We start from the raw sequence: 57,671 nt of genomic DNA on the forward strand, positions 1-57,671 counted from the left end.
GGGTTTTCTTCATCCCCCACGGATTATTAGCCCTCACCAATCGGGCTGTTACGGGCAGTTGATCTCCCACCTATCTTCCTTGCTTTTCTCTGAATCTTGAGGTGGGAGTCTTACTGCCCGTTAATGCGGGATAAACACTTTATCAATTGCATATAAAATGTTTATGTTGATCTGTAAATGGCTCAGAATGCACAGGATCCTCTATTATCTCACACAACTCAGGATTCATATAACGTTTGACAAGTTCCTTCTTATTTTTATGATTCATAACCACATCAGATGTTAACAATAGCGTATTTACTATAAAAGTCGTTATATCTTCTGTAAGGTTAGGAAACATTTGATGCTGAATCAAAGCTGTTCGCAAAATAGTATGATTAGATAAATCTTCCTCCACACAAAAATGGCGTGAAATTTCAAACAATATTCAAATTCTAATTAAGGTTATTTTTCATTCTTTTTACTATAATAGAGTTAAAGGAAGAATTCGATTTTACTACTATCATAGTTACGTTAAGAGAAAGAACTTTATATTCCAAAAGTAATTGATAATTAATTTCAATAAAGTTGTACATTTCTCTTGACAAAATAACAGCTTTTATATGATAATTAATATCGAATTAGAATTATTATTGTTAATTAAAAACTTTATTTTCTGAGCACACTAGTTTATGTTGCTCAAAACTTATAATTAGGAGGAAATGTTATATGTTATTAATCGGCACAGAAGTAAAACCGTTTAAAGCAAATGCTTATCATAATGGAGAATTCATCCAAGTTACTGACGAAAGTTTAAAAGGAAAATGGAGCGTAGTTTGCTTCTACCCAGCAGACTTCACATTCGTTTGCCCAACTGAACTTGAAGACTTACAAGACCAATATGCAGCTCTTAAAGAACTAGGTGTTGAAGTATACTCTGTATCTACAGATACTCACTTCACACATAAAGCATGGCATGATAGCTCAGAAGCTATTGGTAAAATCGAATACATTATGATTGGTGACCCAACTCGCACAATCACTAGCAACTTCGACGTATTAGTTGAAGAAGAAGGACACGCAGCTCGCGCTACATTCATCATCGATCCAGATGGCATTATCCAATCTGTAGAAATCAATGCTGACGGTATTGGTCGCGATGCAAGCATCCTTATTAACAAAATTAAAGCAGCACAATACGTTCGTAACAACCCAGGCGAAGTTTGCCCAGCAAAATGGAAAGAAGGCTCTGAAACACTTAAACCAAGCCTTGACCTTGTAGGTAAAATCTAAGGAGAGCGATCAAAATGATACTAGATGCAGATATAAAAGCACAACTATCCCAATACCTTCAATTAATGGAAAACGACATCTTACTTAAAGTTAGCACAGGAGACGATGATGTTTCTAAAGATATGTTAGCTCTAGTTGATGAATTAACTGCTATGTCATCTAAGATTAAAGTAGAAAAAGCACAACTTGAGAGAACACCAAGCTTTAGTGTAAATCGTATCGGCGAAGAAACTGGCATAACTTTCGCTGGTATTCCTTTAGGACACGAATTTACTTCATTAGTGTTAGCATTACTTCAAGTAAGTGGACGTGCTCCAAAAGTTGAACAAAAAGTAATCGATCAAATAAAAAATATTCAAGGTGAATATCATTTTGAATCTTATATCAGCTTAAGCTGTCACAACTGTCCTGATGTTGTTCAAGCTCTTAACGTAATGAGCGTTCTAAACCCTAGTATTACACATACTATGATTGACGGCGCTGCATTCAAAGAAGAAGTAGAAAGCAAAGATATCATGGCAGTACCAACTGTTTACTTAAATGGCGAATCTTTCGGAAGTGGTCGTATGACACTTGAAGAAATTTTAGCTAAAATGGGTAACGGTCCTGATGCATCAGAATTCTCTGATAAAGATCCATACGATGTTCTTGTTGTTGGCGGTGGCCCAGCTGGTGCAAGTGCAGCAATTTATGCAGCACGTAAAGGCATCCGCACAGGTATCGTTGCGGAACGCTTCGGCGGTCAAGTAATGGATACACTAGGCATTGAAAACTTCATCAGCGTAAAACGCACTGAAGGTCCTAAGCTAGTAGCAAGCCTTGAAGAGCACGTAAAAGATTACGATATCGATGTAATGAAATTACAACGTGCAAAACGCCTAGAGAAGAAAGAACTTATTGAAGTGGAACTTGAAAATGGTGCCGTTCTAAAAAGTAAGAGCGTAATCATTTCAACAGGTGCTCGCTGGCGCAATGTTGGCGTACCAGGTGAAGCTGAGTTCAAAAACAAAGGTGTAGCATACTGCCCTCACTGTGACGGTCCACTATTTGCTGGTAAACACGTAGCAGTTATCGGCGGCGGTAACTCTGGTATTGAAGCAGCAATCGACTTAGCAGGTATCGTAAAACACGTAACTGTTCTTGAATTCATGCCAGAATTAAAAGCTGATGCTGTCTTGCAAGAACGTCTTTACAGCTTACCTAACGTAACTGTTCTGAAAAACGTTCAAACAAAAGAAATTACTGGTACTGACACAGTAAATGGTATTTCTTACATCGATCGCGAAACAGAAGAAGTTCATCATATCGAACTTCAAGGTGTATTCGTTCAAATCGGTCTTGTACCAAACACAGACTGGTTAGGAGACACTGTTGAACGTGTTCGCGGTGAAATCGTAATTGATAAACACGGTGCTACAAACGTACCAGGAGTGTTTGCTGCAGGTGACTGTACAAATAATCCGTACAAACAAATTATTATTTCTATGGGTTCAGGAGCAAATGCAGCTTTAGGTGCATTTGATTACTTAATCCGTAACTAATCAAGTTTTACAAAAGCAGGTGCCTTTGGCTCCTGCTTTCTTTATCATGCTAATCTATAAACTAAAAACCTCTCATTCCCATTCTTCTCGTAAGCTCCCGGTAACCTCACTTCCATCTTCAGCTCAAATGCTGTCTGATTCTCTAGGAAAAAGATATAATCCTCGGACGGATAATACAAAATAATATCTACGTTTCTCTCTACTTCCTCCACTGAAAGTAATATGTTATTTACGACATTCATAAACACTTGCACAGAAAATGGATTAAAGAAATAAAAGCGATTATCACGCGGATTAATTACATATTCTTGTGCTAAGCAACATTGAAACTCAATTTTACCCTTACCATTCTTCGATTTTTTTGCATAACGATCACGATTATCCATCGCTTCTTTATAGAACTCTTCATTCATTTCAATTCCAACTGCCGAAGCACCGCACTTATGATGCATATAAAAGTTCAATCGCCCTTTGCCGCACCCAAAATCTACAACTCGATCACTACTTTTGATTTCGTATTGATTCAATAACTCATCTAAACCACTATATGGCGTTGGTTCATAGCGATGGTAATGTAAAGATTTATTGAATCCTTTTTGTTCTCCTACTGTTTTTATATTGAATACCGCATCATAATATTGTTCGTTCATTAATCTTCTCCTATCAAGAAATGGTACTTATTATTATACACCATGTATCGGAGAGGTTTTTTTCATCAAATTAAATAGCATGTGAAATGATATGGACGCTTCGAAAAATCATAACAAAAAAACAGGAGCTTTCTAGCCCCTGTCTTTCAACACTTTCAATACTGTTTGCTTCAATATTTCTACCCCATCTATTATACAACTATGGTCAAATCTCATATATGGATGGTGTAATCCGGGTTGTAGATTTGCTCCTAGTCCAAGCATAACAGTTTTTAAATGTGGTCTCTTCACTGTGTAGTAATGGAAATCATCGCTTCCAGTTGTATAGAGCGGTCTTGTACATCTCTCTTCCACATACACTTCGAGAATGCCTTTACGCATATAGCGCTCTGCTTCTTCTGAAACTTTTGTTCCTGGCGCTAAATCAATCCATTTGTATGAAGTTTTCAATCCCATCGATGCAGCTGATTTTATTACATGTTCTATTTTTTCTTTAATTCTTCTAATAGTGTATTACTCTCTGCTCTTACATCTAAACTGAAGTGACCATTACCTGGAATGCTATTTAAATTATCACCGCCAGCTTGGCACCTTGTCATCTTTACTGAATATGAACTTTGCGGTGGTAGCCAAATGTTTTTTAAACCGATATTAATCATGGAAATGACATCAATTGCATTCACCCCTTGATGTGGTCTTGCCCCGTGCGCATCCTCCCCATGAATCATCCTCTCTAAAAACCCTGCTGCTCCGTGACGAATTGATGGGGCTGCTTGTTTTAAAGACAGTTCTTCAATTGATCTTAGATGGACACCGAATAAGAAATCAGCATCATCTACAGCTCCATTCTCTACCATCTTTAAAGCACCATTTCCCTTCTCTTCTGTCAGCTGAAAAATAAATCTAACCGTACCGCTTCCCCATCTACTTCTTGCCAAAGTGCATCCAAATCGGCACGAATCGCAATAACCAGATTCCCATTTCCAATCTCAGCAATTACACCTGGACAATCATCAAATGTTTTATATGAAATTCCTTCTTCTTTTAAAAAGTTAGTAATATACGCTGTCGTTTTATACTCTTTCCAACTCACTTCAGGGTTTTCATGTAAATGCTGAAAAATCTCCGTTAAACGCTCTTGTAGTTCTAATGTTTTCAACGTTCCAGTCTCCTTCCCAGATTGCAAACCATAAGGTTAATTATACTTATAAAAAACAGATGTTTTTAAGAACATATTGAGTTTTTGAAAAAAGTCAATTATTTATTTTTAAACACTTAAAAGGCTTACTCCGCATCTATATTACAAACTAAACTAACAAATAGAACATTCCTTATTTTCTGTTTTTTGTTGACACTTACATATATTTTTAGTTATCACATCCTAATAAACGTCTATTTTACGACAATTCTAAAAATACAAACAAACATACGTAACAAGGAGGAAATTTATGAAAAAAGAAATACCTTTTGGAGTAGCGATTATCCCTATTATCATTACCGTTGCAGTTATGATGGTTACAATTTTTGTATTAAAACAAAGTCCTCACGTTCCACTTATTATTGGTACAACCGTTGCCTCTTCCGCAGGATTCCATGTCGCTTTCTCAAAAAAATTATTACGAGTGTCGAACTTACAGGACCATTGAAATTCACAAAAGATATCGAAAACTTACATTATGACGTATCATTTATTCGCTTAAACGAAAAACCGGGACTCGGCATTGACATAAACGAAGATACACTACAAGAACTAACCCTCTTTCAAGACGTTGTACGCTAAAGGAGGACTAAAGCATGACGGTTCTATACAAAGGAACATTAAAACAAAATAAAGAGCCATTTCACGTTACATTACTATCACTAGAGCACATTGAACAAATTTTATCGTTACAAAACGCCGTCGTTGAGGCATTAGAGGATAAAGGCCGTTTACAACCACTCTCACAAGAAGAATTTCAATACATTCTAGAAGGAAATGGCATAATGATTGGTGTTTTTATTGAAAACGAACTCATCGCATTTCGTGCGCTACTCGTCCCTCCTATCGACGATGAACATTTAGGACTTGATATTGGTTTGCCAAAAAGTGACTTGCACCGCGTCATCTATCAAGAAATTTCAAACGTTCATCCGAACTGCCGAGGAAATGGGATGCAAAAAATATTAGCGAAAGTCATTATGGATGAATTGCAAAAAGATGCTGGCCAGTACAACTATGTTTGCTGCACCGTTGCACCTTTTAACATTCCAAGTTTGAAGGATAAGTTTGCGCAAGGAATGGAGATTGCTGCGCTGAAAGAGAAATATGGCGGGAGTATGCGGTATGTTTTTGTGAAGGAATTGCGTGGAGATAAAGAAAGAGATTGGACAGATGTTAAGAGCGTTCTGATGAGTGATACTAGTGAACAGCAGGCTTTGCTTTCGGAGAGGTATCGTGGGTATGAGATGGTGAAACTAAATAATACTTTTTTCGTTAAATTCTCCAAATAATCACCTATTATTAAAAAACAAATAACCAATGCATCTTACTTCTCATTGGTCATTTGTTTTAATGTACCCATAACCTATAAATAATTTTACTTATTCATTGAATGGATATTTTCCCTCTGAACCTTATCTACATTATCTACTATAGATTTATAATACGGTTTCTGAGAAAATCGTTTATAATCACCTATCACATAAAATTCCTTTTTGGCTCTTGTAACTGCAACATTTAACAAATTAGGCTTCGAACATGACCAATTAGCCGCACTATCGCTATTCATATCTGTGCCAGTTATAAAATAAACAACATCTGCTTCCTTTCCTTGAAATGTATGAACAGTCCCTATAGAATTTTTCAAGAAATTTTTAATTAACGTATGAGAGATGTTCATATCCTTCAATTTACTTTCCAACTCTTGTTTCATACTATCCTTTACTGCAGTAAAAGGAGAAATTATATATACATTTGGCGGTTTTGAAATATTTGTCCATAGGCGCACAATATGCTCTATTACTAATTTTCCTTGTTGCTCTACAAATTGGCGATCTGTGGTCAAACCTTTACAGTCAAACCACACACTCTTTCCTCGCTCTTTTTGAGCCAATACCATTTTATTTTCGTAAGCTATTTCATTAGCTATTGTAAACATTGGATCTAAACACCTTCTATGAACCCATAATGGTGTTCCAATCCATTGTCCAGAATTATTAAATGTACCATATGGATTTGCTAAATCTGCCAATGTTTGAACAGAACTTCCCATATCAATATATTTATTATCTATACTAAAATATTTTCTAATATCCCCTAAAATTGTTTGGTCGATTGTGACAACTGGCTCAATTTGAATAGGGTCCCCAACTACTATTACATTCTTTGCTCTCCATATAGCACCAGCTGCCTGTTGCGGACTTGCCTGTCCTGCTTCATCTATAAATAAATAATTAATGCTATCCTTTCCTATACCTTTATACATAGAACTAAAACTTGCAAAAGTCGTACTAATTAAAGGGGTAATTAAATGAATTGTTTCCCAAATATTTTTTAAATACCTTCTATTCTCTGCATCATTCAAATCTAACTTTGTGCGATTATTAAGTAAACGTATAGTGGATTTAATCGCTTTAAAATTGAACGCAAGTAGTAACTTATGAATTTTCATAGCCTTTAAAAACAGTAAGCCTCTTTCAAAGTTCAATTCATCAGTAAGCCAAATTGTATTTAGTTGACGATATTCATATGCCTCTTTTGAATTTGACCAATACTCTTCACTCGGTAGTACTACACCCTGTTCTTTATAATAATTTTGTTGCTCTATAAAAATAGAATTCTCTATCTTTATTTTCTCTATTATCTTCTTATTATCTTTTATCTGTTCCCCTTTTAAATAAGCTTCTTCCTGTTTTCCCTTTAATTCACAAATAATATCATTTAATTCCTTTTCTAACTCCAGTTTTTTAACATTTTTCTTGCCCAAAAGCCTTTTAAAAAAAGATAGCTTAGGTACCATTTGAATTTGTTGCTCTGTCAGCTTTCTTTGCACTTCTAAATACTCGCATCTGTCATCTATCTTTGTTTTCTCTTCTTTAAATATAAGGATTTGTTCTTTCTTTTTTTCTAATGAGTCATTCAAAGATAAATTCACCTTATAATTATTAGAGAATTTTTGAAGTTCTTCTTTTTTCTTAAGTATCGATTCAAAAACATTTTGAAAATCTTCAACCGCATTTTCCCAGTTTTCTAATGTTATTATTTTGCTCTCTTCTTCTAGTTGTTGTATAAATCCTTTACCATTCTCCTTTGATTTATACAAGGCTTGACCAAAGTTATAAATATTTTCTGACTTCCCAAGAACCCCTGAAAATAGGCCCCATGTTTTTATCTCGTCTCCTAAAAGATCTTGCGCTACCGATGAATACATTTCTAATTCGCTTGCCTCTTCAGCATACAAAGCATCATAATGATTCGGTTCCTTTTCATTAGACGTACGTATTACTTCTTTTTCTTTTGGTAAATCCTTTGAAATATTTTCAACAGCCCCGTTATTACTTGATGCAACTACCATTGAATATTTTCTTAAATTAGGAGCCAATATGTATATTGGATAATGATAGTCGTCTACTTTAATTGTTTTCTCTTTTTGAAATGCTTGGGTAGGATCTTTAAACTTTATTATTTCCTTTGCCCTTTCAACTACAATATTTGCAAAAATATCTTTTAACAATGTAGTTTTACCCGTTCCAGGTGGCCCATTAACAGAACTAATTTGTTGATTACTATTTAAAATCTGGTTAACAGCTACTTGCTGCATCAATGATAATCTATGTTCTACAGGTGATGGCCAACGTCCATCGGGTATACGGCTAGGTTGTAAAATCGTTTCGATATATTCCCGATTCTCATTTATATCTATACGTTTTTCAATATTCACTCCCTCAATAAACTGACGAAGCGCTTCATTTTCCCCTTTTTCCAGTATATTAACCAAATCTTTTAAATAAAAACTATTAAAGTTTTGAATAGGAACTTTCTTATCCGCTTTAACTACTTTCAATTCCAAATAATTTATATTACTATCTTCTACTTGATAAAAATAACGTTGGTAAATTTGCTGAACTTTGATTAAGGCCTCACTTGTTACTCCATTAATAAAAGTATTTTCTATTTCTTCCTCAAACAACTTTAATTGACCTTCAAATTGAACAAGAAGATTACTATAATAATTTTCCTTATTCTGTATCATCCTTTTCATTACATACATAAGCAAAGGAACAAATATTGAACCTGTAATATAGTTTCCTTCATCATCTACAGAAAAAGAAAAGCCAAATAATGTTTTATAATCTTTATTAATAACCTCGTCACTATTTTTTAAAATTCCCCGTATAAAATCAACTAGTTTATAATGTTCAAAACAAGACATATAGTACTGATATTGCACTTTATAGTTCTCATCATCTTTCAATTGATTTTCTTCCCAAGGATATTCCTCAAGTTGTATTAACTGTGTTCTATTTCTATCTTGATTATCTTTAAAATAACTCTTTTTTATTCTTTCTTCCTTACCAGGAACTTCACTTGGATTTAATGACTCTATCAAACGCCACGCTTCAAGGACTGATTTCACATTATTTGTTTGCATTTTCTCACTCCCACCACAATAATATTCCATTTTAATCCATTTACATTCTTGATAATATCACAATGCACTGAAAATTAATAACTCTATATGATTCAAATAATAATATTCATTTACACAATACCTCGGGTTGGGAACTCCTACTAAACCGTCATCTTCCAACTTGATAACGCTAACCAGTTTTCCATTTCCTTATAATTAGGCATGATCTTCCCGACAAGACGCCAAAAGGATCGATCATGATTTAAATGGACCATATGGCACATTTCGTGAACAACTACATAATCAATTACTCGCTGCGGTGCCATCGCTAGCTTCCAATTGAATGTTAGCTGTAAATTTGAATCACACGTTCCCCACGTACGACTACTATCTGTAATACGAATAGAACGCGGTTTTGTTTTGAAATTAATTTGATGCGCTTTAATACTCTTCTCTACTAACGCCTTACACTGCTTATAATAAAATCGTTTTAAAGCTTGTTGTATTTTCTCATCCTTAAGCTCTTTCACATAAATATGCAGCTTATCTCCTTCAAATATTGCGTTATCTTGCTCAATGCTTGTATCTTGGGAAATCTGTATCGGATACGTACTCCCTAAATACAAAAATCCCTCTCCTTGATCATAAGTCTTTTCCTGTGGACCACGCACTCGCTCCAGCATTTCCTTACGTGTTTTCTGAATCCAATCCCATTTCTCCTCTAGCAACTGGACTAAGTATTCAACAGGTGTCCCTTTTGGAGCTTGCACTTCCACATTTCCGTACGAGTCTACCAAAAGACGCACAGACTTTTTCTTCTTATAAGTTATATAAAAATGAATTGTCTCACCTAAATATGTATGTACCATTTCATCACCTAGCATATTATTTTACAAATAAAAAAGAGTAGGACACAACCATCCCACTCTACCTATTATATCATTTACCACTTTAACGGACTCATTACCCTCTATACTTTACAGCTAATCCCTTAATGAAATTCCTTGCGTATCTATCCCCACACTCTTTGTAATTCTTATGGCCTTTCTTTCTTAATAGAGCGCCTAACTCTCCTTTTGTCACCTTAACTCCTACACTGTCTAATATATCAAGCACATCCTCACTCGTTAAAGATAATGCTATTTTCATTTTCTTTAGAAGAAGGTTATTGGCACTTTCATTCCCCTGTAAAGGTACCGGTTGTCCTGGTTTCGAATCTTGCTTTCCTCTTTTTAAAGTAATAAATCCATTTAAAAATGACTCTAACATCATAATATCGCATGTTAGTACGTAATCATTTTCAACTACATCCGCATTTTCGGCTTCATGTTGGGGACTTTTCTTTACTTTTGTAAGCATATCAACTACTTCTTCTTTCGTTACTTCAATGCCACCAAGTTTAAATATTTCCACCATATCTGTATCTTTTATATCCATAGCATATCTTACTCTTTTTAATATATCGTTGTTGCTCATTGCCATTGTTATTCCTCCTGAAATGTTGCTTATTTGTACAGCAGTTAAAGTTTATTCTCTAACATACTCTAAACTCTCGTGTTACATATAATCGTATTATCAAAAATCACTCTTCAGATTATATCTCCGTCACTTTTAAACGAATGTCTGCCAAATGAATATTTTCACATTTTAAAGCCGCATTTTTAGACTTTTTATCCCGAATAAAGTTTTACTTTATAATAACATTCTCAAATATTTTTCGAAGTTAACTCCTTCTACTTCAGAAATTTGCTCCAAAGAGGTATCATGAATGGCTGCTGTTAGAAATGCCTCTGCGAGATGCACAGATTTTTCTAGACTCTCTCCTCGCATCATGCTTCCCATTATGACAGAAGTAAATAAATCACCCGTACCAGAATAACTTTTACCATTATACGGAATAGTGCTATAAAAAGTTTTATTCCCACCCAAATACATATTTCCGATAAACTGCTTATCTGGATCTGCTGACGGTGGATTCACACCAGTTATGATCACCTTAGCATCCGTTTCTTGCTGCAACGTTTTTCCTGCTTCTTCTAATGCTTCGATAAAATCCCTTTCATTTAAATAGCTATATAGTTTTTCATAAGATAATCCGGTTAATAGACAGCACTCCGTTACATTTGGTGTAATCACATCTGCATATTTCACAAGTTCTCTCATTCGCACTAGCAATTCTTCTGTAAAAAGTTTATAAGCCTGACCTATATCCCCCATCACAGGATCCACAAGCAAGGTGGTTTCTTTTGTATGAAATGTATCTAAAAAATGAAAAATATTATCAATCTGTTCTCGGCCGGTTACAAATCCGGTATAAATTCCGTCAAAGGTTACCTGAAGCTTGCTCCATTCCTCTTCGAAATATTTCATTTTAGATGTAAAATCTTCACAAAAAAAACTTGGATAACCTGTTTGTGCAGACAATATAGCAGTTGGTAAAGGACATGCCTGTACCCCCATTACCGAAAGAACCGGAATCGCAGCGGTTAATGAACATTTTCCAAAAGATGATAAATCCTGTATTACAGCGACTTTTTTCATAATAACCTCCATAAGATTTATCCCACTTAATCTTTATTCATATTATCACAAATAAAAAATAGGAAAACTAAACCATTTAGCATTCAACTAAGTTAAATGGCTTTCTAACACTAAAAAACTCGCGCCTTCAATTCTACATTCACTAGTAGAAAACATCACTTATGATACCGCTTGAAAATATTCAGATTCAATATAGTTTCGTTAATCCTTTTCAAAAAACTAAAAAAAGCAGTGCCCCCTTGTCAGAGAGCAGGCTGCTTGATTTTAAAATAAGCACCGCTACACACTCCCTATATACAGAGTGTATATGACAACACAAAGGTGCTGGTGGGTTTATTACATTCTTCAGACCTGTTTCTTTCAGAAAACAAACTTTATCAAAAAAAGTTGCTGGCTGCAAAAAAACTTGAAACCGAATAAAATACGTACACATGAGTTGACGTAATTCATTTTTTCTCTAACTTTTTTGAGAGTTACATCATTTCACTGTCCACGTCTTTTTCAAAGTTATCAAGCAATGCACGCACTTCATCTGTTGATTTCGTGCTCATCAATTGATTTCTTAATTCAGCAGCTCCATGGAATCCTTTTACATAAATTTTGAAAAAGCGATGAAGCCCTGTGATGGAACGTGGTAGTACTTCTGCATATTGATCTTGAAGGTCAAGTTGTAGTCTTAAAAGATCAAGATGTTCTTTACTGCTATGCTCTCTTGGCTCTTTTTCAAACGCAAATGGATTTTTAAAGATACCTCGCCCGATCATCACGCCATCAATGCCATATTTTTCAGCAAGCTGTAGCCCGGTTTGACGGTCAGGAATGTCTCCATTGATTGTTAGGAGCGTATTTGGTGCGATACGGTCACGTAATTTTTTGATTTCTGGAATTAACTCCCAATGCGCAGCCACTTGGCTCATTTCTTCTCTTGTGCGTAAATGAATAGAAAGGTTCGCAATATCCTGTTTGAAAATATGCGTTAACCACTCCTCCCACTCATTTACCTCTTTAAAGCCAAGTCGTGTTTTTACGCTGACAGGCAGTCCGCCCGCTTTTGCTGCTTGAATAAGTTCTGCCGCAACGTCTGGACGCAGAATAAGGCCACTACCTTTACCTCTCGAAGCCACATTCGGTACAGGACAGCCCATATTAATATCGATCCCTTTAAATCCTAGCTCTGCCATGCCAATACTCATCTGACGGAAATATTCGGGATTATCTCCCCAAATATGCGCCACTATCGGCTGTTCATCTTCTGTAAAAATTAAACGGCCACGCACACTTTTCATACCCTCTGGATGACAATAGCTATCCGAGTTTGTAAACTCCGTGAAAAATACATCCGGTCGACCAGCTTCACTGACTACGTGACGAAAAACAACATCTGTCACATCTTCCATTGGTGCAAGTACAAAAAATGGTCGTGGTAAATCACGCCAAAAATTATCTATCATGTCAAACTCAAATCCTCTCAATTAAAAAATCTACAGTACATTTGAACATTTATCCCGCATTAACGGGCAGTAAGACTCCCACCTCAAGATTCAGAGAGAAGCAAGGAAGATAGGTGGGAGTAGGGCTGCCCGTAACAGCCCGATTGGTGAGGGCTCATAATCAGTGGGGGATGAAGAAAACCCCCACTGATTAAAGTTTCACTTTATCATTTGTAAAAATCAGCAATATTTATTTTAACTAAAATTATTTCTAAATGGTATTTTTATAAACCAAAAAGCAGATGGTATAGATTTTTTCTATATCAACTGCTTTTCTATTATACCAACTTCAGCCAAGCTACACACTCCACATGAGTCGTATGCGGGAACATATCAACAGGCTGTACTTCCTGTGTTTTATATCCGCCTTCTTCTAGTACTTTTAAGTCGCGTGCAAGCGTTGCTGGGTTACATGATACGTATACGACGCGCTTTGGCTTCATGTCGATGATTGTGTTTAGTAATGCTTCATCGCATCCTTTGCGCGGCGGATCGACGACGATTGTATCAGCGATTACGCCTTCTTTGTACCAGTTTGGAATGACAACTTCCGCTTCTCCAACTGCAAATTCTACATTTGTCATATTGTTGAGTGCTGCGTTTCGTTTTGCGTCTTCGATTGCTTCTGGCACAATTTCAACGCCATATACTTTTTTCGCTTTTTGCGCTAAGAATAGAGAAATGGATCCGATTCCGCAGTACGCATCAATAACTGTTTCATTTCCGTCTAGTTGTGCATATTCTAATGCTTTATCGTATAGCACTTTCGTTTGCTCTGGGTTTACTTGGTAGAAAGAACGTGCTGAAATCGCAAATTGAATATCACCGATAAAGTCATAAATATATTCTGATCCGTATAGGACTGTTGTTGTGTCTCCGAAAATTACATTTGTACGTTTCGTGTTTACGTTTTGAACAATTGATTTTACATTTGGGAATTTCGCTGTAATTTCTTCGATTATCGCCTTTTTATTTAGAAGTTTTGCCGTACGCGTAATGAAGACAAGCATAATTTCCCCTGTTACTTGTCCATATCTTGCCATTACGTGGCGAAGTGTGCCTTTATGACGTTCTTCATTGTACGCTCGAATGCCATGCGTTTCACAAATACGTTTCACTTCTTGAATTAATGTATCGTTCTCTTCCGCTTGAATTAAGCACGTTTCCATATTGATGATGTCATGCGTCCCTTGACGGTAGAAACCCGCTACTAGTCCGCCTTCACGTTCTCCAATTGGCACTTGTGCTTTGTTGCGATAAACCCACGGATTTTCCATACCGAGAACAGGGTGAACTGGCACGTCATAAAGACCTCCAATACGCTGCATGACATCGCGCACTTGTTTTTGTTTTGCCTGTAGTTGTCCTTCATATGTTACGTGCTGAAGCTGACAACCTCCGCATTGGTTGTAAACCGGGCACTCTGCCTCTTTACGATATGGACTTTCTGTGTAAAGCTTCATTAAACGACCGAATGCGAAGTTCTTTTTTACTTTAATAATTTTAATTTGCGCTTCTTCACCTGGTAATCCGTTTTTGACGAAAATAGGATATCCTTTTACTTTCGCAACACCGGCACCATCATGGGTTAAATCTTCAAATACTACATCTATAAATTCGTTTTTTTCAACTGGTGGCGTCATTTTATTACTCATTTTCCGACCTCTCTTTTTCATAACACTGCGTTACATTTTATCATACTTATATAGTCTTTTTCTATTGGGAGAAAAAAAGCTATTGACGACACTTCTCTATTAATGTTACGCTACTAATAATTTAATACGGACGATGTTACCTCATATATCCTCGATAATATGGATCGAGAGTTTCTACCTGGCAACCAATAATTGCCGGACTATGGGGAAAACTAATGAATATTAGCTTATAGAAAGACTTATATTGATTAGCTTTCTCTCATAGATGAAAGTGAATCCATTATGAGTCTTTTTTTATTTTTACTTTTAAAAGGTCGGACATCTTACGTATGACATAAAACTTCTAAATCCTTTATTTATTAGTTATATAACTAATGTTTTATGTAAAAACTTTATAAGAACTTGTGAAAGGGGCAATTACATGCAATATGTAATAAGCATTATCGGCATCCTCGCCGTGTTAGGTTTATGTTTTGCTTTATCAAACAACAAAAGTAAAATTAACTTTCGTGCAATTGCTATTATGATTGGTTTTCAAATTTTAATCGGATGGTTTATGTTTGCCACAAAAATTGGTCAACAAATCATTATTTTAATTAGTAAGGTCTTCAATAAACTTATTAAACTTGGTACAACAGGTGTTGATTTTCTTTTCAATGGAATTCAACGAGATTTTGTCTTTTTCTTAAACGTACTATTAATTATCGTCTTTTTCTCAGCACTACTTTCTATTTTTAGTTATTTAGGCGTTCTACCATTTATTGTTCGCGTTGTGGGCGGTGCTATTTCAAAAGTTACTGGTTTACCACGCGTTGAGTCCTTCCATGCAGTAAACTCTGTATTCTTCGGTTCAAGTGAAGCTTTAATCGTAATTAAAAATGACTTAAAACACTTTAATAAAAACCGTATGTTCATCATTTGTTGTTCAGCGATGAGCTCTGTTTCAGCTTCTGTTACCGCATCATACGTGATGATGCTAGATGCAAAATATGTATTAGCTGCTCTTCCATTGAACTTATTCTCAAGCTTAATTGTTTGTTCTTTATTAACACCCGTTGATACAAAACGTGAAGAAGAAACGGTTCAAAAATTTGATCGAAGCTTATTTGGAGATAGCTTCATTGGCGCAATGATTAACGGCGCGTTAGACGGTTTAAAAGTAGCTGGTATCGTTGCTGCATTAATGATCGCCTTCATTGGTGTAATGGAAGTTGTAAACTACGTAATTACCTCAGCTTCAGGTGCAATGGGATATACAATTACACTGCAACAAATTTTTGGTTATATTCTAGCACCATTTGCTTTCCTAATGGGGATTCCAGCTCATGAAATTATCCCAGCTGGCGGCATTATGGGGACGAAAATCGCCTTAAATGAATTTGTAGCAATCCTTGATTTAAAAGAAATTGCGAAAACATTATCTCCACGTACAATTGGAATCGTTACAGTATTCTTAATTAGCTTCGCAAGTATTAGCCAAATTGGTGCAATCGTCGGTACCATTCGTGCTCTTTCTGAAAAACAAGGAAGTGTTGTTTCTAAATTTGGTTGGAAAATGCTATTTGCATCAACACTTGCTTCTATTTTATCCGCTACAATCGCTGGATTATTTATTTAACAAAAAGTCTGTATGATACGAGTCGTATCATACAGACTTTTTGTTATTTCGCTTACTTTAAATTTCGCTTAATTCTTATTTCCTAATATTCATTACCCTTTTAAAATGTTATAATTTGTAAAAAATATGCAATGGGGGATTATAATGAAGGCTCACATTCTTTTTGATTTTTTACATGTACTGTTTTTCAGTTTAAAAAGCTACTATATATTAGGGATTCCAATATATGTATTCATTCTACCTGTCCTTTTTGTAGCAGCTTATCTAATCATTTCCGTTAATCAAAAAAGAAAAAGTAGGTCGATTCACAACCACTAATTTTCCTCAAATGATATGATGAACAAGGGTATAAAACCACCACTCTTACATCGGTGGGTATTTCAATATAAATAGGCAACATACTACACAATAGAAGGTGATCGTTATGAAAAAATATGCTGCTATTGCTCTATGCACATCTGCTATTCTAGCGGGCTGTAACACTAGCAATGCAAGTAATGAACCGAAACAAGAGAAACAGGTTCAAAAGCAAGTGAAAAAACAAGACGAAGTTGTAAAACCACAAGGAAAGATTGTTTCTGATCCTATTACATATGAATCTATGAATACATCAATTCGTGTAACAGATGTAAAAGATTCTTTCACAGAAGTACAGTACAAAATTTGGCGAACGGCAGACGGAAAAGAGAGTGCAAAACCTTTCACTTCTAAAGAAAAAGACAATCAATTTGTAATTCCTTTTGATGTAAAAGAGTTTGAAGGAAAACGCGGTGAATATCAAATTGAAGCATTCGGTGTGAAAGAAGACGGAAAAAGCATCCCTCTTACACCATCTACAATTACATTCCAGCAACATATTCCTGTCCTAATGTATCACGCTATCGATGATTATCACGGTCAAGGAATTAAAGACTTATTTGTATCACCTGCTAACTTTGAAGCGCAAATGAAATATTTAAAAGACAACGGGTATACATTATTAACATTTGAACGATGGAACGAGATTAATAAAGTAAATAAACCGATATTTGTAACACTTGATGATGGGATGAAAAATAATATGAATGCATTCCGCATTCTGCAACAATTAAAGGATGATACTTTTAAACCGACTGCAACCGAATATATGATTGTTGATAATGTTGGTGTTGAAGGCGCCTTATCGGCTGATGAAATAAAAGAAATGGTGAACTCTGGTATCTTCTCTGTCCAATCTCATACAGCGACACATGCCGATCTACCAAAAATCACAAACTATGAAGAAGAGTTAAAAGGATCGAAAGAAAAGCTTGAAAAGATTACTGGAAAACCAGTTATCGCTATCGCCTATCCGTTTGGACATGTAGATGATAAAGTTGTTGCAGAAACGAAAAAATATTATCAGTTCGCTACAACAACTAAACCAGGACAATTTATTACAAAAGGTGAGGCGGACGAATTGTTAAAAATGAAACGTGTTCGCGTCCATCACACAACTACGGTAGAACAATTTGCTGCTTCTATTAAATAAAGCTCAATAACAGCTGAGTTCTATTTATATTTTTGAATTTTTCCTGTATTATGTATATAATGAATATTTTGAATAAAGGAGATTATACATATGTCATTTGAACAGAACTTAGAGAAATATGCTGCACTTGCAGTAAATGTTGGTGTAAACATTCAACCTGGTCAAACGTTATCGATTAATGCCCCACTTGAAGCTGCTCCATTTGTACGTCTCGTTACAGAAAAAGCATATAAATCTGGTGCAAAGCATGTATATGTAGATTGGAATGATGAAGTGTTAACACGCTTAAAGTTTGATTTAGCTCCAGTTGAAGCGTTCTCTGAATTTCCTGCTTGGAAAGCGCGCGCACGTGAAGAATTAGCAAAAGAAGGTGCGGCATTTATGTCTATTTATGCAGAGAATCCAGACTTACTAAAAGGGGTAGATGCAACAAAAATTGCAACTGCACATAAAGTTGCTGGAGAAGCGATGAAAGTATACCGCGATTATGTACAAGCTGATAAAGTCAGCTGGTGCGTCATCTCTGTTCCTACAAAAGAATGGGCTGCAAAAGTATTCCCAGATGTATCGCCAGAACAACAAGAAGAAAAGCTGTGGGATGCTATTTTCCAAGCGACTCGTACAACTCTAGAAAATCCAGTTGAAGCATGGAAAGAGCATGATGAAACGTTACATAAAAAAGTCGACTACTTAAATGAAAAACATTACAAAGCACTTCACTACACAGGCCCTGGAACAGATTTAACAATTGAGCTTCCAGAGAAACACGTTTGGGCTGGCGCTGGTAGCTTAAATGAAAAAAATGTACCGTTTATGGCTAATATTCCAACAGAAGAAGTCTTTACTATGCCGTTAAAGACAGGTGTGAACGGCTATGTTTCGAGCACAAAACCATTCGTGTTTTCCGGAAATATTATTGACAACTTTACACTCACTTTTGAAAATGGTCGCATCATTGACTATAAAGCAGACGTTGGCGAAGAAGCGTTAAAACATTTAATCGAAACAGATGAAGGTTCTCACTTCTTAGGAGAAGTTGCCTTAGTGCCGCATGATTCACCGATTTCAAATACAAATATTCTATTCTACAATACGCTATTTGATGAAAATGCATCTTGTCATTTAGCAATTGGAAATGCTTATGCATTTAACTTAGAGGGCGGAAAAACAATGACGAAAGAGGAACTTGCAGCAAACGGAGCAAATGCTAGCATTACACACGAAGACTTCATGATTGGTTCAGCTGAGCTTGATATCGACGGTATTACAGCTGACGGGAAACATGAGCCTATCTTCCGTAAAGGGAATTGGGCGTTTTAATAAAGAACAAAAAGCTGTCTTCCGAAAATTGGAAGACAGCTTTTATGTTGCTGATGAAACTTTTAATCCGATTACACCTAATACAATGAACAAAATACAAAACGCTTGAAACAAGCTAATATGTTCTTTAAAAAAGTAAACGCTAATGATTGTAATACATAATGTGCCTAAACCGGACCAGATCGCATAAGCAATACTTAGATGAATCTTTTTTACGACAATGGCAAAAACGCTAAAACAAATGCCATAGCATACAAAAATGAATACACTTGGAACAAACTTCGTTAAACCATTTGATAACTTCATTGCGACCGTTCCAGCGATTTCAAATATAATTGTTACGAGTAATAATAACCAATATATCATCTAGAACCCCTCATCTTTTTGTTAAATTATAGAGATTCTAGTATATATTTTTATCTTCTCCTAAACAAGATTGTTCGCATTATAATCCTAATGAAATATATTTAATTTCTAGATACTCTTCGATTCCAAAGTGACCGCCTTCACGACCAATCCCGCTTTCTTTAAATCCACCAAACGGAGCTTGCGCAACAGATGGAAGTCCATCATTTAAACCGATAATTCCATATTCTAATGCTTCACTAATTTGGAATGCTTGAGTAATATCTTTTGTAAATATATATGCCGCTAAACCATATGGTGTATTATTCGCACGTTCAATCACTTCTTCTACCGTTTTAAACTTCGCTACTGGCGCTACTGGACCAAATGTTTCTTCTGTCATACATAGCATCGTATCATCTGCGCCGCCAATAACAGTTGGTTCAATGAAGTGACCATTTAATTCTGTAACCGTTTGGCCCCCATATAATATTTCGCCGCCTTTTTTCACTGCATCTTCAATATGCTCTTGTACTTTTTCTACTGCATTTGCATCGATAAGCGGTCCTACAGTTGTCCCTTCTCCAAAACCATCTCCAACTTTTAGCTGTGCAACTGCGTTTTTGAATTTCGCTGCAAATTCTTCATATACTGCTTCCTGTACAAAAACGCGGTTTGTACAGATACATGTTTGCCCAGCATTACGGAATTTCGACCCAATTACCGCTTCGACAGCTTTATCTAAATCCGCATCATTCATCACGATAAATGGAGCGTGTCCTCCTAGTTCAAGTGACACTTTCTTCATCGTTTTCGCAGCGCTAGACATTAATTCTTTTCCAATTTCCGTTGATCCTGTAAAGGAAACCTTTCTTACGCGGCCATCTTCCATCCAAGTATCAGCAATCGCTTTAGCACTACCTGTTACAATATTTAAAACACCTTTTGGAATATCAGCTTTATGTGCTAATTCCGCTAATTTCAGCGCTGTTAACGGGGTTTGACTAGCAGGTTTTACAACTGCTGTACAGCCTGCAGCAAGTGCTGGTGCCACTTTTCTTGTAATCATTGCCGCTGGGAAGTTCCATGGTGTAATGGCTGCAATAACCCCAACAGGTTGTTTCGTTACTAAAATGCGTTTATTCGGATGAGAAGCTGGAATCATTTCACCGTATACACGTTTTCCTTCTTCTGCATACCACTCTACAAAGCTATTCGCATAATTTACTTCTCCAAGTGCCTCAGGAAACGGCTTTCCTTGTTCTTTCGTCATAATAGCAGCAATTTCTTCTTTATTTTCATCAATAAGTGTAAACCATTTTCTTAATTTCTCCGCACGCTCAGCCGCTGTTAATTTCGACCAAGATTTAAAAGCCTCATGCGCAGCATCAACGGCTTGCTTCGCCTCTGTCACTCCACCTTTCGGAACAGCGGCAAATACTTCTTGTGTTGCTGGATTATGAATTTCAATTTGTTCCTCTAATTGAATCCATTCACCATTTATATACATTGCTTTTTGATCTAAATTTACATATGTCGCTTTCTTATCCAAAATTCTCTTCCTCCTCTATACTTTCCTGTTTTAAAGTGTTTCTTTCATACTTACCGAGAAGCATTCTAATAAAGAAATAACCTCCAAAAATTACCCAGCCTAGTACCATTAACCATTCATATGGCCAAATTAGCGCCGCTGGCATGCCCGGCATATATAATACAATAAAGCCAATACTTAATATAATTGCAATACTTCCAACTATTCTTCCATTCTTTACTTGAAATGGCCGCTTCATCTTCGGTGCTCTTTTTCGCAATATGAAAAAGGATAGACTGACTAATAAGTAAGAAACAACAATGCCAAGTCCACCTGCATCTACAATCCAAACAAGTGCTGGTCTTCCTAATAATGGTGCAAAAAAAGATAGCATCCCTAAAAAGATGATAGAATGAGAAGGTGTGTTATATTTTGGATGCACTTTTCCAAACCACGCTGGTATCATTCCTTCTTTCGACATTGCATATAATACACGACTGCCTCCAATGATGAAAGCATTCCAACTCGTAATAATACCAGCTAAGCCACCAAAAATTAAGATATTCGCAAATATTTTAGAACCGAACACTGCTCCCATAGCATCTGCTGTTGCTAATTTTGTTTGAAGAAAATCTTTTTGATTTAACGCCATCGATACACCTAATGCTATGAAAAGATAGAAAACCACGGCACAAATGACAGAAAAGATTAAAACTTTCCCAATTTCTTTAAATGGAAGATTTACTTCTTCAGCAACTTGCGGGATTACATCGAATCCAACAAATAAAAATGGAACCATAATAAGAACAGCCATCACTCCGCCTGTACCATTTATAAAAAACGGTTCTAAATTTTTTGTATCGCCGTTGAAACCAGCGCCAAAAACGAGCATAATTCCTATGGCTACAATAAAGATGGTAAATATACTTTGAAACACGGCTGCTGTCTTTACACCAAAATAATTGATAATTGTAATGAAAAGGGCACCACCCATTCCAATCATCGCCCATGTCAAGTATACATCCCAACCAGCAATCGTCCATAAATAAATACTTTGATAATGAGGTAATACATAATCTACCACTGTCGGTAATGCAACAGCTTCAAAGGTAACGACAGATACATATCCTAGTATGATTGCCCATGATGCAACAAAAGCCGCCTTCTTTCCAAATGCCTTACGTACATACAATAAACCACCGCCTGTTTCCGGCATCGCGGAAGCAAGTTCAGCGTATGTTAATCCAACAAAAGTAACAAGTAATCCCCCAATAATAAAGGCAATTACAGCTCCCATTGAACCAGCAGATGTAACCCAATCCCCCGAGAGTACAACCCAGCCCCATCCAAGCATTGCACCGATCGCGAGAAAAAGAACATCAAAACGTGATAACACCTTTTTAAGTTTCTTCTTCTCTCCCAACTACAAATTCCCCTCCTATAAACTTCTTAATTTTCCGAGTAGCTGCCGATTGACTTATTTTCAAGAACTCTGCTACTTTATAGCTTGATCCATATGTTTTATATGCTTTTAAAATAATATTCCGCTCTACTTCCTCCAACATTTGGTAGAGGCTTTGACCGGATTGTTCAATCGTTACTTCTTGCATAGATACTGGTAAATCTTCTATCGTAACAACATCGTCAGCAGTAATAACGAGCCGCTCAATTACATTCTCAATTTCACGATTATTCCCTTCCCAAGGATATCCTACAAACATTTGTAATGTACTAGGGGCTAATTTTACATTTCGCCCATACTTTTCATTAAAGTGTTGTAAATAATGATAAACTAATGGCAAAATGTCCTCTGTTCTTTCACGAAGCGGCGGAATTTGAATCGGTATGACATTTAGGCGGTAAAACAAGTCTTTTCGAAATGTCCCTTGTTTCACCATTTCTGCTAAATTTCTATTCGTCGCTGCTACAATACGAACATCTACCTTTTTTAATTCTCTCCCCCCTACTGGGCGGAATGTTTTTTCCTGTAACACTTGTAATAATTTCGCTTGCATTTCTAGCGGCATTTCTCCTATTTCATCTAAAAAGAGCGTTCCTTTATGCGCTAGTTCTAATATCCCTTTCTTCCCTTCACGATTGGCACCTGTAAAGGACCCTCCAGCATATCCAAATAGCTCTGATTCAATAAGATTTGTTGGCAATGTCGCACAGTTCATTTCATAGAACATTTCATTTTTTCGATGACTGATTTCATGTAAATGACGTACTAATCTACTCTTTCCTACACCAGTCTCACCTAAAATGAGGACTGTACTATCTACCATAGATATTTTTTTGATAGTTTTGACTATTTTCTGCATAGCTACACTTTTAAAAATAAGTCCTTCGTGTTCATATGTTTCTCGTAATTCTCTTTTATATGTCTTTAATTGGTGATCCATCTCCTCTACCTTTTTCCGTAATTGATAGAGTTCAGTAAGATCACGAGAATAACTAATGACTCTGCGTAAATTTCCCTCTGCATCAAACACAGGTCTTGTACGAACATGTAAATACTCGCCTGATTTTGTTGTCTGAACAAGTTCAATTGGTTTCTTCTTCTCAATGACTTCTAATGTTGCAGATGGATAAAAAATCCCTTCTTTTTGCAAATCTTTCACATGCTTCCCAATCAATTCTTTCGCGGACAATTGATAGTGCCTTTCACATGTACTATTGACACGTACAACAATCCCTTTCTCATCTGTAACAAAGATTTCGTCAAATGCATATTCAAATACATCTTTTAAATCCATATACGCTCTTTCCTTTTCTGCAACCATTCTAGCCACTCCTCAAAGTCAATCCCTTACTCCAATTATTTACTTCTTACATTCCATTATAAATCTAAATCTTAATTTAAGGGAATTTTCTGTATTTTCAAGAGAGTAAACGAGAATAATTGCAAATGTGTTATGCATCTACTCTTTATACACGAGTTATATTTGCTTGTTGATAACAGGCTTGTAAAGATTCTTCAATAATGGTAAGCCCTTCTTCCAATTGCTCATCTGTAATAACGAGCGGCATAAGAATACGAATAACATTTCCGTAAGTTCCTGCTGATAATAAAAGCAAGCCGCGTTTATTCGCTTCGGCACATAAGTTTGCAGTTAAAGCTTTATCCGGCTCTTTCGTACTTTGATCTTTCACAAGTTCAAATGCACACATTGCCCCTAATCCACGAACATGACCAATACAATGATATTTCTTCTTCATCTCTTCAAATCGATCCATTACAATTTTTCCGATATATATAGCTCGATCATTTAATTTTTCTTTCTCAATAATATCTAAAACAGCTAATGCCGCTACGCAGCCAAGTGGACTTCCCGCATACGTTCCTCCAAGCTCGCCTGGCGCTGCTTCATTCATTATCTCCTTACGACCAATAACTCCACTAATTGGTACTCCAGCCCCTAATGATTTAGAAACCGTAATTAAGTCTGGTACAACATCGTAATGATCAATTGCAAAATATTTTCCTGTCCGGCTAAAACCTGTTTGAATTTCATCAGCTACAAATAAAATATCATGTTCCGAGCAAAGACGGCGTACTTCTTGAACAAACTTTTTACTTGGCACGATAAAACCACCCTCACCTTGAACAGGTTCCATTACAACAGCAGCTATGCTTTCTGGAGCTACTTCTGATAGGAAGAAGTTCTTAAATTCCTCAATCATAAAGTCATCATATTGTTCATCTGTCAAACCTTCTGGACGGCGATACTCATATGGAAACGGCGCTTTATATACTTCAGGGGCAAATGGTCCAAAACCAAATTTATAAGGTTTCACTTTACTTGTCATCGTCATCGTCATTAATGTGCGACCATGAAACCCTTTTGAAAATGCAATAATACCGGATCTTCTCGTATATTTACGAGCAATCTTCACCGCATTTTCAACTGCTTCCGCACCGCTATTTAAAAATAATACTTGCTTATCAAAATTCCCTGGTGCTAATCTAGCTAATTTCTCTGCTAACTCAATATACGGTTCATACATCATAACATTAAAGCCAGTATGAATATATTGACCTACTTGTTTATGAAGTGCTTCTGTTACTGCCGGATGACAATGTCCTACATTAATCGTTCCAATCGCACCTGCAAAATCGATGAATTGGTTTCCATCGACATCTGTTACAAGTGCTCCATCTGCTGATTGTACAAATGTTGAAATCCCATTACTCACACCTCTTGGTATAATATTTTGACGACGTTCTAATAGAGAAGCTGCCTTTGGTCCTGGAATTTGCTCATTTACTTTTGCATATTTTTTTATACTCATCGTTTTTCCCATCCTTTTCTATACAATGTTTTTTCTTATATTTATTGCAAAATGTATGCCAACTTATGAACCTAGCATTCTTCCGTTTTTCTTTATATTTCGACACAAAAAATAAGTCTATAACGACTTATTTCAAGTCATTATAGACTTATTTTATTTATCTATTAGGCTTTACTTGTTCAAAAAGAAGTGTACCAGAACTTGAAATCAGATCTCCTACCGAATCCAATATAAGATCTGCAAGCGGTGCTAAAGTTTGATAATCCCCAGTCCCAGATAGCACACCGATTGCATAACAATCCCCACTATTTTTCGCTAAATGTAAATCTGTTGGTGTATCTCCAATAACAGCAACTTCTGACGGTATGAGATGGAACCTTTCGCAAATGAATTCTATAATTTTCTTATCTGGCTTTTGTGCTGAGAAAGTGTCAGAAGTAATTATACAATCAAAGAAAGATTCCAATTGATATTGCTTCAAAAATAATTCTGTAGGCGCTAAATCATCAGCTGTTACAACGCCTAAAATAAAATCTCTATCTTTCAACGTTTGTAAAATTTCCGGAATATTCGCTGTCATTTTCATATGAAAGCGGTGGTCATACATAAGAGTAAATAATTGCTGACTCACCCACTGATGCATATCCTCTTCTCTTTCTGATGGAATATATTCACAAAATACTTTTGCTACATCACGACTTGTTCCAGCTGCTAAGGCACTCTCAGGATGAACAAAATTTTCTTCTACACCTATTTCATGTAAAAGCGTTTGTTGCAAAGATTGTGGCAAATTATATACCTTTATAAGTTGAGCGACAAGTTCTTCGGCTACTTTTACCCAAATGGAATGGAAATCCATTAATGTACCATCTTTATCAAATAATATTGCTTTTATCTTCTCCATAACACCCCACCCTTCCCTTCTTCTCTCTCCCATTGTAACAAGGAAATATGGATAAAAAATGAATATATTGTAAATATGCCATAAAAAACAAACAAACTTCTAATTTACAATCCAAATCGAATCATTTGACTATCATTTTGGAAAGGCGTAGAATTACTTTCATCGTAATTAGCTAATTATTTAACTTTATTAACTATCATGATAGTTTCCTACAATTTTTATATTATTATAGGAGATGTTTATATGGTTGAAGAAATGTTTTATCGAAAAATATTAGAAAATCTCTTTTCAGACCCTATTGAAGTGACGCTTTGGGATGGAAAAACAGTTCAATATGGTGAAGGAGAACCTCTATTTCAAATTACATTCCATAAACCACTTTCCAAAAAAGAACTTGCCAAAGACCCATCTATCGCATTCGGCGAAGCTTATATGAATGGAGATATTGAATTAAAGGGTGATCTTGAAAAAGCAATTGAGTCCATTTACAAAAGTCAAGAAAGCTTTTTAGGAAATAGTAAGCTACAATATTTCACAAGTAAATGGAATTTTTCAAAGAAGAAAAATAAAGAAGACATTACTCATCACTATGATATTGGAAACGACTTTTATAAACTATGGCTTGATGACACAATGACATATTCTTGTGCTTATTTTCAGCATCCTGATGACTCCTTAACAACAGCTCAACATAATAAAGTAAATCACATTCTAAAAAAATTAAATCTTCGTAAAGGAGATACTTTATTAGATATCGGATGCGGATGGGGAGAACTGATTACAGCAGCCGCGAAGCAATACGGCGTGAAGGCAATGGGCGTAACATTAAGTGAAGAACAGTACGCAAAAACTACTGAAAGAATTAAGCAAGAAGGCCTTACTGATTTAGTGGAAGTTGCCTTACTTGATTATCGTGACATTACAAATCGCAAGTTCGACAAAATTGTAAGTGTTGGTATGATTGAACATGTGGGAAAAGATCGTATTACTGAATATTTTCATACAGTAAATCGTCTATTAACAGACGGTGGTGTTTCTGTACTACATTGTATTACTTCCCCAACAGATGGAGCTACAAATGGATGGATTGAAAAATATATCTTCCCTGGTGGATACGTTCCAGCTGTTAGTGAATTAATTACAAACATCACGAATCAAAAAATGTTCCTCGTGGATGTGGAAAGCTTACGAAGACACTACGGTAAAACATTGGAACACTGGGCCAAAAATTTCGAAAATGCACTTGATGAAATTCGCAAAACGAAAGATGAACGCTTCATCCGGATGTGGCGCCTCTATTTAAATGCTTGCGCAGCTTCATTCTATACAGGCAATATCGACTTACACCAATTCGTATTTACGAAAGGGATTAATGATGATATTCCATGGACACGCGCCTATATGTATGATACAAAGCAATAATATGCTATAGAAAAAAGAGGATGCCATTATAAGGCGTCCTCTTTCTGCTCAGGAACAAATAGTTCTAAGCAATGATAGATGTTTTCAAACTCCATCGGTGCATCTCCACCGTATTCACCATCTAAGTTGATCATTAACTTATCAGGAGAATGCACTTTAATACGATTTGCTTGCGTATATAATACTTTTGGATTATTAATATGCTCACCGCGCTGCGCTTGCGTTGCCGCTTTAATTAAATCCGCTATTGACCCTTTTTTCAGTACTAACAAGTCAAATAACCCATCATTAATAGAAGCATATGGTGCTACCTTTTCAAATCCACCTACTGAACGTGTATTTGTAATTAAAAACATCGTAATTTCTTCTTGCAACAACTTTCCATCATACTCAATCTCAACATACGTTGGATGTAATGACGGTAACATTTCAATTCCTTTTAAGTAATATGCTAATTGTCCTAGCACTGTTTTTAATTTGCTTGGCACTTCATACGTTAACTCTGTAATACGTCCGCCTCCAGCAATATTAATAAAATATGTATCGTTTGCTCTACCAAGATCTAACGGAACCGTTTTCCCTTCACAGATAATATCTGCCGCTTCTTCAATAGAACGTGGAACACCAATAGCACGTGCAAAATCATTCGTTGTTCCAACTGGAATAATTCCAAACTTCGGACGATGTTCATGCTCTACTAAACCATTTACCACTTCATTTAAAGTCCCATCACCGCCTGCTGCAATGACTACATCAAATTTACGTTCTGCCGCTTGCCTCGCCGCAATTGTTGCGTCTCCAGGCCCTGTTGTCGCGTGACAGGATGTTTCATATCCAGCTTGTTCTAATTTCTGTAATACTTCTGGTAAATGCTTTTTAAATAGCTCACGACCAGAAGTAGGATTATAAATTATTCTTGCTCGTTTCATCATGTATTAGCACAGGAATTTTCTCATTCATCAATTCAGGAAAAAGAATATATTCAACTTTTCTCCAGCCTTCCTATGCCTGCCTCCTCTCATCTCCATATCCTTCTTTTATCCCAATTGAAAAGGACAAGTAAGAACCAGGGTTCATATCGCTATGCATTCGCAAATCATATCATTCTTCATCACTATTACTGTTTGTTTTATGGAAAACATGGGAATCTTAATGATCTATTTTTTCATAAGATAAAAAACTTTATATGTCTAGATGTATCATTATTCCCACCTTTTTGCAACTATCATACCATAGTTGCTATACAAACATTTTCCCACATTTTACAGAAAAAAACACCCACATGCGGGTGTTTTTCTCCTTGATCTTTCATCACTGCCTAGTTCCTGCGGCTAGAAGGATCAGGCGTTTCTCCTCCGGCGAAGCAAAAAAACACTTCTCTTTCGAAGGCTTCAACGCCTTCTTCTTCTAATCGAACCGCCTACGCTTTTCTTTTATCGCTTATTTATTTCTTCTAATAAGATTTTATTAACAAGCGGTGGGTTTGCTTGTCCTTTTGTCGCTTTCATAATTTGACCAACTAAGAAACCAATTGCACGGTCTTTACCATTTTTAAAGTCTTCAATAGATTGTTCATTATTATCAAGGATTTCTGTTACAATCTTACGAAGTGTACCTTCATCAGAAATTTGAACAAGTCCTTTTGCTTTCACGATTTCTTCTGGATCTCCACCTTTTTCAATTAACTCGTTAAATACTTTCTTCGCAATTTTAGAAGAAATCGTACCTTTCTCGATTAATTGAATCATTTTAGATAGCCCAGCAGGTGTTAATGCTACATCTTTTAATTCTTTTTGTTGTTTGTTTAAGTATGCAAGCACTTCACCCATTAACCAGTTTGATGCTAACTTCGCATCTGCACCGCCTGCAACTGTTTCCTCAAAGAAATCAGACATTTCTTTTGTTAAAGTTAATACATGTGCATCGTAAGGTGGCAGACCAAGTTCTGCAACATAACGTGCTTTACGAGCATCTGGAAGTTCAGGAATGGAAGCACGAACTTGTTCTTTCCATTCCTCATCAATATAAAGTTCAACTAAATCCGGTTCTGGGAAGTAACGATAATCGTCAGATCCTTCTTTTACACGCATTAAGATTGTTTTCTTTGTCACTTCATCATAACGACGTGTTTCTTGCTGAATGATACCACCGGATAATAATTCTTTTTCTTGACGAGTTTGTTCAAACTCAAGACCTTTTTGAACATAAGTGAAAGAGTTTAAGTTTTTCAGCTCTGCTTTTGTACCAAATTTCTCTTGTCCGACTGGACGAAGGGAAATGTTTGCATCACAGCGAAGAGAACCTTCTTCCATCTTACAATCAGATACACCAGTGTATTGAATGATTGATTTTAATTTTTCTAAGTATGCATATGCTTCTTCTGGCGTACGCATATCTGGCTCAGATACGATCTCAATTAGCGGAAGACCTTGACGGTTATAGTCTACTAATGAGTAACCTTCACCTGTATGCGTTGATTTACCTGCATCTTCTTCTAAGTGAAGACGAGTAATACCGATTCGTTTCTTTTTGCCGCCTACTTCGATTTCAATCCAGCCGTTTTCCCCAATTGGTTTATCGAATTGAGAGATTTGGTATGCTTTCGGATTATCTGGGTAGAAATAGTTCTTACGGTCAAACTTCGTTTCTGTTGCGATTTCACAGTTTAAAGCCATTGCAGCTTTCATTGCAAAGTTTACTGCCTCTTTGTTTAAAGTTGGAAGTACCCCTGGGTATCCTAAATCAATTACACTTGTTTGTGTATTTGGATCCGCTCCGAATTCTGTTGGACTCGCAGAGAAAATTTTCGAATTTGTTTTTAACTCAACGTGAACCTCTAAACCAATAATTGTTTCAAAATTCATCTATGCTCGCCTCCTTACAGACTTGCTTTTTTTGTATGATAGTCTGTTGCTTGCTCAAATGCATGTGCAACGCGGTAAATTGTCGCTTCATCGAAATGTTTACCAATGATTTGCAAACCAAGTGGCATATTGTTAGCACCGAATCCACATGGAACAGAAATCGCTGGAACACCTGCTAAGTTTACTGGGATTGTTAAAATGTCATTTGCATACATTGTCATTGGATCATCAATTTTTTCGCCCACTTTAAACGCTGGAGTTGGCGTTGTTGGTCCAATAATCACATCGTAATTTGCAAATACATTTTCAAAGTCATTTTTAATTAATGTGCGTACTTGTTGTGCTTTTTTGTAATATGCATCATAGTAACCAGAGCTAAGCGCAAATGTACCGAGCATAATACGACGTTTTACTTCGTCTCCAAATCCTTCACTACGCGTATTTTTGTAAAGATCCATTAAGTTATTCACATTATCAGAACGAACACCGTAGCGTACGCCATCAAAGCGTGACAAGTTAGCAGACGCTTCAGAAGAAGAAATTAAGTAGTACGTTGCTAGCGCGTATTTAGAGTGTGGAAGGGATACTTCTTCCCAAGTTGCACCCATACCTTCTAATACTTTTAAAGCAGCTAGTACTGACTCACGAGCTTCTTCGCCAACACCTTCTCCTAAATATTCTTTTGGTACAGCAATACGTAAACCTTTTACATCGCCTGTTAAACCGGCTAAATAGTTACCTACTTCAACATTTGCAGAAGTTGCATCCATACGGTCAATACCTGAAATAGCTTGTAATAAGTATGCATTGTCTTCTACAGTACGTGTAATTGGTCCGATTTGATCAAGTGAAGATGCAAATGCGACTAAACCATAACGAGATACACGTCCATAAGTTGGTTTTAATCCTACGACACCGCAATATGCAGCTGGCTGACGGATAGAACCACCTGTATCAGAACCTAAAGAGAATAATACTTCTCCTGCTGCTACTGCTGCTGCAGAACCACCGCTAGAACCACCCGGAACATACTCTAAATTCCATGGGTTTTTCGTAGCATAAAAACCAGAGTTTTCATTGGAAGAACCCATTGCAAACTCGTCCATGTTTAATTTACCAATTGTAATTGTGTCAGCTTCGTTTAACTTCTGCACAACTGTCGCATCATAAATCGGATCAAAGTTTGCTAATATTTTACTTGCACAAGTTGTACGAAGACCTTTTGTTACAATGTTATCTTTAACACCGATTGGCATACCGAATAATAGACCATTATCTTCAGCACCAATTTTTGCATCTAATTCTTTCGCTTTCGCACGCGCGTTTTCTTCATCTAATGTAAGAAACGCTTTTACGTTATCTTCAACATCCGCAATACGTTTGTAAGACTCTTCTACTAAATCCGTAACGGAAATTTCTTTGTTGTTTAATTTCTTATGTAACTCTGATACAGAATGATCAAATAATGACATCGAAATTCCCCTCCCCTATTCTAATACTGCTGGAACACGGATTTGATTCTCTTTGTGATCCGGTGCATTTTTTAATACTTCTTCTACTGGTAAACCTTTTTCTGGCACATCTTCACGCATAACATTTCTCATCGTTAATACGTGAGTTGTTGGTTTGACATTTGTTGTCTCCAATTCATTTAACTGTTCTGCAAAAGTAACGATTGCATCGAGTTGTTTTTGAAACTTTTCTGCTTCTTGATCTGTAATGGCAAGACGCGCTAAATGCGCTACATGCTTTACATTCTCAACGGAAATTCTTGACACGGCTAGGCCACCTCCATAATATATCGTTCAATCTACAATACTATTGATGATACCAAATTTTCAGTACTTCAAGCAAGTCAACACATGGCACTTATAGCACTTTTACATAAAAAAAGAAAGGCTTTTGCCTTTCTCGTAAATCACTCTTTATCTAATGGTTTATTTTTCGGAAATCTTTCGTTATCTTCTTCATTATCACGAATTGTTTTTTGAAGTACAAAACATGACATTGTTAAAAATAGTGTACCTATTAAATAGTATCCTTTTACACTAAGCGTTTCATCTAATGTATAAATACCAATTAACATACCTGAAAGCGCACAAACAAACGAAGTCCATGCTAAAAACGTGAACGCTTGCGTATTTCTCCTTCTCATTGTTCTCCCCCTTGTAGCTACATCTCCATTATAGATAAATATACTTATCATCATGGATTTTTATGTAATTTTTTTCTCTTTATTAATCTATCATAAAATTTTCTCACTTCACAACTTATTTTCGAACTAATCCGAAAAAACATTCAAATAAGATTGACATTTATTTCAATCAAACATAGAATAAAAATAAATATTACGAACTTCGAAATATACGGGAGTGGAAATAATTGTTGCAATATGAACATTTTTTAGATTTGCTGCTAGATAACGCCAAGAAGCTTTTCTATCCAGAAGAATGGGTAAGCCTTGATTTATCACTCTCTAAAACAGAAGTATTCTGCCTGTTATGGATGGAACGAAATACAGATATTACAATGACGAAAATCACTGAACTTCTCGATATCCCAATGAGCACAACAACCGGTGTTGTCAATCGTCTTGTGAAGAAAGGGTATATTGAGCGCTATCGAAATGAAAGTGACCGACGCATTGTATTGATTCGCTTAACAGAGTCAGGTATGCTACTCGTTCAAGAAGTGAAGCAAAACGCAGCTCATTACTTTCATCTTGTGACAGAAGCATTATCAGAAGAAGAAAAAGCATTCTTACTGCAAATCTTCCAAAAGATTATGAATCACATCTCTATGTCACAACAAAAACAAATCGAAAAGCTTCCTACACCTAAGATGAAAAATATTCCGATTGAATAAAGCCCTTTACGGGTCTTTTATTCAACATATATTTCGAAACCCGTAATATTCGACTACCGAAACAAAGGGGATATAAATATGAGAATTATTTTGTATACAGGTAAAGGTGGCGTAGGAAAAACTAGTATTTCAGCAGCAACAGCACTTCAAAGCGCAAAACAAGGATTAAAAACCTTAGTAATGAGCACTGATCCAGCTCATAGTTTAGGTGATTCATTTGGCATAAAGTTATCTTCTGAGCCAGTAGAAATTCGTGAAAATTTATGGGCACAAGAAATCAATACAATTTATGAAATGGAAAAAGGCTGGGGGAAATTACAAAAGTATATTACACTGCTGTTTACATCAAAAGCAGCTGATGATATTACAACTGAGGAATTAACGATGTTTCCTGGTATGGAAGATCTTATTAGTTTACTTCGCGTACTTGATTACTATAAGAAAAGAACATATGACGTTATCGTTATTGACTGTGCACCAACGGGAGAAACACTTGCTATGTTAAGTTTTCCTGACATGCTCGGATGGTGGATGGAAAAACTCTTTCCTATTAAAAGAAAAGTATTAAAGGTTGTCCGTCCTGTGGCACAACCTTTACTCGGTGTTCCTCTTCCTACAGATGATATTATGGATGAATTAACAAACACACTCAATCAACTAGGAGAAATGCGAGAACTTTTATCCAATCGTGATATAACAAGTATTCGCATTGTTGTAAATCCTGAAAAAATGGTGATTAAAGAGGCTCAGCGTAGCTTTACCTATTTAAATTTATATGATTATAACGTCGATGCGATTATGATAAATCGTGTAATTCCTGACACTGTCACTGACTCCTACTTTCAAGCATGGAAAGACTCCCAAAAGAAATATAAAGCACTCATCCAAGACAGCTTTCAACCTCTTCCTATTTATGAAGCTCCCATGTTTGAACAAGAAGTCATTGGGTTACCGATGTTAGAGCGTGTAGGGAGTGCCTTGTTTAAAAATGAACTCGATCCAACGGAAGTCAAATTTAACGGTCGTACACAATATGTCAAAAAAGATGAAGATGAATATCTCTTTGTTCTCTCTATCCCATTCTCTAATAAAAGTGAACTATCCTTAAACCAAAAAGGGGATGAACTCATCATTCGTGCTGGTTCTGTCAAACGAAACATTACGTTACCAAAAACATTAACGCATTTATCCGTTCAAGGTGCAAAATTTGAAGGCGATGTACTAAACATTCGGTTTGGAGGTGTAGTTCATGCATGAGGATTTGCTGAGACAAATCATTCGGATAAAAGTAGAAATAGGAATGTATATGGTAGAGAAATTGCCAACACCAATTCAACAATCCACTAAGAAGGTTCTAACTATCTTACAAGAAGAGCTTTCTTCTTGTACACAAGAAAAAGCACAAACTACGAAAAACAACTTGCAAAGTATTACCATTGAATAACAATATGAGAAGCCCTCTCCTTAGGGGCTTTCTATTCCTTTACTCGGAGATGATTGATTTGATTAAAACACCTAAAACGAAACATGTATCTACCAATATGATAATTTGGGTTATTCCCTTATTATTTTTCATTCATAATCTTGAAGAATCTATTAGTATGCCTCAATATCTCGCTCATCAATTCTCTATCAATTTCATAAATGCGCATCAATTTCTAATAGCAATTTGTATATTAACAACCATTGTTCTGCTCTTTATCATTCTATACCAACTTCATATTATATCGTGTATTTACTGGGTTATTTTCATACAAGGTGCTATTTTCTTTAACGCTGTTCAACATATAATTTTATTTTTCATGTATCGCTCATACAACCCTGGAGTGATATCAGCATTTATCATTGTACTGTTTTCCCTCTATTTATTTTCTTTCATACAAGTTCAAAAAAAGAAACTAGTCCTTATACTCGTTTTCAGCTTACTCTCCTATCCTTTCATGATTTGGATTACCTTATATTTAGCTAGTTTCTTTGACTAAGCAAAAGATGAGAGACCAGGAAATTTCCTGGTCTCTCCACTCTCCTTAACAGACGTTATTTTTTGTGGTATACAGAATTGGAAGGTACAAAAAATTAGGGTATCATCTGTTAAGTAAGATTATATGTTGAACGGGCTAACAGCGGAGGGGTCTCTTCTGTTAATCCGTTAAACGCACTATTATTTCACGATTTTTTCTAACTCATCAAGTGAAAGATCTACCGAGATAGAACCATCCTTTGTTTCTTTCTTAATTGCATCCGTTACTTCTTTTGAATGGTATAATTCAATCACTTTTTTGATTGTCGGATCATTTTTATCTTTCGTGCGAGCTGCGAAGATGTTAATATACGCTTTCGCACTGTCGTTTTTTGGATCTTCTAAGAAAATAGGATCTTTCGCTGGATTTAAACCAGCTTGACCAGCTACACCATTGTTAATAATGGAAGCTGCTACATCCTTTAATACACGAGGTGTTTGCTGCGCAATAACTGGTGTAATTTTTAATTTTTTTGGGTTTTCAGCAATACCACTTGGGTCACCGAATAAGCCGAAATCTTTTTTCAATTTTAATAGGCCCGCTGCATCAAGAAGTTTTAATGCACGTGCTTGGTTCGTTGGATCATTCGGAATCGCAATTTCTGAACCATTTGGAATTTCATTTGGTTTTTTATACTTTTCGGAGAATAATCCCATTGGTGCAATTTGCGTTGTACCTACAGCTGTAATATCTAATTTATGTTCCTTCTTAAACTGCTCTAAAAAGGCAATATGTTGAAATGAGTTCAATTCGATATCCCCATCAGCCAATGCTTTATTTGGCGTTGTGTAATCAGAGAACTCCACAAGTTTAACTTTAATACCTTCTTTCTCAGCTTTCTTCTGAAGAATGCTCCAAGCTTCTCCATCCGTTCCTGTTACACCGATGCGAACAACCTTCTCCTTTTCTTTCGCTTCAGCATCCCCATTTGAGCAACCACTCAAAGCTGTAATTCCTACAATTGCTGATAATGCAAACGCTACTATCTTTTTCATCTTCTATCCCTCTTCTCTTTTTTATGATCTTCTTAAAAATATTTTCGCAAAATAATTCCCTACATGTTGAGCTAATTGTACAAGAATAATAAGCAATACAACTGTTACGAACATAACTGATGTGTCAAAGCGTTGATAGCCATATGTCATTGCTAAATCACCAAGACCACCGCCACCGACAAGCCCAGCTACTGCTGAAAATTCAATTAAGCCAACAGTCATAAACGTAACCCCTAAAATTAATGGCGCCAACGCTTCTGGAACAAGAATTTCAAACACAATTCTTAATGGTGATGCCCCCATTGCTTGCGCCGCCTCGATTACTCCTTTCGGCACTGAAACAAGGTTTGTTTCTACCATTCTGGCAATTCCAATTGAAGCAACAAGTGTCATTGGAAAAATCGCTGCTGCTGTTCCGATTGTTGTTCCAATAACAGTTCTTGTAATTGGACTTAAAGCTACTAAAAAGATAATAAACGGAATGGGACGAATCGTATTAATAACAATATTAAGAATAGAAAAGACCAATTTATTTTCTAAAAAATTACCTTTCCTTGTCACATATAAAAGTAAACCTAGAGGTATACCAAGTATTGTAGCAAATATAAGAGTTACAATTACCATTAAGAGGGTATCCCCTGTCGCATCAAGAATCCGTGGCCAAAATATACTCCAATCAACTCGCATGTGCTTCAACCTCCTTTAGTTGTACTTGTAGTCTTAGATGTTGTAAGGCCTTTTGAATTTCTTTTTGCTCACCTTGCAGTTCGACAAGAAGATTTCCAAATAAAACATTTTGTAATTCAATAATGTTGCCGTAGAGTACATTTACATCCACATTATAATTTTTGGCAATATACGATAATACGGGCTGTCCTGTCTCTTCACCCGTAAATGTTAATCGATAAATCTGTCCACCATTTTGAATTTTTGCTAGTACACTTTCTGGTAAATGGTCATTCACAACAGAACGAACAAAATTTTGAGTCGTTTTTGTTTTTGGTTTTGTAAAGATATCAAATAATGTCCCTTCTTCAATGACTCTCCCTCTCTCCATAACTGCCACGCGGTGACAAATTTCTTTCACGACTTGCATTTCATGTGTAATGAGGAGAATTGTTAATTTATATTCTTTGTTTATTTTCTTTAATAGATTCAAAATCTCTGTTGTTGTTTCAGGATCTAATGCCGATGTTGCTTCATCACAAATAAGAATATCAGGTGATGTAGCAAGTGCTCTCGCAATCCCAACACGTTGTTTTTGTCCCCCTGACAATTGTTCTGGATAATAATTTGCTTTATCTTCTAATCCTACAAATTTCAACAGCTCATTTACTCTTTCTTTTATCTCCTTCTTTGGTACTTTCGCTAACTTTAGTGGATACGCAATATTTCCAAACACTGTTCTTGAATTGAATAAATTAAAGCTTTGGAAAATCATTCCGATTCTTTGTCTTAACTGTCGTAACTCCTTTGTTGTTAGAGATGTAATATCTTTATCATCTATTGCAACCGTTCCTGAAGTCGGTCTTTCTAACATATTAACTAAGCGTAATAATGTGCTTTTTCCAGCGCCACTAAACCCAATAATACCGAACACTTCTCCCTTTTTAATCGAAAGTGTTACATCTTCTACTGCATGAACAGGCTCTCCAACAGATTCATATACCTTACTTACATTTGTAAAAGAAATCATTTTCTTCCCTCCCATATGCTATAGCAACTTGAAGTAGAGCTCCCGAGGTGAAATAAAAAGTGCTCTCCTTCTTATCAGTCATAAAAGATAAGAAGGAGAGCACTTATACATATACTCGTTCACATCTTCTCATCTTTCAAGCCCTTTTTAGACTTGCTGGAATTAGCACGGTATTAAAAAACCCGTTGCTGAGGTATCATAGGGCCAGTCCCTCCACCTCTCTGGATAAGAATATATCGATTTAATTGTTATTTAATTATTTTTTATTATAAAACTCAGAAAAGTTAGAGTCAACATAAAATTTCTAAAGTATAGCAATTATTTTTCTATTGAAATTTTTACATCACATGTAAAATACTTCTCTTATTCTCTTCTGAAAAGGAAAATATCCCCGACTCATTGAATAAAATGACATGAATACGAAATATAGTGGAGGACGATAAATAATATGAAAACAGCACTGTTACTCGTTGATATTCAAAATGACTATTTTCCGAATGGAAAGATGGAATTACGTAATGCAGTAGAAGCTAGTGAGTATGCTCGTCAATTATTACAATATTTTCGACAAACAGACCAACCAATTTTTCATATTCAACATGTATCTTTTGGGGATCATGCAACTTTCTTCCTCCCCGATACAGAAGGTGTTCATATTCACGAAAACGTTCGTCCCTTACAAAATGAAACGATAATTTTAAAACACTATCCGAATAGCTTTCGAGAAACAAATCTATTACAAAAACTACAGCAATTCAAAATCGAGCGTGTTATTATATGCGGAATGATGACACATATGTGTATTGATGCTACCGTTAGAGCTGCTTTTGATTTTGGGTTTCATTGCACCGTTATCCATGATGCTTGCGCGACGAAAGACCTTCTCTTTAAAAACGCCACCATTCCCGCTGTTTACATTCATAACACCATTTTGGCAAGTCTAAATGAAGGATATGCTGATGTAATAAGTACAGAAGAATTTTTATCCGTCTAAAAAGTTGTATCTATTACCCTTTTTACTATATTTATGAATATAAAAAACACTACTTTCAGTCAACAAAACTGAAAGTAGTGTCCTCTTGCCTAGCCATAGATTTTCTTTCAAATTGTATTATACAGGAATTCTATAAAAATAATACAGAAAAATACGACGAATTGAATAGATTTTGTAGCATTCTATTCATTTCATAACATGACCTACGGCAAAAGAGTACAAAATAATAATCTTTTGTTGTAATACCAACACAAAATTACAATGGATCAGCTTAATCCAAAAATGTTCTTATCTTGCTACTATAAACGTAAAAAGAGCCTGTCCAAAAGTTATACATTTTGGACAGGCTCTTTTTGTTACTTCTTATAACGTTTCAGAAGTTGTTTTTGCTTGCATATGAAGCACTAAGTAATCAGGGCCACCAGCTTTAGAGTCTGTACCAGACATGTTAAAGCCACCGAATGGTTGGTAACCTACGATTGCTCCAGTACATCCACGGTTAAAGTATAAGTTACCTACGTGGAAGTCTTCACGTGCTTTTTCGATATGTGCACGGTTGTTAGAGATTACTGCTCCTGTTAAACCGTATTCTGTATTATTTGCAATTGCAAGCGCATGATCAAAGTCTTTCGCTTTACAGAATGCTACTACTGGTCCGAAGATTTCTTCTTTCATTAAGCGAGCATCTTCTGCAACGTCAGCAACGATTGTTGGCTGGATAAACCATCCTTTAGAATCGTCTCCTTCGCCACCTGCTACTATTTTCCCTTCTTCTTTCCCAATTGCAACATAGCTCATCACTTTATCAAATGCAGCTTGATCGTTTACTGGTCCCATATTTGTTCCTTTTTCAGCTGGGTTACCTACAGTTAATTCTTTTGTTAATTCAACTGCACGATTTAATACTTGATCGTATACATCTTCATGGATGACTGCACGAGAGCAAGCAGAACATTTTTGTCCTGAGAATCCGAATGCTGATGCAACGATAGATTTCGCTGCTAATTCAAGATCTGCTTCTTTATCAACAACGATTGTATCTTTACCACCCATTTCAGCAATAACGCGTTTTAACCAAATTTGACCTGGATGTACTTTTGCAGCGCGTTCGTAAATACGAATACCTACATCACGTGATCCAGTGAAACTAATGAAACGTGTACGAGGATGGTCTACTAAATAGTCACCAACTTCAGAACCACTACCAGGGATAAAGTTTACTACGCCTGCTGGTAAGCCTGCTTCTTCTAAAACTTCCATAAATTTCGCTGCTACTACAGGTGTTGTACTAGCTGGTTTTAATAATACTGTATTACCAGAAACTAACGCAGCTGTTGTCATTCCTGCCATAATTGCAAACGGGAAGTTCCAAGGTGAAATAATTACACCTACTCCTAGTGGAATATAAGAGAAACGGTTATATTCAATCGGACGGCTTTCTACTGGAATACCGTCTTTTAATTTCAACATTTGACGACCATAATATTCCATAAAGTCAATTGCTTCTGCTGTATCAGCATCCGCCTCATTCCATGGTTTACCTGCTTCTTTTACAAGAATAGCAGAGAACTCATGTTTTCTACGGCGAACGATTGCTGCAGCACGGAATAAAATGTCTGCACGCATTTCTGGTTTCGACTTTCTCCAAGTTTGGAATGTCTCATCAGCCACTTGCATTGCTTTTTCAGCTAATTCGCGACTAGCCTTTGAAACGCTACCAATAACTTCTTCTTTATTCGCAGGGTTTACAGAAACAATTTTATCTTCTGTAGTAATTTTTTCTCCCCCGATAATTAATGGATAGTCTTGTCCAAGATAAGATTCTACTTTCTTTAACCCTTCTTCAAACGCTAATTTATTAGCCTCTACTGAAAAATCTGTAAAGGGCTCATGTTTGTACGCTACTACCATTCTTTTTAGCCTCCCCTTAGAAAAACGTTTACATTTTACAACATTATTCTACACGATAATTTAGATTTATTCAAATATTCCTAGACTTATATTTTAAAAATTAATAAATTTTTAAAATATAATAAAAAGATTCATACAAAAGTATGAACCTAAAAAACATGCGTATATTCTAAAATATTTTTTCCAATTAACAAAATCGTCACCAATAAAAATAAAGTTCGGACATACCCAACACCTTTTTGCACTGCAAATCTCGATCCAAAATATGCTCCAATAATCATTGATAACCCCATAATAATACCGTATTCAAAATGAATAATATCTAAAAATAAAAATGTAATGAACGACACAATATTACTAACAAAATTTAAAACTTTTCCAGATGCAGCTGCTCGAATAAAATCCAAACCAATTAATAAAAATGCAAAAATTAAAAAGGATCCGGTACCTGGACCAAAAAAACCATCATAAAATCCGATCATTAAAATTGCAAAGTAAAACATTAAAGCTTTTCCCTTTGTCATCTTTTTATACGTAGAGACGCTTCCCCAATTCTTTTTTACAATAATATAAATAGCAATAAATACCAACATAACTAATACAAGTGGTCGTAAAATATCCGGCGGAATAAATTTTACAACTAACGCTCCCGCAATTGCTCCCATAATAGTTAATGGGATTAACTTTCCTACAATACGAAAATCAACTTTCTTTGAACGAATAAAATAAATTGTACTTGTGAATGCCCCCATTGTTGAAGCTAATTTATTTGTTGCAATCGCTGAAGCAGGTGGTAATCCTACAAACATAAGTGCAGGTAATGAAATCAATCCCCCTCCTCCAACAACAGAATCAATAAAAGAAGCTAAAAAACCGAAAGCAACTAGTAAAACGATAACCTGAAGACTTAATTCATCCATGTCTTTTCCCCTCATCCTTTTATTTGTAACATTAGAAATTATAACAAAATTACTAAAGAAAAAAAGCTATTCCATGAATGGAACAGCTTTTTTTCTTTAATTTAAAATTTTCACAAACGGTTCGTCCTGCTTCGCTTCACGTACAATTACCGCTTCTGGACGTTCAACGGATTTAATCGTTACTTGTACTTTCATATAGTTCGGGAAGTACTGCATGACACTTCCAGCTACATATTGAGTAAAACCGATGATTTCTGCTTTTCCGTTAAATTGAACAGGAATGTCCACTTTCATCTCTTTTAATTCATCATCCTTATAAAATCCTGTGCCAACAACGGCTCTGTAATCTCCTTCAAAATACTTGCTCAGATTCGTCTTAAAGTTATCCATCATGGCATGATCTTCACGTTTATCAGATTTCGCTGCTTCAGAAGGGAATAAGTAATACTTTTCATTCATTGGATTCCAGTCTTCAATCGAATCGCTGCCTTTATCAAGTTTGGCATAGGACAAAAAGTTTCCTGGTACAAGTGTCGACTTTGGCCCTTGACGATAAATAGCAAATATAACTGGAATCTCTTTTACTTTTGGATCCTCTTTTTGCATCTCTTTTAAAATTTCCTGTGCCATTTTCTTTCCTTGTTCTAACATCACTTTTTTTGAAATTTCACTTTCACGTGGATAACCGTGCTCTTCATTATAATATTGAACTGAATTCATCGCTAAGCCAACTACAACCCCACCAAGCTCAGCTTTATTATTCTTTTGCACATAATAGTCATGTTCTAAAATGTTGGAAAGATATATTGGGGCTTTTTTATGTTTCACCTCTAATGACGCTGAACCCTCTGGTAATGGTGGATTCAAACCGATATTAGGAAATTTCACGGCATCTTTTTTTAGTTTTTCTTCCAGTTCCTTTTGTTCAGCATCTGTCCGCTTTCTTTTGACAAGCATTTGAACCTTTTGGCCCGTTAAAATTTTGCCGCCTCCAAATAAATAATCCTTTGTACTAAATGATTCTTTTGCAATACGCATTAAACCTGTTTCAAACTCATCTATATCCAAACGACTATTTAACCCTTGTACAACTAAGCCACGTGCCTCACCTGGGTCAAACGGAACTGTCGTTTTATAGTAATCATCGGAAATAGAATACTTCGGAACAATCGCTTGTTCTTTCGCCTCACCCGATTTTTCAACGATTTTCTCTTCTTTTTTTAGCCCCGTGCTACAACCACTTACAAGTAGCCCAAGACTCAATACCGCTAATGCTATTTTTTTCATGGTAAGTGCACCTCTTACTTATTTAGCTCTTGTAAGAACCTCTCTTCATTCCAAATTTCAATATTATGTTTCTCTGCCTGTGCTAATTTCGATCCAGCCGCTTCACCTGCTATGACAAGGTCTGTACTTTTACTTACACTACCCGTTACTTTTCCGCCTAATGCTTCAATTTTTTTCTTTGCTTCACTTCGCCCCATAACTTCTAGTTTACCTGTTAATACAACTGTTTTTCCAGCAAAGTAAGATGCGATATTTTGCAAATCAGCACGCTTTATACCTTTATATGTCATATTAACACCATAATCTTTAAACTGTTGAATTAAGTGGAGTACATCTTCATTATCAAAGTACGTAACAATAGATTGCGCCATTTTTTCACCGATTTCATTAATCGCCTTTAATTCTTCTTCCCCAGCTTTCACAAGATTATCCATCGTTTCAAAATATTCAGCTAATGTTCGTGCTGCTTTTGCTCCAACATGGCGAATACCTAATCCAAATAACAAGCGCTCTAATGAGTTTTCTTTCGAAGCTTCAATTGCTTGTACTAAATTAGAAGCTGATTTTTCACCAAAGCGATCAAGCTGGAGTAACTGATCTTTCGTTAAGCCATATAAGTCCGCAAATGTTCGAATATAATTTGCTTCAAATAGTTGTGTGATAACGCGTTCTCCAAGCCCATCAATATTCATCGCATTACGTGATACAAAATGGATTAATCCTTCACGAATTTGAGCTGGACAAGCTGGATTAATACAGCGAAGAGCTACCTCTTCTTCTAAGCGAACAAGCTCACTATCACAAGTAGGACAGTGCGTTGGCATATGATACGCTTCTTCTTTACCAGTTCGTTTATCAAAAACAACATTCACAACCTCAGGAATAATATCGCCTGCCTTCTTCACAACGACATAATCGCCAATGCGAATGTCTTTTTCCCGAATTAAATCTTCATTATGTAAAGAAGCACGGCGTACAATCGTCCCAGCTACTCGCACCGGTTCAAGTTCCGCAGTTGGTGTCACGACCCCTGTACGTCCTACACTTAGTTCGATACCAGTTAATCGTGTTACAACTTCTTCAGCTGGGAATTTATAAGCGATTGCCCACCTTGGACTCTTCGCAGTCGTTCCTAAACGCTCTTGCAATGTTACATCATCTACTTTAATTACGATACCGTCAATTTCATAATCAAGATTGGGACGTTTTTCTTGCCATTCTTCTACGTAAGCAATGACTTCTTCAATCGTCTCACAGATGCGGCGATTCGGATTTGTTTTAAATCCTAGCTCTCCTAGAAAATCTAGTGATTCACTATGAGATGCAATTGTTTTTCCTTCTATATCAGCTAGTCCATATACAAACATAGATAAGTTACGTTTTGCTGCGATTTTCGGATCCAGTTGACGTAAAGATCCTGCCGCTGCGTTACGAGGATTAGCAAATACAGCTTCGCCATTTTGCTCTTTCTCTTCATTTAATTTTACAAATGAACGCTTCGGCATATAAGCCTCGCCTCGCACTTCTAACGTTACTTCTTCTTGTAAACGTAAAGGAATTGCCTTAATCGTTTTTAAATTTTGGGTAATATCTTCACCTGTAATACCATCGCCTCGTGTTGAACCTTGAATAAAGCGTCCTTTTTCATAGTGAAGAGAAACTGCAAGGCCGTCAATTTTCAATTCGCAAATATATCTTACATTCGCACCATCAATTCCTTGACAAACTCTACGATCAAAATCACGTAAATCCCCTTCATTAAATGCATTTCCTAAACTTAACATCGGCGATTTATGCGTTACCTTTTCAAATATATCAAGGACAGCTCCCCCAACACGAACGGAGGGAGAGTCTTCTGTCATAAATTCTGGGTTCTCTGTTTCTAATTTTATAAGTTCCTGCATGTTGCGGTCATATTCCGCATCAGAAACAGAAGGATTGTCTAATACGTGATATTGATAATTAAATGTATTTAAAAGATCACGAAGTTCTTCTATACGCTGTTTTACTGCTTCTTTTGACATATCCTCATTCCTTTCTTATTGTTTCGTCACGGGTGCAAATTTCGCTAATAATCGTTTAATTCCAATCGGGCTTGGGAATGCAATATCTAATTCTTTTGCATCACCTTCTCCTTTTACACTGACCACCGTACCGACTCCCCACTTTTGATGGAGCGCTTTATCGCCTACTGCCCAGCCAATTTGCTCTCCTCCTGTTGTTTTCACAGTTGACCTTACAATCTGCGAACGAGAACGTGTTGTTGTCGCTGCCACTTTTGCTTTTGCACCAAATGTTTCTCTTTTTGGTTTTGTTTCATTTAATGGCTCAATTAGTTCTGTCGGAATTTCTGAAATAAATCGAGATGCTGCATTCATATTTGTTCTACCAAATAATGTACGCATTTGCGCATTCGATAAATATAACTCCTCTTCCGCACGTGTAATCCCTACATACGCAAGACGGCGTTCTTCTTGCATTTCATCTTCTTCCATAAGCGAGCGAGTATGCGGGAAGACCCCTTCCTCTAAGCCAATAATGAAGACAACTGGAAACTCCAACCCTTTCGCTGAATGCATCGTCATTAAAATCACTTCTTCACCAGCAGTTGGGTCTTCATCCACTCGATCGATATCTGCAACAAGTGCTAAGTCTGTTAAGAACGCAACTAAACTCTTGTCCTCACTTTGTGATTCAAATGTTTGCGTAACAGATAAAAACTCGTCTAAGTTTTCTAAGCGGCCTTCAGATTCTAAAGTTCGCTCATTCTTAAGCATGTCGCGATAACCCGTTTTTTCGATTACTTCTTCTACTAATTCTGTAACTGATAAATATTCTTGCATGTTTACCCAATTGTGTAATAAACCCGCAAATTCTTTTACAGCTTTTGTAATTTTCGCACTCACACCAACATGTTCAATTTCATCTAATACAGCTGTTAATGAAATCCCATTTTGTACACCGTAATTAATAATCTTATCAATGGAAGTGGCACCGATTCCGCGTTTTGGCATATTAATAATGCGCGCAAAGCTAATTTCATCGTCCGGATTCGCAATAAGGCGTAAATATGCCAAAATATCTTTAATTTCTTTACGGTCATAGAACTTAATTCCGCCAACAATTTTGTATGGGATATTCGATTTCAAGAAAATCTCCTCGACCATACGAGATTGGGCATTCGTACGATATAATACAGCAAAATCTGTATACTTTCTGTTGCCCATTTGAACTTCATCACGAATTTTTTTAGCAACAAAGTATGCCTCATCTTTTTCCGTTGCAGCGCGATAATATGAAATCTTGCTCCCAATTTGATTTTCTGTCCATAATTTCTTTGGCTTACGATTTATATTGTTCTCAATAACAGCATTCGCTGCATTTAAAATATTTTTTGTGGAACGGTAGTTTTGTTCTAACAAAATAACCTTTGCGTTCTCATAGTCCTTTTCAAATGAAAGAATGTTAGAAATATCCGCACCACGCCAACGATAAATTGACTGATCTGAATCACCAACAACACAAAGATTTTTAAAGCGCGCTGCCAGTTTATTTACAAGCATATACTGCGCTCTGTTCGTATCTTGATACTCGTCCACATGAATATATTGAAACTTACGTTGATAAAATTCCAATACCTCAGGTACGCGCTCAAACAAGTGAATGGTTGTCATAATTAAATCATCAAAATCCAATGAATTATTTTTCAAAAGACGCTTCTGATATTCTGTATACACATCGCTTGATAATTTTTCAAATGGATCCGCAATTGAAATTTGTTTTGCATACTTCTCTGCAGATAACAATTCATTTTTTGCATTGCTAATACGAGCTAAAATAGAACGTGGATCAAATTTTTTCGGATCAATATTACGTTCTTTCATAATCTTTTTTACAACAGTAAGTTGATCGCTTGCATCTAAAATAGTGAAGTTTCGATTAATTCCAATGCGATCAATGTCACGTCGTAAAATGCGTACACACATAGAGTGGAATGTAGAAATCCAAATATCTTCTGCCTCAGGTCCAACAAGTGTATCGATACGTTCACGCATTTCACGAGCTGCCTTATTTGTGAAGGTAATTGCTAGTATGTTCCACGGCGCAACACCCTTCTCACCAAGCAAGTATGCAATGCGGTGTGTTAACACGCGTGTTTTACCACTACCTGCACCCGCCATTAATAAAAGGGGGCCTTCTGTTGTTTGTACCGCTTTTTGCTGCTCTGGGTTTAAACCGTTCAATAATCGATCTGTCATACTCATATTTACTTGCACCTACTCTCCTTTTACAGCTTTTACTGTTTGTAACGCTGCTTTTATATTCTCATAAATGACATTCCCAACAACAACTGTATCGGCATATTGTGCTACCTCTTTTGCCTCTTTCGCATTTGAAATTCCGCCGCCGTAATACAACTTCGCTTGCTGTAATTCTGCCTTTACTTTCTTAACAAGTTCCACATCTCCGTATATGCCGCTATATTCTAAATAGAAAATCGGTAAGTGTAACAGCTTGTCTGCCATGCGAGCATATGCAATCACATCATCTTCTGTTAAGTCACATTTTGCTTCTGTCAGCTGAGCTACTTTCGCTTCCGGATTTAAAACACAATATCCTTCCATGAAAATTTCATCCCAGTTCATAATATCTCCAAATTCTTTTAGCGCCTCATGATGAACACCCGTTAACCATTCGACTTTTCGGCTATTCAACACGCTTGGTATATAATAAAAATCAAATCCTGGTGTAATTGCTTCCACATTAGAAACTTCTAATACACAAGGAACTGCATATCTACGAATGCTTACAAGCATGTGCAATACATTATCAATTGTAACTCCATCACTTCCGCCTACAATAACAGCATCTGTGCCAGACTCACAAATCATCTCTAAATGTTCATCACTTATTTCCTTATTCGGATCAAGTTTAAATACATGTTTCCACTTTGAAATATCGTACATGAAAACACCCTTTCTTTTTTCTAATCACCTATTTATTCAAAAAAGTAGTCCAAAAAACGCTAGCTACATAGCGAAAAAATGGGACTGGGCTTTTTTCATTTCCTTTACGCATTCTTACATTATAACAAAAAAAACATCTTACACACACGCCCTAATCAACATCTTTTCCACCGTCAAATGTTGGATTACATATCGCAAAACTTAAGCGGAACAATAAGAGATGAAATAGTACTTTTTCTATTTCTAAGCTCATTAAGAAAGGAATGTTTTTCTGATGAAGCCAAATATCGGGACAATAAATGCCCTAATTCGAATTACACTCGGATTCGTTCTGTTAAGTTGTAGTACAGCTAAACTCGTACGTAAACCGTGGTGTACTTGGTCTCAAGTTTTATTATGGTGCGGTGCGATGAAAATTGCGGAGGGGATTGTTCGGTTTTGTCCAATTGTAGAGGCATTGAAATTCGGAAAATATATGAATGCTTTTAAAATTCCTAGCATGGATTTTAAGAAAACGGGACATACTAATCAAGAAGCGGATTCCCCTTCTAGTTCTGACAAACAAACGTCGAATGGAAGTTATGATGCTTCTGACAAAGAGATTGAGTCAGCAATTGAAAAAGCAATTCTGACCAAACCGCTTTGAATCATTTGTCATAGATGCTCTCAAAAAGACTTAGCTGCTGCAGTGGGCAGCTAAGTCTTTTTATTTTACCATAAATAAGAACATACATTCTCAATCTGTAATTTTTCTGAATTTTTTCATTTTAGATATTGTTTAAATGATATAAAAGTGATATCATTTTTATATCAATAGGAGGCGATTTGTATGAAAGAAAAACAGGTGTTTTATGTAAATGGATTTCTAGGTATTATCGGGCTCTTAGTCTTAGCCGGTATCGGTGTATTTTGCCTCGTACAAGAAGTATTTATCGCAGCTGCACTTTGTATCATTTTAGCTGCCATTCTTGCTACTGGCATTGGAATTGTTTCACCAAACCAGGCAAAAGTCATTACATTTTTCGGTAATTATTTAGGAACGATTCGTGAAAATGGGTTATATTTAACAGTTCCTTTATCCTTCCGTCAAACTGTTTCCCTTCGCGTAGAAAATTTTAATAGTAAAAAATTAAAAGTAAATGATATTGATGGGAATCCAATTGAAATCGCAGCTGTTGTTGTTTATAAAGTTGTGGATTCAGCAAAAGCAATTTTCGGTGTAGAACATTATGATGAATTCGTAGAAATTCAAAGTGAAACAGCGATCCGCCACGTCGCAACGAAATATCCGTATGATAATTTTCAAGATGATACGTGCGTCACACTACGCGGAAATGCCGAAGAAATTTCAGAAGAACTAAAGCGTGAACTAGAAGCGCGCTTAGAAATCGCTGGTGTAGAAGTATTAGAAACTCGTTTAACACATTTAGCTTACGCGACAGAAATTGCACATGCGATGCTACAGCGTCAGCAAGCAAAAGCAGTACTGGCTGCACGTAAAGAAATTGTTGAAGGTGCCGTTCAAATGGCGAAAGATTCTATTCAAAAGCTAGATGAAGAAGGTATACTTGATTTAGATGATGAACGTAAAGCAAACATGGTGAATAACTTATTAGTTGCTATCGTTTCAGATAAAGGAGCGCAGCCAGTTATTAATACAGGAAGTCTATATTAAAGGTTGTAGGTAATTATGGCAAAAAAGAAAAGTTTTCCACTACGTATTGATCCTGAATTACACGCAATCATTGAAAAATGGGCGAATGATGAGTTTCGAAGCGTCAATGCTCATATCGAGTATTTGCTTCGCGAAATGGCAAAGCAAAAAGGAAGATTAAAGAAAGAAAAAGATATGTAAAAAGCTCACTGAATTCTCAATGAGCTTTTTCATCTTTATAATTGTTCTCCTCTTTTATAAAAAACAATTCATCAATGAACTTACATAATGCTGCTGTTTTTACACTATCCTTCCGATAAATAAAATAGGTGGGAATAAACCGATTTTCACTCACTAACGGCGTATGCACAAGTTCTTTATGTCCATCAAATTGCTCTGCTACTTCCCTCGGTAACATGGATACTCCAAGTCCAGCCTTTACGCATCCAATAATCCCATCTAAAGAATTTAATTCCATTACTTTCTTTGGAACAATTTCTTCAGATAGTAACCATTCCTCCAAGACTTTTCGATAGAAACAACCAGATTGAAACACAATAAAAGACTGCGTTTTGGCACTTTCACGATTCCATAACACATTACGTTTCGAAAGCAACATCATTTCCTCTTGAAATACTTCCATCTTTTCTAAAGCTGGATCATCTATGCAATCTGCTACGAAAGCTCCTTCTATTTCGTATAACAATACCTTCTTCGTTAACTCTTCCGTATTATTCGTTTGTAGCATAATTTCCACTTCTGGATACTGCATATGATACTGCGATAAAATAGATGGTAATCGAACTGCTGCTGCTGTTTCCATAGCACCAATTTTTAATACTCCACCAGGCTCTGCGGTATGCTTCACTTGTCTTTTTGATTCATTGAATAATTGAATCATCTTTTCAGCATATGTTAACAACTTTACACCAGCCGGTGTTAACGTAACTCCGTCTCGGTGTCTATAAAATAACTGTGCTTCATATTCAGCCTCTAATCTTTTTATTTTTGCCGTTATATTTGATTGAACAAAATTTAATCGTATCGCTGCTTTTGAAATACTTTTCTCTTGTGCAACCATATAAAAAGCTATAAAATCTTGTAAATTCATGTCTCTTCCTTCCTATCATTTATTTTGATATTACATATAAAAAAACGATATTTTACGCTCCCTATATATTTCCTTACCATATGTATAAGAGGTTCTTTTCAGAAGGGGGATTGTATGAACGAAACAAACATATGGAAAATGATTGTAGCCGGCATATTTTCTTTAATAGCTGTTATGGGAATTAATCGATTTGCCTATACACCTATTATTTCTTTTATGGAAAAGCAAGTTCATGTAGAAGCTGATTTAGCTGGATATTTAGCCTCCAGTAACTATTTGGGATATTTGCTTGGAGCATTCTTTATTGGATTTAGAACGATTATGAACCGTGAAAAAGTTTTACATTACTGTCTACTTCTTAATGTCCTTTCAACCATTTTTATGGGTTTCACCTCATCTATTGCGATATGGTTCTCACTTCGATTTATCGGCGGATTCACAAGTGCAATTGTATTCGTTCTTGCTTCCAGTATTGTTTTAGATTACTTATTTCAGAGAAACAAAGTCATGCTAAGCGGCATGATTTATAGCGGTGTTGGAATGGGTATTATTTGCGCTGGAGTATTCGCTCCGTTATTCAACTCTACTTCAAATTGGCAAGGTGCTTGGATTGGATTAGGACTTATTAGTTTTTGTTTAACTATTTTTGTGTGGAAATGGTTAAAAGAAGATACGAAACATACCGAGAAAAAATCAAAAGTTCCTTCAATCCATACAAATCATAGAAAAAACTATTTATTTTGGCTTATTTTAGCTTATGGATTTGAAGGGTTTGGCTATATCATTACTGGTACTTTCCTTGTTACGATTGTCGAAAGAATGACACATTCCCTCTTTTACGCGTCTTGTAGCTGGATTATTGTTGGAATTGCCGTGATTCCATCTAGCTATCTTTGGTCAAGTCTTGCACAAAAATACGGAACAACGCGTACCCTTACTTTTGCTTATATTTTACAAATGATAAGTATCCTTTCCCCACTCCTCCTTCCAAATGTTCTCGGAGCATTTTTAAGCGCATTATTTCTGGGAGGCACCTTTGTTGGGATTACCATCTTAACAACGACAGAAGCAAAGCGAATCAAGCCAAATGAAAGTAATAAAATTATCGGTTATACAACAGGTGTTTATGGAATTGGGCAAATTATCGGGCCCATATTAACAGGTGTTATCGCAAAACAAACTGATAGCTTTTTCTTACCACTTCTCATCGCCGCTCTCACTTTATTCATCGCAATTCTACTCTTATTCATCGGTGAAATACGCTGTAAACAAGCAGCCAAAAACTGTCTATCGGTACAAGACTCTTTATAAGCTGTTGAAACCCTTCCACATTCCCTCCCTTATTTCCTTTCAAAAAAAGAAGCTAACATCTGTTAGCTTCTCGTCATTTCATTTCCAATTGCTCGATATCCTATATCATTTCGATAAAATAAACCATCGCTCTTAATCTTTTCAACTTCTGTATATACTTGATCTTTGGCAGATTGTAAGTCATGTGCTTTGCATGTAACAAATAGCACACGGCCACCATTTGTTACAAAATCTCCATGCTGCATCTTTGTCCCTGCATGGAACACAATTACATCTTCTAACGTCTCTAGTCCAGAAATAATAGCACCTTTTTCATATGATTCCGGATATCCTTTTGAGGCAAGTACGACACCAATCACAGCTTCTTTAGACCATTTTAGTGTTAACTCACGATTATCCAATACAGCATGACATACATCAACTAAATCATTTTCCAAGCGAGGTAATACAACTTCTGTTTCTGGATCACCAAATCGCGCATTAAATTCAATTACTTTTGGCCCTTCTTTTGTTAAAATGAGCCCGGCATATAAAATCCCTGTAAATGAACGGCCTTCTTGGATCATTGCTTTTGCAGTTGGATGTAAAATTTTCTCAACCGCTTCACTAACCGCTGATTGTGGAATTTGCGGTACTGGAGAATATGCTCCCATCCCGCCTGTATTCGGTCCTTTATCCCCATCAAAAGCACGTTTATGATCTTGTGCAATTACCATTGGGTGTACTGTTGTTCCATTTACAAATGCCATTAAAGAAAATTCTTGTCCATCTAAAAACTCTTCAATAACAATCTTTTTACTCGACTCACCAAATTTTACATCGTGCAGCATTTCTCGCGCAGCTTCGAGTGCCTCTTCAAGCGTCATTGCGACTGTCACGCCTTTACCAGCTGCTAAACCGTCCGCTTTAATTACAATTGGTGCACCGACTTTTTTTATGTATGCGACTGCTTCCTCATAATCCGTGAATGTTTCATATGCTGCTGTTGGAATATCATATTTTTTCATTAATTCTTTTGCAAAAGCTTTACTTCCTTCAATTACAGCAGCCGCTTTATTCGGTCCAAAAATGCGAAGCCCCTCTGCTTCAAAACGATCAACGATTCCATTCATAAGCGGAATTTCTGGACCAACAAATGTGAAACCGATATTGTTTTCTTTCGCAAATAAAATAAGTGCATCAAAATCATGTTCCTCGATATCAATTGGTGTTGCTACATCTCGCATCCCTTCATTACCTGGTGCTACATACACCTTTCCCACTTGCTCAGACTGTGCAAACTTCCAAGCTAAAGCATGTTCACGTCCACCGCGGCCAATTACTAATACATTCATATTTCATCCTCCACTTTTAAAACGGAAAATAGGGGCAACCCTATTTTCCGTGTCGTATTTTGTAGATACGTCGATATCTCATGTCGAAACGCCGATATATTTCAATTTACGCCGATATCTCATGAGAAACGGTCGATATATTTCAATTTGCGCCGATAAAATTTCATGTACTTTTATATGCCTATTAATGTTTGAAATGACGTACACCCGTGAACACCATCGTAATCCCATATTCATCCGCTTTTTTAATCGAATCTTCGTCACGGATTGACCCGCCTGGTTGAATGATTGCTGTAACCCCCGCTTTCGCAGCCTCTTCTACTGTGTCTGGCATCGGGAAGAACGCATCGGATGCTAAGGCGCTACCTTGCGCTTTGCTACCTGCTTGCGAGATTGCAATTTTTGCAGAACCAACACGATTCATTTGTCCAGCGCCAACACCCATTGTCATATTATCTTTTGCTAGTACAATTGCATTTGATTTTACATGTTTTACAACTTTCCAAGCTAATTTTAAGTCGTTCCATTCTTGCTCTGTTGGTTCACGTTTTGTAGGAATTGTGATTGTCTCTTCATTTAGCTCTAACGTATCTTCTTCTTGAACAAGAAGTCCACCTTGAACAGAAGTTAGTTTTTTACTTGCGCTTGTTGTCTTCTCCATATTTACCGTTAACAGACGCAAGTTTTTCTTACTTTGCAATACTTCTAAAGCCTCTTTCGAAAATGAAGGTGCAATAATAATTTCTAAGAAGATTTCATGTAATTTCTCTGCCACACGTTTATCAATTTCACGGTTCGCTGCAATAATGCCGCCGAAGATTGATACTGGATCCGCCTTATAAGCACGTGTATATGCTTCATGAATATCTTCTCCAACACCAACTCCGCATGGGTTCATATGTTTTACAGCGACTACCGCTGGTTCTGTAAATTCTTTCACGATGCTAAGCGCTGCATCTGCGTCATTGATGTTGTTATAAGATAGTTCTTTTCCGTGCAATTGCTCTGCATATGCAACAGAAGAAGCCACCGCAAATGGTGCTTTATAGAATGTTGCTTTTTGATGTGGATTTTCCCCATAACGTAAATCTTGCTTTTTCTCGAATGTTACTGTTAATGTTTCTGGGCTTTCTTCTCCCATTTGTTCCGTTAAATAGTTTGAAATTAGTGCATCATATGCCGCTGTATGACGGAACACTTTCGCTGCTAATTTACGCTTTGTTTCGTCTGTAACCTCACCTTTTTCTTTTAACTCAGCTAATACAACGTCATAATCTGCTGGATCTACAATCACTGATACAAATTTATGATTTTTTGCGGCTGAACGAATCATTGTTGGACCACCGATATCAATATTTTCAATCGCATCAGCAAATGTTACATCAGGCTTAGCAATCGTCTCTTTAAATGGGTATAAATTTACAACAACAAAATCAATCGGCTGAATGCCTAATTCACTCATCTCTGCTACGTGCGTTTCATTATCACGTACTGCAAGTAATCCACCATGAATATTTGGATGTAATGTTTTGACACGACCATCCATAATCTCTGGGAAACCTGTTACTTCAGAAATTCCAATTACTTGTAAGCCATTTTCTTCTAATAATTTTTTCGTTCCACCTGTTGAAATCACTTCAATTCCTTGTTCAAGCAAACCTTTCACGAATTCTACTACTCCTGTTTTATGAGAAACACTTACTAATGCACGCTTTTTCATTTCTTTTACACCCCTATTTAACAGTTAATTCTTGCATGGACTTCATGATGTTGTTCACCGTATCAATGTACAATCTATGTTCAACTTGTTGAATTTTCTTTTGCAAATTATCTCTCGTATCATTTGCAGAAACCTGCACTGCTTCTTGTGCAATAATCGGTCCCGTATCCATCCCTGCATCAACATAATGAATCGTTACTCCAGTGACTTTCACGCCTGCCTCTAATGCTTGACCAACAGCATCTTTACCTGGAAAGCTCGGTAATAACGATGGATGAATATTAATGATTTTTCCCCCATATGCTTCTAGCAATGTCGGTCCGATAAGACGCATATATCCCGCTAAAATAACAAAATCAATCTCGTATTCTCGTAACTTTTTTAATATCTCTTTTTCAAACGCTTTCTTTGATTCATATGCTTTCGCCGAAAAAGTAAAGCATGGAACATGATGATAATGCGCTCTTCCGATAACACGCGCCTCGGGTTGATCACATACTAGCAAACTAATTTCAGCATGTAATCTATTTTCTTCTACTGCGTTAACGAATGCTTGGAAGTTAGATCCGCTTCCAGAGGCAAAGATTGCCAATCTATTCATGATCTATTCCTCCATTAAAAGTAACACCTGATCCTTTTACAGTGCGTCCAATGATATACGCTTTTTCTCCTTGTTCTTCCAGAAGACGAACAACCGCTTTCACGTTTTCTTCTTTCACCACTACTACCATACCAATACCCATGTTAAAAATATTGAACATTTCCTTCTCATCTATCTTTCCAACCTCTTGAATTAGGCTGAAAATCGGTTGAATGTTCCAAGATCCAAGGTCAATTTCTGCTCCAATTCCTTTCGGTAACATACGTGGAATATTTTCAATAAAACCGCCACCTGTAATATGTGCCATACCGTATACTTCACATTTCTTCAATAGTTCTAAAATAGGTTTGACATAAATTTTCGTTGGCTTTAATAGTTCTTCGCCAAGAGGTAGTTCTAAACGACCATATATACGGTCTAATGATAACTGTCCGTCTTCTAACAACACTTTACGCACTAAGGAATAACCGTTACTATGAATTCCACTAGAGGCTAAACCAATTAATACATGACCAGCTTCAATCGAATGGCCTGTTACAATTTTCTTTTTGTCAACAATACCGACCGTAAAGCCTGCTAAATCGTACTCCTCATTGGAATACATACCCGGCATTTCTGCTGTTTCCCCGCCAATTAGTGAACACCCAGCTTGCCGACAACCTTCCGCTATCCCTTTGACGATGTGTTCAATTTTACTTGGCTCAGCTTTACCACAAGCAATATAGTCAAGGAAAAATAACGGTTCTGCTCCTTGAACAACGATATCATTTACACACATTGCTACTGCATCAATGCCAATTGTGTCATGTTTATCTGCCATGAAAGCGAGCATTAACTTTGTACCTACACCATCTGTTCCTGATACTAATACAGGTTCTTCGAATGACAATTTTGATAAATCAAACATACCTCCAAAACCGCCTAGACCGCCTAGCACTTCTTTTCTCATTGTTGTTTGTACGTGTTTTTTCATGCGAGATACCGCTTCATATCCAGCTTCAATATCTACTCCTGCTTGCTTATACGCATTCGCCATCGTTTTTTACACCTCGTCTTTTAATTTCTCCCCATCCAGGGCGACCGTTTTCAGAAAGAAGCTAGCTTCTACATAGAAAGAAGTAGAAGCTGCTTTTCTTTTTTATTTCATACTTTCTAAAAGTTCTTGCTCATAATCGTAAAGAGCAGTCGGATAATCTCCATTAAAGTAAGCCATGCACAATCCGCCGTATTTCCCTTCATATGGACGTCCAATTGCATCTACTAATCCATCTTCACTTAAAAATGTTAGAGAATCTGCACCGATGATTTGGCAGATTTCCTCTACAGAGTGATTTGCAGCGATTAATTCTTTTCTCGTTTGAATGTCAATGCCATAGAAACATGGATACTTAAGAGGAGGAGAAGCAATTCTTACATGCACTTCTGTCGCTCCTGCTTCACGAAGCATGCGAACAATCCGCTTACTTGTTGTCCCTCTTACAATTGAATCATCAATCATGACAACACGTTTCCCTTCAACTACACCACGTACTGCAGAAAGCTTCATTTTTACCCCTTGCTCACGCAACTCTTGGGATGGTTGAATAAAGGTACGTCCGACGTAACGGTTTTTAATTAACCCTAATTCATATGGAATTCCCGTTGCTTCTGCATAACCAATGGCTGCTGAAATACTAGAATCGGGTACTCCTGTTACAACATCTGCCTCAATAGGTGCTT

General features: G+C 36.4%; 50 protein-coding genes, 3 pseudogenes and 2 riboswitches (2 of these 55 cut by a window edge). Of the genes and pseudogenes, 17 read left to right on the forward strand and 36 right to left on the reverse strand.

Features of this window, described 5'->3' with window-relative positions:
- Nucleotides 1-70, reverse strand: the 5' end (the start) of a protein-coding gene (locus tag MR063_RS14050) for a hypothetical protein (protein ID WP_242198688.1). It extends 95 nt beyond the left edge of the window; 70 of the gene's 165 nt are visible here — the first part of the coding sequence; it begins with the start codon at nt 68-70; the stop codon falls past the left edge of the window.
- Between the two features lie 90 nt (nt 71-160).
- Nucleotides 161-400: pseudogene (locus MR063_RS14055) on the reverse strand (S-methyl-5-thioribose kinase); the annotation flags it as partial.
- A gap of 308 nt (nt 401-708) precedes the next feature.
- On the opposite strand from MR063_RS14055, the gene ahpC reads away from it, so the two are divergent.
- Both ahpC and ahpF read left to right on the forward strand, forming a co-directional pair.
- Nucleotides 709-1,272 carry an alkyl hydroperoxide reductase subunit C gene (gene ahpC / locus MR063_RS14060; protein WP_242144344.1) on the forward strand — a complete coding sequence of 188 codons (564 nt, stop codon included), beginning with the start codon at nt 709-711 and terminating at the stop codon, nt 1,270-1,272.
- Nucleotides 1,273-1,286: 14 nt separating this feature from the next.
- Nucleotides 1,287-2,813, forward strand: a complete 1,527-nt coding sequence (gene ahpF, locus MR063_RS14065) for an alkyl hydroperoxide reductase subunit F (RefSeq protein ID WP_242198690.1) — start codon at nt 1,287-1,289, stop codon at nt 2,811-2,813.
- Between the two features lie 44 nt (nt 2,814-2,857).
- On the opposite strand, the gene MR063_RS14070 is transcribed toward ahpF, so the two are convergent.
- Nucleotides 2,858-3,463 (reverse strand): class I SAM-dependent methyltransferase, encoded by a 606-nt coding sequence (locus tag MR063_RS14070; protein ID WP_242198693.1) that lies wholly within the window; start codon nt 3,461-3,463, stop codon nt 2,858-2,860.
- Between the two features lie 132 nt (nt 3,464-3,595).
- A pseudogene (locus MR063_RS14075) lies at nt 3,596-4,622 on the reverse strand (M20/M25/M40 family metallo-hydrolase).
- 409 nt (nt 4,623-5,031) lie between these two features.
- On the opposite strand from MR063_RS14075, the pseudogene MR063_RS14085 reads away from it, so the two are divergent.
- Nucleotides 5,032-5,243 (forward strand): annotated as a pseudogene (locus MR063_RS14085) (dipeptide epimerase); the annotation flags it as partial.
- A gap of 14 nt (nt 5,244-5,257) precedes the next feature.
- Complete coding sequence (locus MR063_RS14090) at nt 5,258-5,953, forward strand: GNAT family N-acetyltransferase (RefSeq protein ID WP_242198695.1); 696 nt, start codon at nt 5,258-5,260, stop codon at nt 5,951-5,953.
- Nucleotides 5,954-6,039: 86 nt separating this feature from the next.
- Here the strand turns inward: MR063_RS14090 and MR063_RS14095 are convergent, their stop codons facing one another.
- The 6 genes from MR063_RS14095 to rlmD all read right to left on the reverse strand — a co-directional run bounded on the left by MR063_RS14095 (nt 6,040) and on the right by rlmD (nt 14,758).
- Nucleotides 6,040-9,093, reverse strand: a complete 3,054-nt coding sequence (locus MR063_RS14095) for a DEAD/DEAH box helicase (protein ID WP_242198698.1) — start codon at nt 9,091-9,093, stop codon at nt 6,040-6,042.
- Nucleotides 9,094-9,233: 140 nt separating this feature from the next.
- Nucleotides 9,234-9,941, reverse strand: a complete 708-nt coding sequence (locus MR063_RS14100; protein WP_242198804.1) for a M48 family metallopeptidase — start codon at nt 9,939-9,941, stop codon at nt 9,234-9,236.
- A gap of 94 nt (nt 9,942-10,035) precedes the next feature.
- Entirely contained in the window at nt 10,036-10,554 is a 519-nt protein-coding gene (locus tag MR063_RS14105) for a YehS family protein (RefSeq protein WP_242198701.1), read from the reverse strand.
- Nucleotides 10,555-10,764: 210 nt separating this feature from the next.
- The gene (locus tag MR063_RS14110) at nt 10,765-11,613 is read right to left on the reverse strand and encodes a pyridoxamine kinase (RefSeq protein ID WP_242198704.1); all 849 of its coding nucleotides are present in this window, start codon (nt 11,611-11,613) and stop codon (nt 10,765-10,767) included.
- 473 nt (nt 11,614-12,086) lie between these two features.
- The gene (locus tag MR063_RS14115; RefSeq protein ID WP_242198806.1) at nt 12,087-13,064 is read right to left on the reverse strand and encodes a tRNA dihydrouridine synthase; all 978 of its coding nucleotides are present in this window, start codon (nt 13,062-13,064) and stop codon (nt 12,087-12,089) included.
- Nucleotides 13,065-13,381: 317 nt separating this feature from the next.
- Nucleotides 13,382-14,758 carry a 23S rRNA (uracil(1939)-C(5))-methyltransferase RlmD gene (rlmD, locus tag MR063_RS14120; protein WP_242198707.1) on the reverse strand — a complete coding sequence of 459 codons (1,377 nt, stop codon included), beginning with the start codon at nt 14,756-14,758 and terminating at the stop codon, nt 13,382-13,384.
- A 121-nt stretch (nt 14,759-14,879) separates the two neighbouring features.
- Nucleotides 14,880-14,981, forward strand: a riboswitch (purine riboswitch).
- 198 nt (nt 14,982-15,179) lie between these two features.
- On the opposite strand from rlmD, the gene MR063_RS14125 reads away from it, so the two are divergent.
- The 3 genes from MR063_RS14125 (at nt 15,180) to MR063_RS14135 (ending at nt 19,206) form a co-directional block, all read left to right on the forward strand.
- Nucleotides 15,180-16,376 carry a NupC/NupG family nucleoside CNT transporter gene (locus MR063_RS14125; protein ID WP_242198710.1) on the forward strand — a complete coding sequence of 399 codons (1,197 nt, stop codon included), beginning with the start codon at nt 15,180-15,182 and terminating at the stop codon, nt 16,374-16,376.
- 424 nt (nt 16,377-16,800) lie between these two features.
- Entirely contained in the window at nt 16,801-17,886 is a 1,086-nt protein-coding gene (locus MR063_RS14130; protein ID WP_242198711.1) for a polysaccharide deacetylase family protein, read from the forward strand.
- Between the two features lie 90 nt (nt 17,887-17,976).
- Complete coding sequence (locus MR063_RS14135; protein WP_242198713.1) at nt 17,977-19,206, forward strand: aminopeptidase; 1,230 nt, start codon at nt 17,977-17,979, stop codon at nt 19,204-19,206.
- 42 nt (nt 19,207-19,248) lie between these two features.
- Here the strand turns inward: MR063_RS14135 and MR063_RS14140 are convergent, their stop codons facing one another.
- From MR063_RS14140 to MR063_RS14165, 6 genes are all read right to left on the reverse strand, one after another.
- Complete coding sequence (locus MR063_RS14140) at nt 19,249-19,572, reverse strand: DMT family transporter (RefSeq protein ID WP_242144334.1); 324 nt, start codon at nt 19,570-19,572, stop codon at nt 19,249-19,251.
- 79 nt (nt 19,573-19,651) lie between these two features.
- On the reverse strand, nt 19,652-21,103 hold the full coding sequence (locus MR063_RS14145; protein ID WP_242198716.1) for an NAD-dependent succinate-semialdehyde dehydrogenase: 1,452 nt from the start codon (nt 21,101-21,103) through the stop codon (nt 19,652-19,654).
- Complete coding sequence (locus tag MR063_RS14150; protein WP_242198718.1) at nt 21,096-22,505, reverse strand: APC family permease; 1,410 nt, start codon at nt 22,503-22,505, stop codon at nt 21,096-21,098. The genes MR063_RS14145 and MR063_RS14150 overlap by 8 nt, the downstream gene beginning before the upstream one ends.
- On the reverse strand, nt 22,483-23,865 hold the full coding sequence (locus tag MR063_RS14155; RefSeq protein WP_242198720.1) for a sigma-54 interaction domain-containing protein: 1,383 nt from the start codon (nt 23,863-23,865) through the stop codon (nt 22,483-22,485). The genes MR063_RS14150 and MR063_RS14155 overlap by 23 nt, the downstream gene beginning before the upstream one ends.
- Before the next feature lie 145 nt (nt 23,866-24,010).
- Nucleotides 24,011-25,375: a 4-aminobutyrate--2-oxoglutarate transaminase gene (gabT, locus tag MR063_RS14160; RefSeq protein WP_242198722.1), complete on the reverse strand. Its 1,365-nt coding sequence runs from the start codon at nt 25,373-25,375 to the stop codon at nt 24,011-24,013.
- A gap of 157 nt (nt 25,376-25,532) precedes the next feature.
- Nucleotides 25,533-26,279, reverse strand: coding sequence for an HAD family hydrolase (locus MR063_RS14165; RefSeq protein WP_242198724.1), 747 nt, complete (start codon nt 26,277-26,279; stop codon nt 25,533-25,535).
- Between the two features lie 243 nt (nt 26,280-26,522).
- Between MR063_RS14165 and MR063_RS14170 the strand changes: the two genes are divergently transcribed.
- Nucleotides 26,523-27,701 carry an SAM-dependent methyltransferase gene (locus MR063_RS14170; RefSeq protein ID WP_242198728.1) on the forward strand — a complete coding sequence of 393 codons (1,179 nt, stop codon included), beginning with the start codon at nt 26,523-26,525 and terminating at the stop codon, nt 27,699-27,701.
- A gap of 26 nt (nt 27,702-27,727) precedes the next feature.
- Here the strand turns inward: MR063_RS14170 and MR063_RS14175 are convergent, their stop codons facing one another.
- The 5 genes from MR063_RS14175 to MR063_RS14195 form a co-directional block, all read right to left on the reverse strand.
- Nucleotides 27,728-28,633, reverse strand: a complete 906-nt coding sequence (locus MR063_RS14175) for a diacylglycerol kinase (RefSeq protein ID WP_242144328.1) — start codon at nt 28,631-28,633, stop codon at nt 27,728-27,730.
- Nucleotides 28,634-29,134: 501 nt separating this feature from the next.
- Nucleotides 29,135-30,565 (reverse strand): Asp-tRNA(Asn)/Glu-tRNA(Gln) amidotransferase subunit GatB, encoded by a 1,431-nt coding sequence (gene gatB / locus MR063_RS14180; RefSeq protein WP_242198731.1) that lies wholly within the window; start codon nt 30,563-30,565, stop codon nt 29,135-29,137.
- 14 nt (nt 30,566-30,579) lie between these two features.
- Complete coding sequence (gene gatA, locus MR063_RS14185) at nt 30,580-32,037, reverse strand: Asp-tRNA(Asn)/Glu-tRNA(Gln) amidotransferase subunit GatA (protein ID WP_242198734.1); 1,458 nt, start codon at nt 32,035-32,037, stop codon at nt 30,580-30,582.
- Between the two features lie 15 nt (nt 32,038-32,052).
- Entirely contained in the window at nt 32,053-32,343 is a 291-nt protein-coding gene (gene gatC, locus MR063_RS14190; protein ID WP_242198736.1) for an Asp-tRNA(Asn)/Glu-tRNA(Gln) amidotransferase subunit GatC, read from the reverse strand.
- A 140-nt stretch (nt 32,344-32,483) separates the two neighbouring features.
- On the reverse strand, nt 32,484-32,720 hold the full coding sequence (locus tag MR063_RS14195) for a YiaA/YiaB family inner membrane protein (protein ID WP_001254393.1): 237 nt from the start codon (nt 32,718-32,720) through the stop codon (nt 32,484-32,486).
- A gap of 227 nt (nt 32,721-32,947) precedes the next feature.
- On the opposite strand from MR063_RS14195, the gene MR063_RS14200 reads away from it, so the two are divergent.
- From MR063_RS14200 to MR063_RS14215, 4 genes are all read left to right on the forward strand, one after another.
- Nucleotides 32,948-33,430: a MarR family winged helix-turn-helix transcriptional regulator gene (locus tag MR063_RS14200; RefSeq protein WP_242198738.1), complete on the forward strand. Its 483-nt coding sequence runs from the start codon at nt 32,948-32,950 to the stop codon at nt 33,428-33,430.
- Nucleotides 33,431-33,508: 78 nt separating this feature from the next.
- Nucleotides 33,509-34,687 carry an ArsA family ATPase gene (locus MR063_RS14205; protein WP_242198740.1) on the forward strand — a complete coding sequence of 393 codons (1,179 nt, stop codon included), beginning with the start codon at nt 33,509-33,511 and terminating at the stop codon, nt 34,685-34,687.
- The gene (locus tag MR063_RS14210; RefSeq protein ID WP_242198742.1) at nt 34,680-34,874 is read left to right on the forward strand and encodes a DUF3926 domain-containing protein; all 195 of its coding nucleotides are present in this window, start codon (nt 34,680-34,682) and stop codon (nt 34,872-34,874) included. The genes MR063_RS14205 and MR063_RS14210 overlap by 8 nt, the downstream gene beginning before the upstream one ends.
- A gap of 58 nt (nt 34,875-34,932) precedes the next feature.
- On the forward strand, nt 34,933-35,412 hold the full coding sequence (locus tag MR063_RS14215; protein ID WP_242198744.1) for an HXXEE domain-containing protein: 480 nt from the start codon (nt 34,933-34,935) through the stop codon (nt 35,410-35,412).
- Nucleotides 35,413-35,591: 179 nt separating this feature from the next.
- Here the strand turns inward: MR063_RS14215 and MR063_RS14220 are convergent, their stop codons facing one another.
- Genes MR063_RS14220 through MR063_RS14230 form a run of 3 tightly spaced genes read right to left on the reverse strand, consistent with a single transcriptional unit; the run spans nt 35,592 to nt 38,142 of the window.
- Nucleotides 35,592-36,446, reverse strand: a complete 855-nt coding sequence (locus MR063_RS14220) for a MetQ/NlpA family ABC transporter substrate-binding protein (protein ID WP_242198746.1) — start codon at nt 36,444-36,446, stop codon at nt 35,592-35,594.
- A gap of 21 nt (nt 36,447-36,467) precedes the next feature.
- On the reverse strand, nt 36,468-37,133 hold the full coding sequence (locus tag MR063_RS14225) for a methionine ABC transporter permease (RefSeq protein ID WP_242144321.1): 666 nt from the start codon (nt 37,131-37,133) through the stop codon (nt 36,468-36,470).
- A complete protein-coding gene (locus MR063_RS14230; RefSeq protein ID WP_242198748.1) occupies nt 37,123-38,142 on the reverse strand; it encodes a methionine ABC transporter ATP-binding protein in 1,020 nt (339 codons plus the stop codon). Before MR063_RS14230 ends, MR063_RS14225 begins: the two co-directional genes overlap by 11 nt.
- A 126-nt stretch (nt 38,143-38,268) precedes the next feature.
- Nucleotides 38,269-38,374, reverse strand: a riboswitch (SAM riboswitch).
- A gap of 216 nt (nt 38,375-38,590) precedes the next feature.
- Here MR063_RS14230 and MR063_RS14235 point away from each other — a divergent pair.
- Nucleotides 38,591-39,136 (forward strand): cysteine hydrolase family protein, encoded by a 546-nt coding sequence (locus MR063_RS14235; protein WP_242198750.1) that lies wholly within the window; start codon nt 38,591-38,593, stop codon nt 39,134-39,136.
- A gap of 363 nt (nt 39,137-39,499) precedes the next feature.
- On the opposite strand, the gene pruA is transcribed toward MR063_RS14235, so the two are convergent.
- The 6 genes from pruA to pcrB all read right to left on the reverse strand — a co-directional run bounded on the left by pruA (nt 39,500) and on the right by pcrB (nt 48,221).
- On the reverse strand, nt 39,500-41,047 hold the full coding sequence (gene pruA / locus MR063_RS14240) for an L-glutamate gamma-semialdehyde dehydrogenase (RefSeq protein WP_242198753.1): 1,548 nt from the start codon (nt 41,045-41,047) through the stop codon (nt 39,500-39,502).
- A 149-nt stretch (nt 41,048-41,196) separates the two neighbouring features.
- The gene (locus MR063_RS14245) at nt 41,197-41,967 is read right to left on the reverse strand and encodes a TSUP family transporter (protein ID WP_242198756.1); all 771 of its coding nucleotides are present in this window, start codon (nt 41,965-41,967) and stop codon (nt 41,197-41,199) included.
- Between the two features lie 96 nt (nt 41,968-42,063).
- On the reverse strand, nt 42,064-43,254 hold the full coding sequence (locus MR063_RS14250; RefSeq protein WP_242198758.1) for a CamS family sex pheromone protein: 1,191 nt from the start codon (nt 43,252-43,254) through the stop codon (nt 42,064-42,066).
- 14 nt (nt 43,255-43,268) lie between these two features.
- Nucleotides 43,269-45,278 carry an NAD-dependent DNA ligase LigA gene (ligA, locus tag MR063_RS14255; RefSeq protein WP_242198760.1) on the reverse strand — a complete coding sequence of 670 codons (2,010 nt, stop codon included), beginning with the start codon at nt 45,276-45,278 and terminating at the stop codon, nt 43,269-43,271.
- A 15-nt stretch (nt 45,279-45,293) separates the two neighbouring features.
- Nucleotides 45,294-47,519, reverse strand: a complete 2,226-nt coding sequence (pcrA, locus tag MR063_RS14260) for a DNA helicase PcrA (RefSeq protein WP_242198762.1) — start codon at nt 47,517-47,519, stop codon at nt 45,294-45,296.
- Between the two features lie 12 nt (nt 47,520-47,531).
- Nucleotides 47,532-48,221, reverse strand: a complete 690-nt coding sequence (gene pcrB / locus MR063_RS14265) for a heptaprenylglyceryl phosphate synthase (protein WP_242198763.1) — start codon at nt 48,219-48,221, stop codon at nt 47,532-47,534.
- 274 nt (nt 48,222-48,495) lie between these two features.
- Here pcrB and MR063_RS14270 point away from each other — a divergent pair, with 274 nt between their 5' ends.
- From MR063_RS14270 to MR063_RS14280, 3 genes are all read left to right on the forward strand, one after another.
- Nucleotides 48,496-48,867, forward strand: coding sequence for a YgaP family membrane protein (locus MR063_RS14270; protein ID WP_242198765.1), 372 nt, complete (start codon nt 48,496-48,498; stop codon nt 48,865-48,867).
- 183 nt (nt 48,868-49,050) lie between these two features.
- On the forward strand, nt 49,051-49,896 hold the full coding sequence (locus tag MR063_RS14275) for an SPFH domain-containing protein (protein WP_242198767.1): 846 nt from the start codon (nt 49,051-49,053) through the stop codon (nt 49,894-49,896).
- 15 nt (nt 49,897-49,911) lie between these two features.
- Complete coding sequence (locus MR063_RS14280; RefSeq protein ID WP_242198768.1) at nt 49,912-50,076, forward strand: type II toxin-antitoxin system antitoxin; 165 nt, start codon at nt 49,912-49,914, stop codon at nt 50,074-50,076.
- Nucleotides 50,077-50,092: 16 nt separating this feature from the next.
- On the opposite strand, the gene MR063_RS14285 is transcribed toward MR063_RS14280, so the two are convergent.
- Nucleotides 50,093-50,986, reverse strand: a complete 894-nt coding sequence (locus MR063_RS14285) for a LysR family transcriptional regulator (RefSeq protein ID WP_242198770.1) — start codon at nt 50,984-50,986, stop codon at nt 50,093-50,095.
- Nucleotides 50,987-51,100: 114 nt separating this feature from the next.
- Between MR063_RS14285 and MR063_RS14290 the strand changes: the two genes are divergently transcribed.
- On the forward strand, nt 51,101-52,297 hold the full coding sequence (locus MR063_RS14290) for a YbfB/YjiJ family MFS transporter (RefSeq protein WP_242198772.1): 1,197 nt from the start codon (nt 51,101-51,103) through the stop codon (nt 52,295-52,297).
- A 62-nt stretch (nt 52,298-52,359) separates the two neighbouring features.
- Here the strand turns inward: MR063_RS14290 and purD are convergent, their stop codons facing one another.
- The 5 genes from purD to purF form a co-directional block, all read right to left on the reverse strand.
- A complete protein-coding gene (gene purD / locus MR063_RS14295; RefSeq protein WP_242198776.1) occupies nt 52,360-53,631 on the reverse strand; it encodes a phosphoribosylamine--glycine ligase in 1,272 nt (423 codons plus the stop codon).
- 184 nt (nt 53,632-53,815) lie between these two features.
- Nucleotides 53,816-55,351, reverse strand: a complete 1,536-nt coding sequence (purH, locus tag MR063_RS14300; protein WP_242198779.1) for a bifunctional phosphoribosylaminoimidazolecarboxamide formyltransferase/IMP cyclohydrolase — start codon at nt 55,349-55,351, stop codon at nt 53,816-53,818.
- 13 nt (nt 55,352-55,364) lie between these two features.
- The gene (gene purN / locus MR063_RS14305) at nt 55,365-55,952 is read right to left on the reverse strand and encodes a phosphoribosylglycinamide formyltransferase (RefSeq protein ID WP_242198782.1); all 588 of its coding nucleotides are present in this window, start codon (nt 55,950-55,952) and stop codon (nt 55,365-55,367) included.
- Nucleotides 55,945-56,988: a phosphoribosylformylglycinamidine cyclo-ligase gene (gene purM / locus MR063_RS14310; protein WP_242198784.1), complete on the reverse strand. Its 1,044-nt coding sequence runs from the start codon at nt 56,986-56,988 to the stop codon at nt 55,945-55,947. Before purM ends, purN begins: the two co-directional genes overlap by 8 nt.
- A gap of 102 nt (nt 56,989-57,090) precedes the next feature.
- Nucleotides 57,091-57,671, reverse strand: the 3' portion of a protein-coding gene (gene purF, locus MR063_RS14315) for an amidophosphoribosyltransferase (protein ID WP_242144303.1). 835 nt of this gene lie beyond the right edge of the window; the window shows 581 of its 1,416 coding nt (coding positions 836-1,416); its start codon lies off the right edge, out of view; the stop codon is at nt 57,091-57,093.

It is taken from the genome of Bacillus cereus group sp. BfR-BA-01492 (genome assembly GCF_022662815.1).
Lineage (GTDB): Bacteria > Bacillota > Bacilli > Bacillales > Bacillaceae_G > Bacillus_A > Bacillus_A cereus_BD.

What these genes read in the sequence shown, in the direction of transcription:
- ahpC (WP_242144344.1), top strand. Translation starts at nt 709, where the DNA reads ATGTTATTAATCGGCACAGAAGTAAAACCGTTTAAAGCAAATGCTTAT.
- ahpF (WP_242198690.1), top strand. Translation starts at nt 1,287, where the DNA reads ATGATACTAGATGCAGATATAAAAGCACAACTATCCCAATACCTTCAA.
- MR063_RS14070 (WP_242198693.1), bottom strand. Translation starts at nt 3,463, where the DNA reads ATGAACGAACAATATTATGATGCGGTATTCAATATAAAAACAGTAGGA.
- MR063_RS14090 (WP_242198695.1), top strand. Translation starts at nt 5,258, where the DNA reads ATGACGGTTCTATACAAAGGAACATTAAAACAAAATAAAGAGCCATTT.
- MR063_RS14095 (WP_242198698.1), bottom strand. Translation starts at nt 9,093, where the DNA reads ATGCAAACAAATAATGTGAAATCAGTCCTTGAAGCGTGGCGTTTGATA.
- MR063_RS14100 (WP_242198804.1), bottom strand. Translation starts at nt 9,941, where the DNA reads ATGGTACATACATATTTAGGTGAGACAATTCATTTTTATATAACTTAT.
- MR063_RS14105 (WP_242198701.1), bottom strand. Translation starts at nt 10,554, where the DNA reads ATGGCAATGAGCAACAACGATATATTAAAAAGAGTAAGATATGCTATG.
- MR063_RS14110 (WP_242198704.1), bottom strand. Translation starts at nt 11,613, where the DNA reads ATGAAAAAAGTCGCTGTAATACAGGATTTATCATCTTTTGGAAAATGT.
- MR063_RS14115 (WP_242198806.1), bottom strand. Translation starts at nt 13,064, where the DNA reads ATGATAGATAATTTTTGGCGTGATTTACCACGACCATTTTTTGTACTT.
- rlmD (WP_242198707.1), bottom strand. Translation starts at nt 14,758, where the DNA reads ATGAGTAATAAAATGACGCCACCAGTTGAAAAAAACGAATTTATAGAT.
- MR063_RS14125 (WP_242198710.1), top strand. Translation starts at nt 15,180, where the DNA reads ATGCAATATGTAATAAGCATTATCGGCATCCTCGCCGTGTTAGGTTTA.
- MR063_RS14130 (WP_242198711.1), top strand. Translation starts at nt 16,801, where the DNA reads ATGAAAAAATATGCTGCTATTGCTCTATGCACATCTGCTATTCTAGCG.
- MR063_RS14135 (WP_242198713.1), top strand. Translation starts at nt 17,977, where the DNA reads ATGTCATTTGAACAGAACTTAGAGAAATATGCTGCACTTGCAGTAAAT.
- MR063_RS14140 (WP_242144334.1), bottom strand. Translation starts at nt 19,572, where the DNA reads ATGATATATTGGTTATTATTACTCGTAACAATTATATTTGAAATCGCT.
- MR063_RS14155 (WP_242198720.1), bottom strand. Translation starts at nt 23,865, where the DNA reads ATGGTTGCAGAAAAGGAAAGAGCGTATATGGATTTAAAAGATGTATTT.
- gabT (WP_242198722.1), bottom strand. Translation starts at nt 25,375, where the DNA reads ATGAGTATAAAAAAATATGCAAAAGTAAATGAGCAAATTCCAGGACCA.
- MR063_RS14165 (WP_242198724.1), bottom strand. Translation starts at nt 26,279, where the DNA reads ATGGAGAAGATAAAAGCAATATTATTTGATAAAGATGGTACATTAATG.
- MR063_RS14170 (WP_242198728.1), top strand. Translation starts at nt 26,523, where the DNA reads ATGGTTGAAGAAATGTTTTATCGAAAAATATTAGAAAATCTCTTTTCA.
- MR063_RS14175 (WP_242144328.1), bottom strand. Translation starts at nt 28,633, where the DNA reads ATGATGAAACGAGCAAGAATAATTTATAATCCTACTTCTGGTCGTGAG.
- gatB (WP_242198731.1), bottom strand. Translation starts at nt 30,565, where the DNA reads ATGAATTTTGAAACAATTATTGGTTTAGAGGTTCACGTTGAGTTAAAA.
- gatA (WP_242198734.1), bottom strand. Translation starts at nt 32,037, where the DNA reads ATGTCATTATTTGATCATTCTGTATCAGAGTTACATAAGAAATTAAAC.
- MR063_RS14195 (WP_001254393.1), bottom strand. Translation starts at nt 32,720, where the DNA reads ATGAGAAGGAGAAATACGCAAGCGTTCACGTTTTTAGCATGGACTTCG.
- MR063_RS14205 (WP_242198740.1), top strand. Translation starts at nt 33,509, where the DNA reads ATGAGAATTATTTTGTATACAGGTAAAGGTGGCGTAGGAAAAACTAGT.
- MR063_RS14210 (WP_242198742.1), top strand. Translation starts at nt 34,680, where the DNA reads ATGCATGAGGATTTGCTGAGACAAATCATTCGGATAAAAGTAGAAATA.
- MR063_RS14220 (WP_242198746.1), bottom strand. Translation starts at nt 36,446, where the DNA reads ATGAAAAAGATAGTAGCGTTTGCATTATCAGCAATTGTAGGAATTACA.
- MR063_RS14225 (WP_242144321.1), bottom strand. Translation starts at nt 37,133, where the DNA reads ATGCGAGTTGATTGGAGTATATTTTGGCCACGGATTCTTGATGCGACA.
- MR063_RS14230 (WP_242198748.1), bottom strand. Translation starts at nt 38,142, where the DNA reads ATGATTTCTTTTACAAATGTAAGTAAGGTATATGAATCTGTTGGAGAG.
- MR063_RS14235 (WP_242198750.1), top strand. Translation starts at nt 38,591, where the DNA reads ATGAAAACAGCACTGTTACTCGTTGATATTCAAAATGACTATTTTCCG.
- pruA (WP_242198753.1), bottom strand. Translation starts at nt 41,047, where the DNA reads ATGGTAGTAGCGTACAAACATGAGCCCTTTACAGATTTTTCAGTAGAG.
- MR063_RS14245 (WP_242198756.1), bottom strand. Translation starts at nt 41,967, where the DNA reads ATGGATGAATTAAGTCTTCAGGTTATCGTTTTACTAGTTGCTTTCGGT.
- MR063_RS14250 (WP_242198758.1), bottom strand. Translation starts at nt 43,254, where the DNA reads ATGAAAAAAATAGCATTAGCGGTATTGAGTCTTGGGCTACTTGTAAGT.
- ligA (WP_242198760.1), bottom strand. Translation starts at nt 45,278, where the DNA reads ATGTCAAAAGAAGCAGTAAAACAGCGTATAGAAGAACTTCGTGATCTT.
- pcrA (WP_242198762.1), bottom strand. Translation starts at nt 47,519, where the DNA reads ATGAGTATGACAGATCGATTATTGAACGGTTTAAACCCAGAGCAGCAA.
- pcrB (WP_242198763.1), bottom strand. Translation starts at nt 48,221, where the DNA reads ATGTACGATATTTCAAAGTGGAAACATGTATTTAAACTTGATCCGAAT.
- MR063_RS14270 (WP_242198765.1), top strand. Translation starts at nt 48,496, where the DNA reads ATGAAGCCAAATATCGGGACAATAAATGCCCTAATTCGAATTACACTC.
- MR063_RS14275 (WP_242198767.1), top strand. Translation starts at nt 49,051, where the DNA reads ATGAAAGAAAAACAGGTGTTTTATGTAAATGGATTTCTAGGTATTATC.
- MR063_RS14280 (WP_242198768.1), top strand. Translation starts at nt 49,912, where the DNA reads ATGGCAAAAAAGAAAAGTTTTCCACTACGTATTGATCCTGAATTACAC.
- MR063_RS14285 (WP_242198770.1), bottom strand. Translation starts at nt 50,986, where the DNA reads ATGAATTTACAAGATTTTATAGCTTTTTATATGGTTGCACAAGAGAAA.
- MR063_RS14290 (WP_242198772.1), top strand. Translation starts at nt 51,101, where the DNA reads ATGAACGAAACAAACATATGGAAAATGATTGTAGCCGGCATATTTTCT.
- purD (WP_242198776.1), bottom strand. Translation starts at nt 53,631, where the DNA reads ATGAATGTATTAGTAATTGGCCGCGGTGGACGTGAACATGCTTTAGCT.
- purH (WP_242198779.1), bottom strand. Translation starts at nt 55,351, where the DNA reads ATGAAAAAGCGTGCATTAGTAAGTGTTTCTCATAAAACAGGAGTAGTA.
- purN (WP_242198782.1), bottom strand. Translation starts at nt 55,952, where the DNA reads ATGAATAGATTGGCAATCTTTGCCTCTGGAAGCGGATCTAACTTCCAA.
- purM (WP_242198784.1), bottom strand. Translation starts at nt 56,988, where the DNA reads ATGGCGAATGCGTATAAGCAAGCAGGAGTAGATATTGAAGCTGGATAT.